This is a genomic window from Prevotella scopos JCM 17725 (assembly GCF_018127785.1).
GTDB classification, from domain to species: domain Bacteria; phylum Bacteroidota; class Bacteroidia; order Bacteroidales; family Bacteroidaceae; genus Prevotella; species Prevotella scopos.
Genome location: NZ_CP072390.1, coordinates 1,672,467 through 1,730,137, shown reverse-complemented (window position 1 = coordinate 1,730,137; position 57,671 = coordinate 1,672,467). Strand labels below are relative to the sequence as shown.

Sequence of the window (57,671 nt, the reverse complement as noted above, 5' to 3'; positions counted from 1 at the left end):
CTTAGAACGGAAAACGTCCTCAGGCTTGGGTTGCCAGTGGTCAACACCATGACAAGCGACCTCGTGACCTTCGTTTTTTATGCGCTCCATGACTTCTGGCGCCAGTTCAGCAAAGTTGCCCGTGCAGAAGAAGGTAGCGCAAACGTTATTCGCCTTCAGTATGTCGAGGATGCGATTCGTACCCTCTACTGATACCTTCATACCTTCTTCAAGCGAGAAATCTACCCCATGTTCGCGAGGTACATCAAACTCTTCCGTATCGAAGCTTAGTAATATCATTTCTCTTCTGTTTCTTTATTTGTCCGGTTTCCTTCATCAAAAGAAAGCTATTCTACAAACCCTTTTTCCTTTTGAGGATAGCCTTAACAACGGCTTTGACCATGTCTTGTTTTATTGTGGAAAGCTTTCATTTGTGGAAAGTATTGCAAAGTTACAATAAAACTCTGATATTATCTCTTAATTCTACAGCGTAAAATCTTTTAAGAAAGCCAAGTGTTTGAGAAACAAAGTTCTCAAGTCACTTGGATATGTCTGAATATTCTGAACCTACATATAAATAAAGCATACAACTTTGAGTTCTTCCTTGAATAAAACAGTATTTCATTGTTGTTGTCATACTTCCCATTGGATTGGGGATTTCATACTTAGTCAAGCCTCAAATAACTCTAAAAAATCCAGAAATCAACTGATAGAGTCCCTCAAAGAGATATTTTAATAGATAAAATTTTCTCGCAGGGAATAACGTTGCGGACTTAAAGTATATTATGAATCACTATTTTTGTTCTTCGGTAGTTTTTGTGAGATTTGTTCTATCTTTTTCTCGTCTCGTGCAACCTTGCGTTCCAGTTTCTTAATATCTTCTGCGGGTGGAAGGTCTTCTGGCTTGATACCACGCTGTCCTAACATATTACGCCCGCAAAAGATTCAAGATATTTGTATCTTTCAGATAGTCAATAAAATAAGTATGAATAAAGGGTAAATGGGTTACGATTTGGAAACGAGCAAGTTTCTTACCCTTTCTTTATTCTGCATTGTCTCAAAGAATATTTAACTCAACAATGCAAAGGTAGTTTATTTATTGAAGAAAACAAAAGAGAACATCAACTTTTACCATCAGGGGCTATTTCCGTCAATGAATATAGCTTATGCCCCTACAGAAAAACGGAGTCCCATTTTCAGCGGGTATACACCTGACATTCCCCTGTTTGCATGCATTTAAAGTGCTCGAAATGTTAAAAATGCACTTTCTGCAGAAATTTTCTTCGATTTTCTTGGCAATTTCATTTTAATACTTTATTTTTGCGATATAATAGTAAAAGATTTTGGAGTATGGAATACCTGCGGACTATTTTACTATATGCCTTGTACATGTCGCGTATCTTTCCAATTCGTGGCGTTTGACTTTTCGGTTGGTCTATCACAATTACAACTTTTTCTTCCCATAGTATCTTTTTGCCTTTATACTGGATATTACCAAAATATCCTCTATAAGCTTAATTTCTTATTAGCATAAATGTTATATAAGCATCCATTTAATAGTTAACTAAAATTTTAAACCGATGAAAAATAAAGTTATTTTACTGATGTTGCTGTTTGTCTTTACTTATACTAAGGCACAGGGGCAGACGGTTGTTTACACATATAATGCACAAGGTAGTTGTACTTCCCGGGTTATTAGGGGAACACTTCTCAAAGCCAAGAAAGCCCTAAAAACTTCTACAGACACGAAACTGTTAAAAGTAGACCTCTCTCCAGCACCAACTTTTCAAGATCAACTTTCTATCTCAATTGTGGGATTGCCTTCAGACCATAATTTATCATACATCATGGCAAATGTATCAGGTCAAGTTGTCTTCAATGATTTAATTGGGAATGGAACTACTACCTTAACGACTACAAACCTGCCAAAAGGAATTTACATTGTTAAAGTAAGTGGAGAGGACTTTGAAAAATCATATAAATTGCTTAAAAATTAGAGCTTATGAAAAAACATTTACTTCTTTTGATATATTTATTGATAACGATAAGCAGTCTTGCACAGGAACGTCTTTATACTGATAAAGAACACGGAGGAGTCGGAAATGGAGTTTTCGGCAAAATCAATGATGAGATAAATGTTTCTCCTACAGGACAACTGTCATACGAAATCCCGATACCAGCTCTTCCCGGAACAGGTGGTATGAAGCCGAATTTATCAGTATGTTACAACAGTTCCACGAAAAATGGTTTGGCTGGATATGGCTTTGACCTTATGGGACTATCCATTATAAGCCGAATTCCATCAGACAGGTTTCATGATGGGATGGCCACAGCAATAGATTTTACTAGTCATGATCATTTTGCATTGGACGGTCAGAGATTAATAAAATATAACTATTCTTATGGTACGGAAACAGAATATAGAACAGAAAACAATTCTTTCGCAAAAATCTTGGCAAATGGAAAAAGTACCAACCCTACATCTTTCACGGTATATACCAAGTCCGGATTGATATATGATTATGTAACCGTATCAAAAGCATTAGGTAAGGCAGAAACAGACTCAACCCTGTTTTGGCTTGTGTCAAAAGTATCTGACACAAAAGGTAACTATTTCACCGTCACATATGGTGGTGAGGCTAGTACCAATGATTTCTATCCTTCACGAATTGACTATACGGGAAATGCCACGGTAGGATTGTCTCCTTATGCCTCAATCCGTTTTAGTTACATGAGCAATCCTTATTCACCGGTTACTTATGTCAATGGCGCGAGAGTTAAAAGGAGCCAACTTCTTTTTTCTATAGCACTGTTCATGGGAGACCAAGTCGTGCGTAACTTTCAGTTTAATTATCAAGTCGAAAAACGCAAATATCAACTTTCAGAAGTAACAGAGACCGCGTCTGGAGGAGAACATAAGAATCCGACACAACTGACGTGGACCAATCTTAGCGATTTTAAGGTACAGAATTACAATTACTCCCAGACAAAACTTATTCACAAGGCGACTTTGACTGTAGGTGATTTCAATGGCGATGGATTGGCAGATTTCATAGCAACTCCAGAGAATGACAGAGCAGGTTGGAAAGGCTGGAAACTTTTTATAAGTCATAGCACTTACTTTGAACAGGTCGCAAGTGGGACATGGAACTGGAATGACGATAAACTTGAGCAGGTTGTCTGTGGGGACTTTAACGGTGACGGTTATGCCGATGTTGTTGCAAAACGATGCCATTCCGGCAAATGGCATAACTGCGACTTATACACAACATCGGTGGACAACAACGGAAAGATAAGTCTTGCTTTCTCGAAATGTTTCATCTCGCTTGCAAGAGATTATACAATCCAAACCGTAGAATTGAATGGCGATGGAGCTGCTGACTTGTTCGCATGGCTTTCGAATTCCAAGGAGTGTAAACTAATCCGCTCAAAGGAGGGGGCAAATGGGTTAACACCTTTAGATTATACGGCGGTTAGATATTGTTCCGAAAAGTGGGACAGGGTTGAATATGGCGATTTCAATGGAGATGGGCTGACAGATGTGATGAATCTTAATGACAACGGCAACTGTATCATGTATTGCGATGGTGCGGGAACCATGACTAAGGAGGATAAATCGTCATGGCCTAATAAGAACCATTATCTGGAACTTGGAGATTTCAATGGAGATGGAAAGACTGACATGCTGCTTACTGGGTGGACAAAAAATCCCAATAGAGGAGGATGGAGTACTTGGTGCATCAATTATTCAAAAGGGGATGGCAAGTTTACCACAGAGTATTATGAAAAACCCTTTGATGCACGTTCAAAGCAACTGTATATTGCGGATCTAAACGGTGATGGATTCGATGACTTCCAGGCCATCGACAAGACATCTTCTGGAAGTAATATGACGCAACCGCAGGCCTACCTTAGTGACGGGAGAGGCAATTTTTATAAACAGGTAAAAGGTGGTAATGTATATGCTACGGACAAGTGGCATTTCTATGTTGGCGATTTCAACGGTGACGGCAAAGCCGATTTCGTTTGTACCTCTAATTGGAATAAAAGCAACTGGGATGGTTATCAGGTTTATTTGATGCCATCTGACAAACATAGTCTTTTGACGGGTATCAAAGACGGTTTGGGCAATTCCACCAATATTGATTATAAATATCTGACAGATGAAAGTGTATTTACCAGAGGCAGGACAAATTCATATCCTCTTGTCTCCATAGGTTTGTCATGGCCTGTAGTGGCGTCTGTTTCAACACCTGATGGAATTGGCGGGACTAATGTGACATCATACAGATATGAAAATGCGTTATTCCACAAAAACGGGCGTGGCTTGCTTGGCTTTGAAAAATGCTATGTGAAAGACGAGACCACCAATACATTGAACACTACGGAATATTCGGTGAACACCGAAAAATATGTGATTGCGCCCAAGCATAGCCGGACCACTGTCAATGGCAAGGTGATTGAGGAGAGCTACCATACATATACACTTAAATCAAACTATGCTTCGTCGTCCTATAATTCTAGCATCTATACCTATATGCCGATGACGGTTCATCAGAAGAACTACGAGTTTAACACCGGTGAACTAATCAAGGATGTAAAGACAGACTATGAGTATGACACTTGGGGGAATACCACAAAGACCATTGTTAAGGATGGAAGCATTGAGACAACCACCACCGGCACTTTCATCAATAATACTGACAAATGGCTTTTGGGCAGACTAACGGAATGTACTGTTTCCAAATCCAATGAGAGTGGTACAACAACTCGGAAGTCCTCATTCGAATATGATCCAAATTCCGGCTTGTTGACCACAGAAGTGTTTGCCCCGGGAAATACCGAATTGGGTTATAGAAAAACATACGTCCACGATGGCTTTGGAAATATCGTTAAAAGTACTGTTTCTCCTTTTGACAACTCATCAGAAAGGATTACCCAAACCCGCTATGATGCCAAGGGCAGATATATCGTATCCTCTACCAACTGTTTAGGATTTATTGAAACATTGAAATACAACGAGGTGGAGGGACTTGTTACCGCTTCAACGGATAAGAACGGCATTGTTACTAATTACACTTACGATAAATTTGGTAATCTTGTTACAGCATCTACCCCTATCTCAAAAACATTGAAAACTACGGGGTGGAGTGCCGGAATGTCTGATGCACCAGCGAACGCATTGTATTTTGAGTGGAACAAGACTACAGGAGAGCCTTCTTCCATCGAGTTCTACGACTGTTTAGGACGTCTGTTGAGAAAAGTTACGGAGTCGGTTAACGGAAAGAAGGTCTACATAGACCGGACTTATGATAAGAAGGGGCTTGTCGAAAGGACTTCTGAGCCATATTATGTCGGCGGACAACAGTATTGGAGCAAGAATGAATACGATGCTGTGGGCAGGACTACTGCGCAAACTGCCCCTGATGGAAGCCGCCACATCTTCGCATATAGTGGACTTAAGACTACGGCAACGGACCCACTTGGAAGCATCAGTACAAAAATTAGCAATCTTAACGGCTTGCTGGCTTCCAGTATTGACAATGCTGGTACAGGCATTACTTACAAATATGATGCGGATGGAAAGTGCATAGAAACTAAGGGACCAAGGACGACCATTCACTGTTCCTATGACATAGCAGGAAACCGAATAAGCTTGGATGATCCGGATTTAGGGCATTCCCAGGACACATACAATGCGTTTGGAGAGCTCATTGCCCATCAAGACGGTCACGGGGAGACCCGATTTGAATATGACACTGGTGGACGTATCATACAGGAAGTCCGACCGGAGGTAACGATTTCAACTACATATGACAAAGGATGGAAGGGTGCTGTTGACGAAGTCGTTTCTGTGGGTTCCATACAGTATTCAGAGACATATACTTATGATAATTACGGACGGGTTATCAAGAAAAATACTGTCATAGATGACAGGGCGTATGAGACGTCGTATACATACAACTTGGCAAATCAGGTTGAGACCATAAAATATCCCAAAGGACTGAAAGTTAAGAATGGGTATGATGCCTGCGGAATACAGATATCAGTTTCAAATGCCGACAACCAGAAACTCTATTGGAAGCTCCATGACTTGGATGCAAGGGGACAGATAGAGAAGGAAGAATTCGGAAACGGTCTCATCACAACAACAGCTCATGATCCCCAAAAAGGTACCATCTCCAGCATATTGACACCCGGAATTCAAAATTGGACATACAGTTTTGATGCCGTGGGCAATCTTGTCACACGTCGTGATTTAAAGAGAAATCTATCGGAATCCTTCTCGTATGATGGTTTGTATCGTCTGACAAATGTTCGTAAGAACGGTCAGGTGACGCAGTCCATGACTTATGACAACGCTGGCAATATAACTAGCAAGTCTGATGTCGGAACATATATCTATACAGACGGTTCCAACAAGTTGTCTTCCATTACGGATTGCAAGCGTTCCATTGCGACTTGGGATGAAATCAGCTATAACTCTTTCGACAAAGTAGCCAAGATTGTATCAGGCGATAAAACAATGCTGATAGAATACGGTCCAGACAAATCGAGAGTATTGGTAGACATTCAGGGAGTGCGGAAATATTATGTGGATAATCTGTTTGAGCAGACGGTTGAAAATGGCAAGATAAGTGGCACAAACTATATCTTTGTATTTGGAAAGGCTGTGGCAATACTCTCACAGGATGCTAATGACATTGAAGATGTAAAATACCTACATCATGACCACTTAGGCTCCATTCAGGTTTATTCTGATGAACTCGGCAAGCTGTATCAGGAACTAAGCTATGATGCATGGGGATTAAGGCGTAACCCGGAGACATGGGTAGTATTTGATGTGGTGGCATCAAGCAATGCTTATAATGATCATGGCTTCGGCGGGCATGAACATATTGACCTGTTTGAACTGGTCAATATGGACGGTAGAATGTATGACCCTGTCGTGGGACGTTTTATTTCTGCTGACCCGTTTATACAGAGCCCAGACTTTACACAAAGCCTGAACCGCTATGCGTATTGTATAAACAACCCTCTTTCCCTGATAGATCCATCCGGATATAGCTGGTTTAGCAAAAACTGGAAAACAATTACTGCGTCTATAGTTGGTATAGCAGTCTCTGTCGTAACACTTGGGTCTGGCACTACCCTAGGAGCTGCTATCATTGCTGGTGCAGTAGGAGGTGCTGCTGGCGCATTGACGGGTGCCCTACTTAACGGGGCTAATATTGGACAAATAGCAAAAAGCACCTTTATCGGAGCCGTAGTTGGTGGTGCAAGCGGTTTCTTAAATTTTGCCTCAGGTGGTGGAACTATATGGGAACAACTATTTAAACATACATTTTCTCAGGGTTGGTTAGAAGGAGTACAAGGAGGTAATATGTTCCATGGTTTTATGATGGGGGCTGTATCGGGAGCAGGCGGATATGGCATTAACAAAGCTACAGATATGACAAAAGCATTAAAAATCATATCTGCTTCTATCGTTAGTGGAACAATAGATGAAATAGGTGGAGGTAAATTTGCAAATGGAGCTGTTACAGGAGCCTTTTCATTTCTTTTTAACGATTATATGCATTTAAGAAAAACAAAAATGCATCATAGAGGTAAAATTCTTGTCACTTTTCCTTTTGATGAAAAAGTCGGAGCTGGAAATGCATTGATGACAGTTGACACTTATGTTTATATAAATGATCATGTACAGGCCAAGATTCTCGATGCACATGTTATGCTAACATCATACTCTAATATTTCCGATATAGATGTTGAAGGTGCGTTCGAAGTAGAATTTAAAGTAGGAAGTAAGAAGTCGGAATACTCTTTTAAAAAAACAACCGGAACATATGTTGTTCCTTCTGGAACAAATTTTACAGGTGATGTACATATTGATAATGTTAGCTATAGAAATGCACTCCCAATAAATTTAAACGTATCTGGAGGTTGGAATTATAGCACACCTGGGGGATGTGGGTCACTTACAAGACCGACTATTATAGGTTTACTTATACCTGCAAGATATAATCATAATTTCAGAATAAAATAACTAACTAATAAGTTTCTATGAGAAAGATATTGTATATTTGTATTGGCCTCGTATTGATTATTGGATGCGCCAAAGGACAGAATAAAGAAGATCTCAAAGAACTTCGTGACAGTTTAGACAATGTGTTCTTTATGGGTTATGTGCGTAACGACACAATAATGTTTAAAAGAGCATTGGAACTTTCGAACTATTTACTTAGTGCTGATACTTCGAATATCGATAAGAGACAATATTATCATTATCGTTCCATAATCTTCTTTTCATTGGGGCGCATGGATGAGGCTATGGCTAATGCTGAGCATGCAGTTTTGACCCTTCAAGAAAACAATCCGTTACGGCTTATCTTTCTGTCTGAAAAATACTTAAGAGAACATAATAAAGACTCAGCTACTTATTACATTGAAAAGACAATTGCTGTTTGTGACAGTTCTTTGAATGATGAGTACAACGAGGATATGGCTATTAATAAGATTAAAGCAATTTATCTGCGTGATGGAGAGAAGAATGCAAAGATTTATTTGTCAAAACTATTAAGGGCACATCCAAGCCCATTGCTAAAATCATTAGACGGAGACTGGAATGAATGGGTTCGCATGAATGATGAAGAATTAAAACTGATGAATATTAAGATCTTGAGATAGAAATGGTATGTTGGAAAGCTAACTTAGTATTCAATTATTGTGCTAGCAAACACAAAATAGTGATGTTCTAAGTGTATGATGCCTTTTAGAGGTTTTGCATATTCCTGCTGTAAGGTAAACCTCTGTGGCAAAAGTTGACCTGCCTTTCTTAACCTGCTAAAATGTTCTTTATATCTCTAATCATGACTTTGGAGTGATTTAATCCCCTTTCGGGGCAAGGGTCTTTGTGGGACAAATGGCAATTTGTGGTACAAAGACACACCTTGCCAGTATAAAGAAAGAGAAAGTTTGTTATGTTCCATAAAGTAACCTTTCTGGGGTGCTTTTGATAGGCGAGAGTTCAAAGTTCAAAAAGTAAGTCAAGAGATAAGTTTAGACTAATTTCTTGACTTACTGACTTTATGAGCTGACATATTTTTGACCAAAGTCATAACTGACCATTTGACTTAAGTCGCGACTGATTTCTTAACTTAACTCGTAACTTACCTGTTTGCGGTATTGGATTATAATACCTTTCAAGCATAGTCTGTATGTCGCTCTGTTTGTAAAGTATCTTCCCTCCGATTTTGTAGAAAGGAAGTATTCCTGCATTTCTGTACTCTTGGAGCGTGCGTGTGCTGAGCCGTAATTGGCTGCATACCTCCTCACCAGTGAGGTAAACCTCTCCGCCCAGCATCGGACGGGCGGTAGCACAATAACGCTCCAGTTTCTTTAAGATGCCCTCCATCAGTTGTGCAAACATCTGCATCTGAGGGTCTTCCTGCGTAATGATTTCATTCTCCGACATAATTCATTCATTGTTTGCATTCAGTAACTCCGTGATGTCGCTCTCCTTGTAATAACACTTGTGTCCAATCATTGAAAAAGGGATTTTTCCCGTATCTCTGTATGATTGCAGGGTACGCTTGCTGATGCCCAAATGCTTGCACACGGCTTCGTTGTCAAGCCATTCGTCCTTTTCGGGCGGATTGCCGATGAGTTGTTCGATACGATGGACAAAGTCTGCAAAGTCGGAGTGGTGTCGCTCCCACGCTTTGCGGTCGATGATAATAAGTTTCATTGCCTTAATTTTGTTTTGATTACTTTGTTGTTGCTCGGCAAACAAACTGTTATGCAGTCTGTTGCCGTACTTATCGGATGCAAAAGTAAGTCCTCAAAAGCATCGCTGCAAGGAATGAGGAAAAGCAGGGAAATGTTAGGAAAACAAGAGAAAAGACCACGAGAAAATTCCTCAGCGTTATTGCGGTAATGAGATGAGGTGCCGGCTCTTTCCTTTTATTGCATATTTGTTGGTCTATCGACAGTTCGATAGTTCGACAAATCGAGATGTCGAACTATCAATAGTTTGTTTTGACGATAGTTTGTCTTGACAACAGATAGTCTTGACAATAAATTGTTATGACAATAAATTGTTATGACAACAAATTGTTATGACAACAAATTGTTATGACAACAAATTGTTATGACAACAAATTGTACAGACAATAAGTTGTACAAAAAAAGGCTTGTCATATAATAAGATTGTCAAGACAATCGTTAGTTCTAACTATTGTTTCTATAATTCGCTTTTGCGTCCAAAGAGCCTGAGTATGCCGTATTCTTGTCGTGCCTATCTCTCTACGGCAGCCCTGCCCTGCAAGGTTGGGAGAGATGAATACGACCGCACGGATATTGAGAATTGTAGTACCGCCTTGAAAAAGAAAAATCCTGCGGTGGAGATTCTTCTCTCCATCCGCAGGACTTGACCTTGTCAGGGCAGATTGGCTGCCGTTGTACCTTTGCACGATAAGAAACGGCATCAGGGACTTTGCGTGCGCCTTTGCTTACAACGCCTTTGGGCTTACCCCTCCGTCTGACCGATTATTGGCAAATGATTGCTCTTGGTAAGCAGCACTATCGTGCCTGTGAGTTCGGTGTAAAGACGGCCGTATTGCTCGTCAGAAGCAAATGTGTCCGTCAAACCGAACTTGTCGAATGTGGCTTGAACAGCCTTGTTCGACAACAATATGGGTGCAAGCTTCTCAGGGAGTGGTGCAGGCAGTTCCCTCTCAAACTCGTTCTCCAAGACAGAAACAAGCGTGTCGTACTTGGAAAAGTGCAAACCTTGATACAATACCTCACTTGCTATGCTCTCCGCTTCGAGGTGCGAAAAACCTTGTGCCACAGCATCGCAGTAAGTAGTGAGAGCCATGTCTGCTCGTGTGGTGATAAACTCCGTGTCGTGCAATTTTTCGGGGTGATGCTCACTCATATAACTTCTTAATTTCAACCGAAAGTAGGAAAGTTCCTGTTTGTTGTTCTCTTTCATAATCGTTTGGTTTTCAATCGTGAATAATAAATGTTTGGTAATTACTTCCTTTTTATGCTTGTTGCAATGGAACGTTCTGCCGTGCTATCGACTCACAATAACCCTCAAATACAGAATGCTCCCTGTCAGTGAGTGCAGTCATATCCTCCTGTATCTTGTGGTCGGTTATCTTTCCGTAGATTTGTGTCGTGCCGATATTGCTGTGTCCGAGCATTTTGCTGAGCGTTTCCATTGATATGCCGTTGGATAGGCATATCGTGGTTGAGAATGTGTGGCGAGCCATGTGAAAGGTCAAGCCCTTATCTATCTGGCATATCTGCCCGATGTTCACACATGCAAAGGATGCTTTCCTTATTGTGAGATTGGGGAATATCAAGTCGTCCGCTTTCTTATCCTTGATATAAAGCGAAAGGATTTGCTTGGCAATGGGCAGGAGTGGAATGATGGCTTCCACGTCTGTTTTCTGCCTTTTGATGCGGATTTCCTCTGTGCCGTCTGCATTATAGATGATATGCTTCGGTTTGAGCCGTTGCATGTCCACACGAGCCAAACCGGTGAAGGCACAGAAAAGGAATAGTTGCCTTGCTCGCTCAAATTGCCTGTCAATGATGGGCGTTTGTAATACTCGTTGCAGCTCCTCTGTAGTGAGATAACGCCTTGTGCGGTGTGGAAGTTCTGCTTTGTAGTCTGCAAACGGATCGATGCGGATATACTTCTTCTGCTGACCGATGCCGATGAGTTTTCTAAGGAAGATGACCGCTACCTGAATAGTGGCAAGAGAAAGGTTGCGCTCTGATTTAAGGTAGAAGTCCATCCCTTCGATAAAACCATAGTCAAGCGATGAGTAGCGAATATCCTCCAGCCCCAAGCGTTCACGCAAATAAGCCTCAATGAGTTGTGTGGCATAGATGTAGTTGGCAAAGGTCGGCTTGGCTACCGTTATTCCTACGCAAGGACGCTTTTCCTCTATGAAAAGTCGCGCTTCCTCCATAAGAAAACCTTTGGGCTTGTCTTCTTCCATGAGTTCACGCTTCAGCAACTCAGCAGTAATATAGCCACGTTGCCAGACTAATTCTTGATACTTCGCTTTGGCTTGTTCCTCTTTGGTTTGCAAATAGCGGTTAATTTCCTTTATCTCTTCGCCTGTTCCCTTGCATCGTCCCTTACGACTGTCCCAAAGTTCGGGAGCGATTTCCTTGCCCGTGCTGTATTGCACCTGCTCACCGTCTATGGTGATGCGTCCCATAATCGGGCAGCTGCCGTTCTTTTTCTCTTTGGAGCGATTAATATAAAAGAGTGTCTTGAATGTACTTCGTGCCATAATGTCAAAGTTTTAAGGTGAATGTATCTTGTATTCGCTGCTGTATCGCTTGCATATCCCGATGGATTCTTTCGGAGGAAACCGCTGCATATACCTGTGTTGTTCTCAGGTTGGTGTGTCCGAGCATACGGCTCACCGTTTCGATAGGTACACCTGCCGAGAGCGTGATAAGCGACGCAAAGGTATGGCGAGCCATATGAAAGGTTAGCGGGCTTTCCATGCCAATGTTTTGTTGTATGTAGTGCATGCCATTGAGGACAATGTCGGTGGTCGGCACGTCAAAGACAAAGTCTGCACGCTTTCCCCTGTACCGCTCTATTATCGCCCAAGCAGGAGGAAGTACTTGTACACGATATGGGGTCTTGGTTTTCATTCGCCTGCCCTTGATGCAGAGTTCACCCTCTTCAAGGACGATGTTTTCCTCTCTGAGATTGCGCACGTCAGAGATAGCCAGTCCTGAAAAGCAGGAGAAGACGAACAAATCACGGACAATGCGGTAGTTCTCCCATTTAATCTCCAAGTCGATGATGTGCTCAAGTTCTTCCTGCGTAATGCTTCTCGGTTCGCCTTTTGGTCGCTCGTAACTGTAGCCCAAGAACGGATAGAAGTCCAGCACACCTTTCTTCACCGCCATGCGGACGATGGTCTGCAAAGTAGACACGGTACTCGATATGCTGCTGCGTTTCAGTTTGCGGTCAATAGTGAGATAATACTCGAAGCCCTCGATAAAGGCTTTGTCCAACTGTGAAAGGGGAACGTCGCTTACCCTGTGCTTCTTCTGCACATACTCACGAAGCAGGGAGAGTTGGTAGGTACGGAGTTTGAATGTCTTTAAGGCTCGGTCGATACCGACACGTTCCTTTGTCTGTGTGAGATACTCCCCAAAACTCTCCAAGAGCAAGGCCTGACGGTGGATTTGCCCCTGATAGGCATCCCTCACGTCTGTGGCGGTAAAAGATTCTTCTCTTTCACAGAGTTCATGAAAGCGTGCGTGGATGAGTGCGGTGCATTCACCGAGTTTCTGATTGACGGACACAGCCATGCTGCTCTTACCGATGAGCCGTTGCTTACGGCTGTCCCAAAGAGTGAGCGGAGTCTTGCACTTGGTGGAGAAGCCCGAATGGGTTCTGCCAACGGAGATTCGCCCGATGACAGGCACAAGTCCTTTCTTGTCGGTTCGTTTCGCCTGAACGAAGAACGATACTTTGAGTTTGTTTTCTTTCATTTTTCTGTCGTTTTTTCTAAATTTCCTTTGCTTGCAAAGGTACAGATGAACAAGTATTCCTGAGCGATGCAAAAAAATGAAAGATGAGGAATAAAAACCTATGAAACAGTTGTTTAGCTTCAATTCGTAACCCCTTTTTGCTTTTTCCTTGATGGGTTACGATTTGGTAACGGAACTCCTGCCGTTTGATGCTCGTTTTCGCTTACCCTTATAATAGCAGAGAAATGCTAAATGATGATATTCCAAATAGTTACATTCCTTGCGTTTCCCTCTGTTTCCCTTAATTCTTAATGACTGATTACGCACACTATAATTGTTCTGTATGTGTTCGCTCGTAATAGGTAGTTCTCCGTGCAGGTCTTTGTTTTCTACGTTGTAGTTGGTCATCTCTGTGGCAAGGTTCTTGGCAGCTATGGTAAGGGTGGGTAGAAAGTCTGCCAGCGGTCTATTAGATTTCACTCCCAATCGTTTCTTCATATCTTCAGTGGTGTGTCCTCCAAAAAGTGCCGTGTCACCCTTAGAACGTATGCGGCCGAAGCCTTTGTCATCAACTCCTCGCTGATATATGTTCTGCGATAATTGCTTTTCAGCCATTCTCAGTTTATCACGGGTTTCTAAACGAGATAGCAGATTCAGTCGCTCTTCTATTAATTCAGCTTTTCGTGTTTGTACGGCAAAGTAGCTTTGGGCAAAGGCAATTTCTTCTTTCTTTGGGTCACCGTTTTGGGCGATAAGATAGCAGGCATAGCGAGTAAGCATAAAGTCGGATACTTCTCGTTTTGCTCCTTTGCCTATTTCTATCATTTTCGTGACCTCACGAAAATGATCATCAACATTGATTCCTTGTGTCTTACACGAATCTACTGCTCGTCGTATGGCAACAAGAAAATTCTCCCATCGCGCATAGCCTAATATTGTTTGTAGTTCGCGGGCAAACCAAACTTCTATCTGTTCTTTGCTATCGTCGCTCTCAATGTATCTGACAATGCTGTCGAACGATAATTTATATTGTAATATACTATTCTTGTCCATTGTCTTTTTCTTCAATCCATTTTACATAGTTATCATATTCTGTTTTCAGCAAAGTTTTCTTATCTTCTTTGCTCATTATTCCTTTTTCAGCTTCATATCTCATCCCATGCCATTCAAGAGTAAGCCATGATTGCATTAGTGTTATGAACCTATCAATCTCTTCTGCTTTATTCTCTGCTTGGACTATTTTATCAATCATTTCAATAGCTTTCCTATCCCAAAGCTCATTATCCTTATCAGCAGGATTCATCAACAATTTTAATTTATACGACAATTCTTTCAACTTATCATTATCGTTTCTTTCAGCAGTTACACAAAACTCTTCAACAGCTTTACGGAGTTCTGTCATATATTCCTTTCGGGCAATTGTTATAATATTGATAAAAGTATTTTTACTTGATTGTTTTATAGTTGCGGACATATTTATAGTGCTTGCAAAAGTTGTAATTACTCCCACTATTAAAGTTGCTTCTACTGGTCCTAATCCTAATTGTCCCATTAAGAAAATCTCTATTCCTATTCCTATTAATGATAGAATAGCTATTACATTGATTATATTTTCTTTTTCCTTCCGATAGATATTAGTTATTTTTATCCAGTCCATTTTTTATCTTATAATTTAATGTTAATCTCTATTTACTAACTTATTTACACTAATTTCTACTATATTAAAAATGTAGTAAAAACCACCTTGCTGTGCATCCTCTTGAAATTATCTTGTAAGACAATTCCTGCTCTTTGCTAAATACTGATTAGCAACGATTTTAAATATTTGTTTTTAAATCATTGAAGTCAGATTTATAGGTGTGGTTGGTGAGGTCTGCGGATAAGCCTTCGCTTCTTATTTCTTCAGCGGGTCCTTCTTCACTTGAATTACGTACTTTGTCATATTGATTAGAATTAAAGGGTTAGTAATGCTGCAAAGATACAAAAATCCATGATGAAGCCAGCATAGGATACAAACTTTCTGATAAGAGAGTTTGATAATTTTCTAATCTCTACTAAAGAAGGATACTATGAAGAACTACCATTTATTATCTAAAGAAGGAAATTATTTGGTTTTTATTAGCCATCAATAAAACGTGTTAAGAGAGTTAAAAAGGAGTCTTTATATTTGCTTTTTTGAGGGATTAAGTCGTCTTTTCCGAATTATTTTCATGAAAAAAAGAATTTATTTACGTGAAAAGAAATATTTATTTTCATGAAGAAAAATATTTCTTTTCATGAAAATAATTTGGTGATGGAGGATTGTGAGAGTTGAATGTTGGGTGCTGGTGATGTAAATTTGTGGTTATTTAGGTGTTGAATGATGTGTTTTAATGAAAGGTATAGATAGTTGATAAATATTATCTACATAATACCCATCAATTTTATAGATATTTTTCTCTTGTAGAGTATTTGCAGTGTTGTTTTGCTGATGCTTTTTACTCGTAAGATATAAAAATATATTTTTTCTTCTCAAAACATTTTGTTATCTCAATAATATTTCGCACTTTTGTCCCCAGAATACGCTAACGTAAACAAAAGATAATCTAAGAAAGGCAAAATCGAGAAGCAATGGGGGAGAAGAAAAACCGCTGATTTGTCAGAATCTTTCTGTAAACATCTGTTATATAGGATAATTCTAAACTTCTCCAATAATACCTCTTCAGATGAATCTTAATGAATTTATGTTACGAAAAAAGAACTACAAGAGAATGTTTGCAGTACTCGCAACGACATTGTTCTCTGCAGTTTCTTTAACATAACTTGCCAGTACGGCAAAGAGTGTAGAAAAATTTACGTCTGATGAGGAGACATTCGGCTCATAATAGGCACTTGTCTTTAGAGATGAATCTAATGCAAATCATGTATATGAAATGGATACCCATCAATCAGAAGCAACATGTCTCTATTAGTCTTAGTGCTACGATGACGAAATGTCAAGTAAGCATCAATGGCAACGAAATAGTCTTTGCAGGACAATGTAGAGAGAATCAATGAGCGTGTTTTACCTTAAGGAATGCAATGTTTTAATGGGTTAGACGCTTATAAGTTAAACCGATCACTGATGTGGTCAATTAGTAATACAGAAACGATTTACTAACATAAACAAGAAATAATCTATGGAAGAACAAATCGAAGTGAAAGAACTCGACAGTGTTGTAGTACACTTTTCTGGTGACTCAGGTGATGGAATGCAGCTTGCTGGTAACATTTTCACCACTGTTTCGGCTTCTGTCGGCAATGGTGTGTCTACGTTCCCAGACTATCCAGCAGACATCCGTGCCCCGCAAGGCTCCTTGACTGGTGTTAGTGGTTTCCAGGTTCATATCGGTGCAGCTAAGGTTTACACCCCTGGTGACCTCTGTGACGTTCTCGTGGCAATGAATGCTGCAGCATTAAAGATGCAGTACAAACATTGCAAGCCTAACAGTACAATCATTATTGACACCGATTCTTTCGGGCAGCGTGACCTTCAGAAGGCTGAATTCCGCAGTGATGACTATTTAGGTGAGATGGGTATTGACCCTGATCGCGTAGTAGCTTGTCCGATAACAAAGATGGTGAAAGATTGTCTGGCTGATACTGGTATGGACAATAAATCCATGCTGAAGTGCCGTAATATGTTTGCCTTAGGTCTTGTTTGCTGGCTCTTTAATCGTGATTTGGAATTGGTGAATAACTATCTTGAAACAAAGTTCAAGAAGAAACCTGCCATTGCTGAAGCAAATATTAAGGTGGTACGTGCAGGCTATGATTATGGTCATAATGTACATGCTTCTGTTCCAAATACCTATCGTATTGAGTCAAAAGTGAAGGAACCTGGACGTTACATGGATATTACAGGTAATAAGGCTACAGCTTACGGATTGATGGCGGCTGCTGAACGTGCTGGATTACGTCTTTTCTTGGGTTCTTATCCAATCACTCCTGCAACGGATATCTTACACGAGTTGGCTAAGCATAAGTCAATGGGTGTGACAACAGTACAGTGTGAAGACGAAATTGCGGGTTGTGCATCGGCTATTGGTGCCGCCTTTGCAGGTGCCTTGGCGGCTACTTCAACCTCTGGTCCGGGTATCTGTCTGAAGAGTGAGGCAATGAACCTTGCACTTATCGACGAGCTTCCATTGGTTATTATTGACGTACAGCGTGGTGGTCCATCAACGGGTATGCCTACTAAGAGCGAGCAGACTGACCTTTTGCAAGTGCTTTATGGTCGTAATGGTGAGAGCCCAATGCCAGTTATTGCAGCTACAAGTCCTACTGATTGCTTCGATGCTGCTTACAACGCTTGTAAAATTGCGTTGGAACACATGACACCAGTGGTGCTCCTTACTGATGCATTCATTGCTAACGGCTCATCTGCTTGGAAACTTCCTAATATAGAAGAGTTACCAGAAATTCATCCTCACTTCGTTACAGAAGACCAGAAGTATAAATATACTCCATACAAACGTGACCCTGAGACATTGGCACGTTACTGGGCTATTCCTGGTACGGAAGGTTATTCACACATCCTTGGTGGTTTGGAGAAGGACGGCGAGACAGGTGCTATCTCTACCGATCCAGAGAACCATGACAAGATGGATCATATCCGTTGGGAAAAGGTCGCTCGTATCTCTGTACCTGATTTGAAGGTTTTGGGTGATGAGAAGGATGCCGACTTGCTCATTGTTGGCTTTGGTAGTACGTATGGTCACCTCTATTCTACAATGGAAGAATTGCGCAGGAAGGGACATAAGGTTGCATTGGCACAGTTTAAGTATATAAACCCATTGCCAAAGAACACCGCAGAGGTGCTTAGTCGCTATAAGAAGGTTGTTGTTGCTGAACAAAACCTTGGACAGCTTGCAGCCCTCCTCCGTATTCGTATCAACCATTTTGCTCCTTATCAGTATAACCAAGTAAAGGGACAACCATTCGTTGTCACTGAGTTGGTCACAACCTTTGAAAAGCTCCTTAAAGCTCCATTACCAAAGGAAGAAACAGGTACTTTCTATACGAAGATACTCGAGTAGGAGAGTTGACGAGTTTACAAGTGAATAAGTTGTTTGTAACGATAGACTCCGCCAATAGAAGTAATCATAATTATGAATTGTGAATTAAATGAAAAAGTCATGAATCAATATACAGCACAAGACTTCAAGAAAGGACAGCCACGCTGGTGTCCTGGCTGTGGTGACCATTTCTTCCTAGCCAATTTGCAGAAAGCAATGGCAGAGTTAGGTGTCCCACCTTATGAAACAGCCGTTATCAGTGGTATCGGATGCTCAAGCCGATTACCTTATTATGCTAATACATACGCTATGCAGACCATTCATGGTCGTGCAGCAGCAATCTCTACAGGTGCAAAGGTGACGAATCCGAACCTTACGATCTGGCAGGTATCAGGTGATGGTGACGCTCTCGCCATCGGTGGTAACCACTTCATCCATGCGATGCGTCGTAACATAGATCTGAATATGATTCTTTTGAACAATCGTATCTATGGTTTAACAAAGGGACAGTATTCACCAACTAGTCCTCGCGGGTTCGTCTCTAAGTCGAGTCCCTTTGGTACAACGGAAGATCCGTTCCGCCCTGCTGAACTCTGTTTCGGTGCTCGCGGCAACTTCTTCGCACGTAGCGTCGCTAGCGACAACAATGAGACAATAGCCATTCTCAAGGCTGCTTATCAGCATAAGGGTGCTGCTGTATGCGAAATCTTGCAGAACTGCGTTATCTTCAATGATGGTTGTCACAACTCAGTTTATACCTCGCAAGGTCGTAAAGAGAATGCTATTTACGTCAAGCATGGCGAACCATTGATCTTCGGTCCCAACCAAGAGTTTGGACTTGTACAAGAAGGCTTCGGATTGAAGGTGGTTAAAATCGGAGAGAACGGTATTACTCGCGATGATATCCTCGTACATGATGCTCATTGTCAGGACAATACTTTACAGCTGAAACTCGCCATGATGAGCAACGAAGACGGCTTCCCTGTAGCCCTCGGAGTTATTCGTGATGTTGAGGCACCTACCTATGACGCTGCTGTCAACCAGCAGATAGAGGAGGTGAAGGCGCAGAAGCATTACCACACCTTCATGGAGATGCTCGAGACTAACGATATTTGGGAGGTTAAGGAATAAGAATTTAAGACAAAATATACTTGCTTAGAAAGAGGAAAAGATGTATCTTTGTGGACAACCAACCATTTAAGACATCATGAGTAGACTAACCTCATTTCTACATAGCAGGTGTACGATACAGACAAATGCCACTTCCTGGCGCACGAGTGTTGCGTTAGGAGTTGGCATTTTCTTGTTTCTTTACCTCCTACAGCCATTTGGGATTAGCCAGTATCGGGGTAATACTTTCCTGATGTGTCTTGGTTTTTGTGTCATGACCATCTTCGTTCAATGGCTTTGTGCTTTCCTTTTCTTCAAAAGACCATTACGAAAAAATGTCCCAATCACCAATGGTTATGTAATTCTTTATAGTGTTGCTATTGAGTTGGCGATGGCAATCTCTATGACGCTCTATGCTGCCTTCTTCTTCCAGATGCCATTAACATGGCGGCTATTCAGTATATTCTTTTATTGGACCTTCCTTGTTTGGGTAATCGTCACGGCTATTTTTACGTTGGTAAACTATAATCGTATGTTGAATAGTAGATTGGAAGAAATGATAAAGAAGACCTCTGATGAACAGGAAGGTATTCTTATCACGCTGCACGACCAGAACCTGCGGGGAACCGACCTCACCTTACCTATCAACAATCTACTCTATATTGAAGCCCGAAAAAACAATGTCTGCGTATGTTATCTAAAAGAAGGTAAAGTGGTAAAGGCTGAACTCCGTTCGACGTTGATAGCCTTAAAAGATGACCTTCCTTACGATAATATCTTTCAGTGTCATCGTTCCTTCCTTGTGAATATCAATAATATTACTTCTGCAAAAGGCAATTCCAACGGCTATCAGCTGCGCCTTTTAGGTTGTGAAGACATCATCCCAGTCTCTCGCACCTTTGTTCCCGGCCTTCGCCACTTCGTTGGTTAATATCTATCCATTAGCATGTTTTTCTGTTTTTTACAAGCAGCTTATTCCCTTATCAATAGATATTTGTAAACTATTTTCATGTGACTCAAAATCAATCCATGCTCTTTTGTGTCTTATAGCAGATTTACTTCACATCATTTTAACATTTAAAATTCAAAATGGGGAGTAAACATTCTAAACACAGAACATTCAGTGAGGACTTTATTCTCACTTTACTTCGTGAGTATTACTCATCAGAAGTGTCAATTAATTTCATCTGTCGTAAGTACGGCATTAATAGTGCCAGCTTTTATCAATGGCAAAAAAGTATGATTTAGATGAAAAAAAGCTATCTTTGTCGCATGATATTATTACTAAATTAAAAGCTATGCGTAGTAAGAAAGCTATGGAGAAAGCCCCTCTAACTCGTGAGGAAGAGCTTGAAGAACAAGTATCGAATTTGAAGAAAGCTTTGGAGTATTCTGAACTTCGCAATCAAGGTTTGATGAAAGTCATAGAGATAAGCAGTAAGGAATATGGTGAGGATTTGCTAAAAAAAGCTGGCGCCAAGCAGTAGACAGCCTTCGAGTCAGCAACCCTTGTTTATCAATTGGGCTGCTGAGTGGACTGTTTGGCAAGACTCGTGAAGGCTATTACTCTGTGAGTAAAGAGAAGAGGGAGCATCGTAAACTTACTGAGAAAATTGTCGTACGTGCAGTAATGGATGTTCGTGCAGATGCTCCTCGAATAGGTGCACAGAAACTTTTGCACATGCTTATGGATATCTATCCTGGCTTAATGCTTGGGCGCGACAGGTTCTACCAGCTAATGCACAAGCATCACCTTATGCTGAAGCCATCCAGATGTCGCCACACCACGAACTCCAATCACAACTATTTCAAGTATAAGAACACGGCAAAAGGAATGGTTCTTACACGTCCTGCACAACTCTGGGTAGCAGACATCACATATATAGATACTGAGGATGGTGTGGTCTATCTTCACCTCATAACCGATGCATTCACTCATGAGATAATCGGATGGAAGCTTTCTGACAGTCTGCAGGCTGTCAATACGCTTGCTGCCCTAGACATGGCAATAGAACATTCACAGGGTATGAATCTCTCGCTGATGACGCACCACTCTGATCGTGGGGTTCAATACTGCAGCAACGCCTACGTGGCAAGGCTGGAGAGTATACGCTCGGGCATAAGCATGACTGAAGACTACAACCCTACAGATAATGCAATCGCCGAAAGAGTGAACGGAATAATAAAGCAAGAGTGGCTCTACCACATGAAACGACCGAAGAACCTCGATGATGCACGATGCACTATTGCTGGTATCATAGACTTCTACAACAATAAGAGACCCCATATGAGCAACGGCATGCTTACGCCAAGACAAATGAGAGAAAAGCACTGCAATGTAGCATAAGGGTTTCTGTGCGTTTCATGGTATTAAATTTTGTAAGTTGAAGGAAAAATATAACTTTGAACATGTGCTACACACGTTCAGACTTCATTGTCAAGATTTATGACTATGTAAAGCGAATCAGTAAAGTTTCCATGGGGGTGTAAAGCTGTTCAGGAAGCAAGTAAAAAATGTGTAAACCAATTTAGTAACAATAACCAGAAAAGTGTGAAGTAAATTTAGGCATAGTCAACTCAAAATCAATCCATGCTCTTTTGGGTTCTAAAAGACGCCTAATTGACTTGCAATAGGTGCCCTTTTGAAGTCTAACTAACGCCCTTTTGAAGTCCAATTAAGCACCTTTTCTTCTACACCTTTATAAGCAATTGATTTCCTGTTGGTTACAAACCTACTTTTTATCCGTGTTATTATCCTGATTTATAGCTGTTTTGTTTGATAATATGTAATGATTTTTCAGGTAGCTATCTTTTGAATTATTAAAGTAAATAAGAGGCTCTGTGTCGGAGGATGATAATAGAATAGAAAGCTGAGAGACTTAGCTATGCTTTTGTTTAATGAGCAACTTCGGTTTTTCCGTCAAAGGTATACGAAAAGTATTCATACATTTAACGAAAAACTATTTGTATTGATTAATATGATGTGGCTGTTAGCAAAATTACTTGCTTCATCCCATAAGGAATGACATTATATCTTATAAATTAGACATCTAACAACTCAAATAGGAGATTTATTTCCTCTATAACTTTCTGTTCTATTTCTTTCTCAGTACTACCAAATTCCATAAGTTTTCGAGATCCAAGCCATCCTTTACGGCTTTTATATCCTTTTTCTTTTAGCTTTTCTATGACAATGTCATCATTTGGGTTGATTTGAGGAGTCTTATATTTATCTTCATAAGCCTGACGGACAAAAATATAACTCTCAGCTATTGTAATTCCATATTGGGCATTTTCATCTTTGCGTATCCTATTTCCATTATTGTAAATATAGGTTTTCTTCCTTTCGAGGATAGAATGTTCTATACTTTTTATATCAATATTATTTTTTTTAGAAACAGGTTTCTTCTCTTTTAAACGCTTATGATATGCTTGAATTTCATTTATACAGAAAGACTCCAAGTTATTAAGGTCTATCTCGTCAATACTTTTATAATTAAAGACATAAGAAAAGAATTTTGCTATTAAAGTCCTTTCTTCTGTAGTTAGGAACGCTCCAGGGTGGGGAATCCCAAAACATGGTATACCATTGAATGTACCCATATATATACGCGCCATTATCGGATTACGTGTCTTATCATACTTGAAAGAAAAGCCATCTATCGAAATCGAAGCTAATCTGTAGAACGCATTCCTACCACTTAACCATACAATCATCTTAGGCTTAATTCTTCTGACTAAATCTATAGTCTGTGGAAACGTAGTCTTTAATAGTGATTGGCTCAGTTCTTTCTCCTTAACAGTGTTGAAAAAAGTGGCATTCGTCAGGACAAATCTTCTTTCGTCGTCAAGAATATTCGGTTCCTCAACATCTTTAAAGAATCTCTTTAAATTCATAAAATAATGCCAAGTATGATGACGACTCCAATTTGTACAATTCCCATACTGGGGAGCTCTACCGAAGTTCCCTGATATAAGTTGTTCTGCTGTCATCCCTGTAGCCGAGCTTATTCCCCAGTTTGGATTCTCAATCATTTGTTGGTAAGTACCGCCAGAACCAGGGTTAATACCTGCTATTAAAATATCAACAGAATTTACTCCTATAATTTTGTTTAAGTTAGATTGAGTATAGAATGCAGGAGTCTTTTCTCTACCACGTTCGTCTGCTATCTTATTATACAGCTGAACCGTTTTCTCTCCCCATAGCAATAACTCTTCTTTTGTCATATTTTAAGCAATTATGTACTCTCAATTATAATTATTCAATTTTGCCACCTATTCTAAAATATTGAGTTTTACAAGATAAGCATAACGCCTCTTATTTTTCAACGATGTCATTGTGCCTCTGAAGAAACACGCTATAAAATTAACATTTTTATTTTTATTATTAGGTAATAAACGTGGATAAAATTTGGTTTATCCATTTTATATAGAGGTTACTATAAAAAAAATACTGGTAATCTTCCCATAAAAACATACTGTTTGCTATTATATTCTTACCTTTGTAAGGTGATATTCTGAAATCGAATGTAATGATAAATCTAAACTAAAAAATACTTCAAAGAAATTAGAAATATGAGAAAGATACGTTATTTTCGCTTGTTGTAGGTGTTGCGATACGGCATGAAGTGTTTTCTATAAATCAAGGTGGCAACTATCTCTTTTAGATAACGAAACAGCTATTAAAAAGAGGTTTTAGTCATATCTTTTAAATATTTTTCTAAGTTTCTCAAAAAAAGTTCCTAAATCCGTGCAGTCTTTTAAGCAAAACATGCTCCTTTTAATAAAAAGGTATGGTATATCTATGAATATAGATGTTAATATAGACGCATGTAAACAGGGAGAACGTGAGGCTCTCGGAAATTTATATAAGGCATATTCCGACAGATTAAAGAGAATATGCCTGCACTACGTGGAAGATGAAAGTACGGCAGAAGATATTTTGCACGATGCTTTTATCATCATTTTTACCTCTATTAATTCGCTGAAGGACAACTCAAAATTGGAAGGATGGATGATAACGATTGTGAGAAACCTTTCGTTGAGATTCCTACAAAGTACAGAAAAAAGTAATATTCTTTTATCCAGTCTGGGGAAAGATTTGTTGAGCGAAGAAGACGATAAAGAAAAGAATATAGAACTGGAGTTGTTGCTGTCAGCGATAGAACTGTTACCAGAGGGGAACCGAGAAATATTCAAACTCTCAGTGTTGGACGGTCTTTCACATAAGGAAATAGGGAATCTGCTTGGTATCAATCCACATAGTTCTTCTTCGCAGTTGGCTCGGGCAAAGAAAATGCTGCGTGTCATATTGATTAAGTATTGGATGCTGTTCTTGCTTCCCATCCTGATACCTGTCTATATCTATTTCGTAATGAGGGACAAGTTCGTTGACACATCTCATAATAGATCAACGGCTTTAGATACTCATCATAACTTTCCAAAACGAGTTCAACAAAATAGAGCTGCTTCTCAAAAGAATGGGCAGCCAAGGTATTCTATACCTTCAAGTGCTACTGAAAATGATAGGCGTGTTTTGGCAGAAAAGACTCTTTCTACTGAAGATATTTCTTCACAGATCATAACAGACAGTGTTGAATCAGAGCAGCAGCCAGTATTCTTCCATGTAGATTCCTTGCCAAAGTATTTGGCTACTGGTGAAATCAGTATAGACGACTCCGTGCTCCGTATTCCACAAATTTCAGAAGATAAAATGTTGGCATCGAATGGAAACATGAACCTCGATGTAAACCATAAGAAGAAATACCCGTGGACATTCAACTTCGGCTATTCCTCCAATGCTGGAGCCAATGGAACTATGTCTAATTTGAACTATCTCTCGGTGGTAGATTATGCTAACGGCGGTGCGGCTGCCAAACTATATACCTGGGATGATTATGTAAATTATTTAGTCAGGAACAATGCGCTGATGGATTCTGTAGAGAGGGCAAAAATGTCATGGATTGCACTGAATAATGCAACAGAGGGCAATGCGTCTTTAGGTGAGAAGGCGCATCACTACCGCCCAAAAACATTTGGTTTATCGCTTAATAAGCAATTAAGTCAGCATTGGACTTTTGGCACAGGATTGACCTATACAAGGTTGAAGTCTGATTTTGAGAGCGAGTTTAATGGTGCGACTTTGTTGAAGAGTCAGAAAATTGATTATATAGGCATACCATTGCGATTGACCTATCGTATATGGAGCAAGGGACGATTCAATGCCTATACGACCGGTGGAGTGACATTCGAGATGCCAGTTCACAGTTCACTTGATAAGAAGTATATCATAACGTCTGACTCGTCCTACACTCTGAAGGGTGACATCAAGCCACGTTATCAGTGGTCTGTAAACTTAGGTGCCGGTGTGCAGTACAAGCTATTCAAACCTTTCAGCCTGTATATAGAACCAAATATGTTCTATTATTTTAGAAATGGTAGTAGTCTCGAAACTTACCGTACAGAGCATCCGTTTATTATTACCGTACCATTCGGATTACGGCTTACTTGGTAAATGGAGAGAATGAATTGATAAAAAGGTTATAAAACTGTGCAGTCTTTTTTCTGTTTTCTACTCTTACAATAAAAGACAAAACTTAAAAAATATGTACAGTATTTATGACTACATCCACAATGGAATGGTATTTGTCAACAATGTAGTACGCAGACAGCATAAGGAACTTACCTCCTTGATGATATATTCCACTACCAACTGCCAGTCACGTTGCAAGCACTGTTCCATTTGGAAGAAACCTACGGAAAATTTAAGATTAGACCACATCATCAAGATAATGAACAGCAAATGTATAACGAAACGCACGACGGTCGGCTTGGAGGGAGGTGAGTTTATCCTTCATCCCGAAGCAGACAAGATATTGGGATGGTTTGACACTCATCATCCTAACTATACGCTGCTGTCTAATTGTCTTGCGGTAAACAAGGTAATATCTGCTGTAAAAAATCATCACCCCAAGCATCTGTATATTTCACTTGACGGCACCAGAGAAACCTATCTCTATATGCGTGGCAGGGATGGATATGATAAGGTTATCGAAGTTATAGAGGCGTGTAGGGATATTGTTCCTATTTCCTTGATGTTTTGTCTTTCTCCGTGGAACTCGTTTGAGGATATGAAGCATGTCATAGATTGTGCTAAACAATATAACATTGATGTACGTATTGGCATTTATAGCACAATGTCATTCTTCGACACAACCAAAGATTTAATAGAATCCAATGATGCGGATTTCATCAGCCAGATACCCTCTTCCATACATCAAACATATGAGAACTTTGACTTTGTAGCTATGTATGACGAGTGGAAGAATAATAGACTGAAGTTACGGTGTCATAGCATATTCAGTGAATTGGTCATACATTCTAATGGGGATGTCCCCTTATGCCAGAATTTAGATGTAATCTTGGGTAATATTCACGAGAATACGCTCGATGAGATATTCAATTCAAGGAATACGTGCAAAATTCAATGTCAGTACTCCAAAGAATGCAATCAATGTTGGATCAACTATCACCGAAAATATGACATTATCCTGTTAAGAAATATAGAAAAGATAATCCCCAAACGGTTGATAGAGTTGTTTTATGGGAAGTATCAATGGACCAGCAACAGGCAAACTACCTATAATAAACATTTCAAACGAATAAAAGCAAAGCTAAAATGGGATATTTAGATAACATCATAGGCAGATACAAGTATATACGCAGTATGAGAGAGTTGAGTCATACTTACACGCAACAGTATGCTCTTGTTGGGTTTGGCAATCATTGTGCAAACAACCTTCTGCCCGTCATACAGTATCTTCAGTTACCACTGAAATATATCTGCTGTACCTCAGAGAAGAAAGCCGAACTGATTTCTCAAAAGTATAAAGGAGTCAAAGGAACAACTTCTTTACAGGATATACTGCTTGATGATACCGTTTCTGGTGTTTTTGTGGCAGCTAATCCCCATTCACACTTTCAGATTGCAACCGAAACTATAAAAGCAGGAAAGTCCTTATTTATAGAGAAACCACCCTGTGAGAATGAAAGAGAATTAAAGTCTTTGACCGATACTATCAAGCTATATGGCTCACAACATATCGTTGTCGGACTGCAAAGGCGTTTTGCCCCTGCCACTCAAGTATTGAAAAAACGATTGAAAGGTGATGGCAAACGGCATTATCATTATCGCTATCTGACAGGATTATTCCCTGAAGGAGATACTTTACTTGACCTATTCATCCATCCTCTTGACTATGTAACATTCCTTTTTGGAGAGGCAAAGATAAAGAGCTTGGATGTTATTCGCAGTAGAGATGGTGCTCAAACTTTATTTCTTGTATTGGAGCACCAAGATATAACAGGAATGTTGGAACTATCAACAGATTATTCTTGGCAAGAAGCACAGGAACAGCTAAATATCAGTACAGATAAAGGACTTTATGTGTTGGAAAACATGGAGCGACTTGATTTCATGCCGAGACGCTCAGCATTGTTAGGGATTCCGTTGGAGAAAGTCTTTCCAAACAATGGAGCAACAATTTGTCTCTACGGAAGAAACAACTTTGTCCCAACTATTGGGAATAACCAAATCGTTTCACAAGGGTTCTTTTCTGAAATCAAGACTTTTGCCGACATGATTGAAAACAAACATGAGGCTAATTATGCTTTGGGTTTGGAAAGTGTTAATCATGTTTATTCCTTAATGGCAGAAATAAAGAAGTATATGAACATAATTGACGACCACATATTATAATAACTAATTAAATCCAACAAATTATGAAAAGGTACTTTTGTGTATTACAGGCGTTCATCTTCTCGTTGCTGTTTATAGGTTGCAGCAATGAAGATGAGTCTGCTTCAACTCCCACAGTGCAAGCATCGAAAACGGAATTGTTTGCTATAGGGACAGCCCGAATGACAAGAGCCGCTTTAAGCCCCTATCTCTTTACACTTGACAACATCAAGTCTTTCAACGCGCAGACGCGTGAGATTATTTTTCAAGATTTTGAGCCGACAAGTCTGCTTTTTCCCATTTATCGTAACATAGAAATACATTCGTATGGTAAGGTTCTACTCCATATCTCAACGTTTGTGTCATCTTTCAATAGTCAAATCTTCACAGACTTATCATTAGTTTCAGAATCTGGCAAGTTTTATCTGAGTGACTGTTACCCACGTAATATTGAGGACAATAGTCAATATGTTAAAGAGAACAAGGCCATTCAAAAAGCAAAAGAAAAAAGAGCGGCAGAATGGGGAGAGTTTCTCTCAATACTCAAAAAACACGGGAAGTTGATTGAATAGTAAACACTATCCATAAAATGTATGTCTTTATTGCGGATTTCAGCAATAACAGAAATACGTAATAATATAAGCAAGAAATAACTTGTAATTACGTTTATATAAATATCAACATATAAAATCCTTGTAATTATGAAAAAAGTATTTTACAGCCTAATCCTTTTCTGTGGATTATCTGCATGTTCCTCTGAGAAGGTATCTCTTGAGCCATTAAGAATTTATGATGTTGCAAATTCTAATTGTAAGTTAAGCATCTCACCGACAGATACACGTCCTGACTTCTATGCAGAAAACAATTCTATTCCAGCAAAATTAAGTATAGAGTTGGACAAAGACGGTATAGCCCAGTGTCTACTGGAAGATTTGAAAGCCAACTGTTCCGTAAGAAAGATTTATGTGAATATTGCTAATCAAGATAATCAGATAACCCTTATCGTGTACCATAATGTCCTTGATGCACTGGCCGATTGTATTTGCAAATACGACGTTAATTTTAAGATTAGCAAATTTACATCTGGTAATTATAAGCTAAGGGTGTACTATGCTAATCCAAATATGAAATATGATGAATCTAATATTGCATATAATGGACAAGTAAATATTGTTCAGAATAGAAAAGTCTCTGTAAAATTCAATCCAGAAATAGGTTTACCTGAGAATTAAAGATGTAGGTGTCTATTCAAAATATGGCACTTGGGCTGGTATATATCAGGTCAAGTGTCATATAGTATTGTCAATATTTCATCTTCATCTTATCTTTTTCTCTATATATTCCTTTATAATTGAGTTTCCTGTCATTCATTATTATGACTTAACTTGTTAAATTACAGTAGGATTATGCGAAGTGTTAAGAGTGACTGCAAACTGAAATAAAAATTATTATTGTAGAAATGAGTAGTGTGTGTCTTCTTACTTTAGTCAGAAATATTACATCATTCTCTTAACTATCCAACGAACTAAGCGTGTTAGTTATTCGTCCCAAAAGATAGTATTTCAGCGGGCTTGATAGTTATCTAAACCACTTTTTTGCTGTCTGTCCCTATTATTTGGAGGCAATCAAAAGCTTTGATACATTTGCAACAGAAATCATTGTTTCACTTTTTAAAATCAAAGCGTATGAAAACTTTAGTTTCTAAAATCGTCGTTATCGTTGCTCTTATGTTTGCAACCAGTATGAATGCACAGAACAACAATCAGTTCGATGCACAGTTAAAAACCACTTTAAGTAACGTCAAGGCAGACGAAGCTACATCTATTGTAAAAGGAATGGATGAATTGAAGCGTATGGAAGTTCAGTATCCAGATGCTTGGCTCCCTACCTATTATCGTGTGTTCTATGCCCTTCAGTATGCTGCTCGCAACCCACAGAGTGATTATTCCTCCTTATTCTTAGATGCGGTGAAGGCTGATCTTGAGGCTTTACAGACAAAGAAGGGAGTTGACCGTTCAGAACAGTACACATTGAAAGGATTCTATTACACAGCCCTTATTACACAAAACCCTGTTGAGAATGGTAGGCTTTATTTTATCGATGCAATCTGCTGTTACAAGTCAGCCATTGGCATCAACCCAACGAACCCTCGTCCTCGTGTTCTTCTTTACATGTTCTTTGATAATATGAGTAAGCAGACCGGACAGCCAAGTATGAATAGTCCAAAGGATTTAGAGACTATTAAAGAGCTCTTTGCTAAGGAAAAGCAGACTGGTCTACAGCCTGCGTGGGGACGTAACCTGATAGAATATTGCAAGTAAAAGTAATCTGCTGAAGACATTAAACTCATAAAGATGTGGGGTGTATTAATCGTACGCCCCTATCTTTGTGAGGTCCTTTATCATACAAAGGAATTATGCTAATAGATACTATAAATTGTCATCAAGTATTCATAAAAGCGAAGATAAGGAGTATAGATTTGCTCTCTTTAAGAAAAAAATGTATCTTTGAAGCCTAAAAACAGATATTATTGAAAACAAAGAACGATTTAAGCTATGGCAAATTCATTAGACGAAGTGACAGGACCTGTGAATGATGCAGGTCGTGACGTACATGTAATAGACAAGCAATTGCCAGTTGAAGTAGGTTTTGGTTCAACCCTTTTCCAGATTGCTTTGTGGGTAGTTGGTCCGGTGTTGGTATTGTTGTTTGTGCTGTTATTGGATAGTACGATGACAAATCCATTGCTTGTAGGTGTTGTAGGCTGTTTGGTGGGAATCCTTCCTGGTGTTATCTTTATCTTTATGAAGATATCAGCACGTAACTATTTTCAGAAGTTAGAACAGCGTATTCAGGCTGAGGCATCTAATATAGACAACTATTTGGAACAGCGAGTGCAGATACTGCAGAACGTAGTTGGGTTGGTAGAGCGTGCTATCGACCTTGACAAAGACGTGATGAAAGCCGTTGCAGCCCTTCGTAGTGGTAGTGTGAACGAGGGAAATAGAAGTGATGTGAATGCACAAGTAAATACAGCCTTCGGTCGACTCTTTCCACAGGTTGAGGCTTATCCAGAGTTGAAAGCACACAATGCCATTGCTGATGCGATGCAGCAGAATAACTACTTGCAGCGTGAGATTACGGCAGCTCGTACTGTTTATAACAGTCGTGTAACACAATGGAATACTGATATCTTCTCTTGGCCAACAAAGATGATTGTTGCTGCTCAGCAGGGTTATACAACTCGCATACCATTTACTGCAACAGCAGAAACACGAGAGGCAGCGAGAGGTAAGTTCTTCTAATACTACAGAAGTAAATGATAGAGGATATATATGATCCACTAAACGAATACATCAGCACCTTCAAAGATAAGTTCAAGAAGGTGGCTGATGAAACCTTTAATGCACTTGCTGACGAGGCGCAGGTTGATGTTGAGGCTAATCGTGAGACGTGTAGGCAAATCTATGCAGGTGAGAAGCAACTCACGGATGTGTCTGGTCGTATCACGATGTGGACTATCTTATGTGTCATTCTGTGGATAGCTGTGGTGGCAGGTGGTGCCGTTGTTTATGTGAAGTGGAACGAGTTTCCTATGGAGCATCTCTTGATGATAGGTGGAGGGGCGGTCTTACTGCTTGTCTTTCTATTACTCAAGGTACATCCAAAATTGAAGTCCTTACGTACTCAGCATAATGAATTAGACAATAAGGTGAAAACTTTGAAGGAACAGGCATGGAATCAGATGGCTGCTCTGAATAGGCTTTACGACTGGGATGTCTTTACGCGTATGATGTCGAAGACTGTTCCCAGACTGGAATTTGACCCTTATTTTACGATACAACGACTGGCAGACCTTCGTAAAACATACGGATGGAACGACTCCTTTAATGCTGAGCGTTCTGTGCTTTATTCCCATTCAGGACTTATTAATGGTAATCCTTTCGTCATCTGTCGAACACGAAAGATGGAGATGGGAGAGAAGACTTATCACGGTCAGAAAACCATTTTCTGGACAACAACAGAGACGGGTCCTGATGGAAAGCCACGTACTGTGTCTCACTCAGAAACCTTACATGCCAGTGTAACAGCGCCTTATCCTAATTATTTTGAGCGTACAAGGCTTATCTATGGTAATACAGCAGCACCCGACTTGACCTTCTATCGTAAGCCGAGTGGGCTGGCAGGAAAAGAAGGTTCGTTACGTTATAAGTGGGATCGGTTTATGTTGAGACGTAAAGCACGCAACCTTGAGAGTGGCGACTTTGCGATGTTGACGAATGAAGAGTTTGAGGTTGCGTTCAATACAAGTAATCGTAATAACAATCAGCAATATGCTTTACTTTTCACACCATTGGCACAACAGAGTATGATGGCACTGTTGATGGACGAGAAAGAGGGCTATGGTGATGACTTTGATTTCGATAAGCATTACATGATAAACACTATCATGCCAGAACATTTACAAGTGTTAGACCTCGATATGAACCCTGCTCAGTATCGCAGTTTTGACTTTGAGAAGGCTAAGAAAGACTTTTACGAAATCAATGAGAGATACTTCCGTGCTATCTACTTTAGTTTTGCACCCTTGTTGTGTGTACCGATGTATCAGCAGATACGTCCACAGAAGGATATCTACGGACATGATATGGAACAGAAGAGTTCGTTCTGGGAACATGAAGCATTGGCTAACTTTTGGGGACAGGAGAATTTCCAGCATCCTGATTGTGTGACTCCTTGTATCATGAAGACTTCTTCTGCGGCACAGGGCGATGGCAGTACGCTGATTAACGTGACAGCTTATGGCTTCCGTTCAGAACGTCGTATGTCTTATATTAGTAAGTATGGTGGTGACGGTTCATGGCATGATGTACCTGTGGAGTGGTATGAGTTCTTACCTGTTGAGGGCAATGGTCGTATTATGATGCAGGAGGATGAGACGCAAAACGATACTGACATGAGTCAGAAACTGCGTATGAATCATATTAGTGAAGTCTTACAGAAATCGCACTTGGATGTTTATAGAAGGCATATTGTCTCTAAGATATAAGCAGAGAAAGCAAGAATGAATAGCAAAGGGACGATAGAAGTATTTCGCTTTTATCGTCCTTTGTTTATGTAAGGGGAGTCTTGAGTAGAAGTGAAGCGCTTGCCTTAGATTCGATAATATATTCGAGAACAAGCATACATATAAACTTTCTAATGCTGACTGCTATTTTTGAAACAGTTGAAGAGCATAAGACAATTGAGTATCTTTCCCTGATAAGAAATCATTAACTTTCATTGGTACCAAATAGTTCGGGCTTATTCCTTTCCCTTCTAATGGGAAACCCTTGGGAGAAGAACCTGACGAATGTCCTACAGGAAGTCGATAGAATATTCCGTGTGAAGTCTTAAAAAGACAAATAACACCACCTGTATCACCAGCTGAAGATGTACCAACCAACACGGCATCACCACTTTCTTTCATTGTAATGAGAAAAGTCTCAGCGGAAGAACAGGAGTAATTACCCATCAAGATGATTACTTTTCCCTTATAGCTGTTAGGGGAAGGAGAAATTGTAGACCCATTCCAATTACGTCGTTTACCTTTTATTAAATTCTGCGCAATATTATCTCCTATCCAACTGTTGCCTCCCCCATTCTGACGCACATCAACTATCAAGTATGGAAGTTTGCTTAGATGCTTCAAAGCTTTGGTGAATTCAGTGTAAGCATTGTCTTGCATGCTTTTCACATTTATATATCCAACCTTTGAAGAAACCATCCTCCAAGTTACATTTTGTTCCTCTTCCTTTGTGGGAAAAGACTTCGATTGTAGATGAATGGTGATAGTTATGGGTCTTCCATGGCGAATAATTCCAAGTGTCTTTATAGAACTTGTATAACTACAGAGTATGGTCAAAGCTGATAGTAGATAGCGAGTGGCATCTGTTGAAGCTGAGACATATTTGCTATTATGCATCACCCATTTATTTGTAGATACACCATCAACAGTTACAATCTCGTCTTTATCTTGCAATCCTGCCTTTATAGCAAAGACTGAAGGGTGATTAATAAACACACGATTCTCAATGACTGTGATATTATCCCCTTGTATGAACCAAGGATATAGTATGCTTTCATTATTTGCATGAGTGCATTTCAAATTGGCAAAGAATTCCATTATAAGTAATGAATAAGCCACTTTCGATTGCATGGTGTCAATTCGTTGAAGGCAGGTGGCGTGAATCGAATCAAGGTTGATGTGTTTCTTAGTAATATATGGGTATTTCTTTTTGACCTGTTCGAATATCTCTTCAAAATCACTTCGGAAGTCTTTTGGATTAACAGGTATCTTGCCTGCTGTGAATTGTTGAACCTCATCCCAGTCTGCATGCCCATGCGTTGGATACCATCTATTTAGAGCAAACACTGCAAATATAGATACTATTAATCCAAAGGTAACAATCATCAATACAACAGACTTCTTCATAATGCACTTATGTAAAAGTAATGTAATACTAAATCGGTTCATAAGAGAGAAAGCTTTGATTGGTCATAGACTTCCTTTTGAAGCTAAAATATGAGTTGTAAGTGCTTCATACGTTAGACGTAAGGATTTATGAAAATCAGCTTCTATATATCTCTAATGAACCGATTTGAAGATTTATAGAGTATCTTTATAACTTCTCACCATAGCACAAGTCGCCAGCATCACCGAAGCCAGGAACAATGTACTTATGCTCGTTCAGTCCTTCGTCAATTGCTGCACACCAGATGGTGGTAGAGTCTTCAGGGAAAGTTTTGCGGATATGTGCGATACCTTCTGGTGTAGCCAAAAGACAAGCAACATGCACATGACGAGGTGTTCCTTTTGAAAGGATGGCTTTGTAGCCAAGCTCCATAGAACCACCCGTAGCCAACATTGGGTCAGCGATGATAAGTGTCTTACCATTGATATCAGGTGTAGCAAGATATTCAACGTGAATACCTACCTCATGATGTTCAGCATCCGTATATTCTCGATAAGCACTAACGAAGGCATTACCAGCATGGTCGAATATGTTAAGGAAACCGTTATGGAAAGGCAATCCAGCACGGAAAATAGTAGCCAAAACAATCTTGTCAGTTGGTACATTAACCTGAGCCGTACCTAATGGAGTAACAACATCCTTTGGTTCGTAGTTCAGTGTTTTAGAAATTTCAAAAGCTTCGAACTCTCCGATACGCATAACATTGTTGCGGAAGAGCAAACGATTCTTCTGATAATCCTTATCACGGATTTCTGCTAAATACTGATTGATAATAGAGTTCTGCTCTGAAAAATTAATGATGTCCATTTTAAGTCTTAGGTGTTATAGATAAGCAAGTTAGCAACTTGCTCTGCAAAATTTCGGCAAAAGTAAGAAATAAATCTGAGGTTTTGCAAAGTCTGATTTGCAAATATAGCCATGCTTCTTGTTTTTTTTATTTCTTTAACCTTCTAAGCAAATACTTTGATACTTTTTCTTCGGTATTTTTTGTGTGAATTTAATAAATATATTACCTTTGCGGTGTCTTAGTAAATAGGACATAAAAACAGTGAACAAATCAATTTTCAACTAAATACATTTATAAGAAATGGCAAAGTTTGATAAGAGCGTACTTGAGAAGTACGGTATTACAGGTACAACAGAAGTACTTTACAATCCTTCTTACGAAGTATTGTTCAATGAAGAAACAAAAGAGAGTCTTCAGGGCTATGAAAGAGGTCAGGAGACTGAGCTTGGTGCAGTAAACGTAATGACTGGTATCTACACTGGTCGTTCTCCTAAGGATAAGTTCATCGTTGATGATGAGAACTCTCACGATACAGTATGGTGGGATTCAGAGGAATACCATAACGACAACCACCGTGCTTCTAAGGAAGCTTGGACAGCTGTTAAGGACATCGCTAAGAAGGAGCTTTCTAACAAGCGTCTTTTCGTAGTTGATGGTTTCTGCGGTACTCACAAGGATACACGTATGAAGATTCGTTTCATCGTTGAGGTTGCTTGGCAGGCTCACTTTGTAACAAACATGTTCATCCGTCCAAAGTCAGAGGCAGACTTCGATCAGGAGCCAGACTTCATCGTTTACAACGCTTCTAAGGCTAAGGTTGAGAACTGGAAGGAACTCGGTCTTCATTCAGAGACTTGCGTTATGTTCAACGTAACAACTAAGGAGCAGGTAATCGTTAACACATGGTATGGTGGTGAGATGAAGAAGGGTATGTTCTCTATGATGAACTACTTCTTGCCATTGAAGGGTATGGCTTCTATGCACTGCTCTGCTAACACTGACATGAATGGTGAGAACACAGCTATCTTCTTCGGTCTTTCTGGTACAGGTAAGACTACTCTTTCTACCGATCCAAAGCGTAAGCTCATCGGTGATGACGAGCACGGATGGGATGACAAGGGTATCTTCAACTACGAGGGTGGTTGCTATGCTAAGGTTATCAACCTTGACAAGGAGTCTGAGCCAGACATCTATGGCGCTATCACACGTGATGCTCTCCTCGAGAATGTAACAGTTGACGAGAATGGTAAGATTGACTTCGCTGATAAGAGCGTAACTGAGAACACTCGTGTTTCTTACCCAATCTACCACATTAAGAACATCCAGCGTCCTGAGTCTCAGGGTCCAGCTGCTAAGCAGGTTATCTTCCTTTCAGCTGATGCATTCGGTGTATTGCCTCCAGTATCTATCTTGACTCCAGAGCAGACTAAGTACTACTTCCTCTCTGGTTTCACAGCTAAGTTGGCTGGTACAGAGCGTGGTATCACTGAGCCTACTCCAACATTCTCTGCTTGCTTCGGTCAGGCATTCTTGGAGCTCCACCCAACAAAGTATGCTGAGGAGTTGGTTAAGAAGATGCAGCAGAGTGGTGCTAAGGCTTACTTGGTTAACACTGGTTGGAATGGTACAGGCAAGCGTATCTCTATCCGCGATACTCGTGGTATCATCGACGCTATCTTGAACCACTCAATCGACGCTGCTCCAACAAAGCAGATTCCTTACTTCGACTTCACTGTTCCTACAAAGCTCGAAGGTGTTGCAACAGAGATCCTCGATCCACGTGACACTTACGCTGATGCTGCTGAGTGGGATAAGAAGGCTAAAGACCTCGCAGAGCGTTTCATCAAGAACTTCAAGAAGTACGAGACAAACGAGGCTGGTAAGGCTCTCGTAGCAGCTGGTCCACAGCTCTAATCCTTTCGGAATACTTCTGAATAGATAATAATGACTCCCATCCGTAGCAATACGGGTGGGAGTTTTTGTTTGTCCTGCTGTAATAGAGAATAATAAGACTGATAATTTTAGGTAGAAATATAACGTACTTTTACTACAGTAATTTTAATTTTGTTTTGCTGTCACTTTTAACACTTCGTGTAATAGTGCTGATTGTTAATGAGTTATGTAATGGTTTTGAGTGACAGGAGTGACAGCAAAGTTTGTTTTGGTAAGGTTATCCGTCTTTGTTTGTGAATAAATTTTTAGTTAGGATGTCTCTACTATCATCTCTTATTATGTACATTCAACCTCCATTTTCCTCTACTTCTCAGTATGGTTTATCATGTAGTAGGCTTGCTTTGTGATTCTCATCTGAATATTAAACTTCTGATGGCAATTGTGGCGAAATGTGAAGAGTATCCGCACCACTCGTGCTAAGCCTCCGCACAGGTCGTGCGGAGGCTTAGCACGAGTGGTGCGGACCATTAGCATGTTCATAGAAAGATGTAGAGATGTATTTGAATGATATTTAGCTGATCTTCAGTAGGTTAAAAAAGTAAGTTTGATTTGGGAAAGACCTTATCTTATCTTAGTGTTTCATCCTTCTTTTCAATGGTAATCAGTTAGCTATGCAATGCGAAATAAGTAAACAATTAAAGTCGTAGAAAAGTAGAAGAAGGATTAGGTTTTAAGTCGGAAGAAGATGAGTAAAAAGACTATAATGTCAATCGAAAAGTTTAGGTGAAGGTAAGTAAGATAGCAGAAGCTTATCAGATGTGATTTATTGGTCTTTTTTCTTCAAGTTTATCGTTACTTTGGCAATACTTACTAAACAAACTTAAAAAAAAGTGGTTATTTTCCATATTTTACATAATTAACCCCCTTAAAGGCGTTGAATCTGAAGAATTCTGATTAAATTTGCAGCTAAATTCAATTATTAGTATCTGATGCGTAATAAGATATATACTCTCGTAGCTTTAATGATGGCTACTTTGACAATGACTTCTTGTCTTAAGGACGACGACGAGAAAAACAGCGTAAGTTACAAAGACACGGCTATTTTGAGCTTTTCTTTGGGGCAGTTGAAGCAAGTTCGCGACACTGTTGCCAAGAATGGTAGCGATAGTTCTTATACAGCAAACTTCAATGCTGCTAAGGTAAAGTTTTATATCGATCAGGAACAGGGCTTGATTTATAACCCTGACTCTTTACCATACGGCACAAAGGCAAGCAATGTCTTAGCGAAGATTGTAACTAAGAATAGTGGAACGGTTGTTATTAAGTCAACAACTGACGAGAAGTACTCTTATTACAACAGCAATGATTCCATCAATTTTAGTACTCCACGTTTCTTCCGTGTTTATTCAAACCAAGGAAGCGAGTATAGAGATTATAAAATTTCTGTGAATGTCCACAAGCAGAAGGGTAATGTCTTTAGCTGGCAAGCACTGCAAGCAAATAGTAACTTCAGTTCGTTTACGGCAATGAAGGCTGTTAGTACGGGGAGTAAGGTATTTGTCTTTGGTTCAAATGGTAGTCAGACTATTGCTTACGCTGCTGATAAGGACAATGGCAATAACTGGACAAAACTCAGTAAGGTTTTTACTGCAAATGCTTATAAGAGTGTAGCCGTGCAGGGTACAAAGCTTTTTGTTATCGATAATGGCGTGGTATATAGCTCTACAGATGGTAGCAGTTGGACAACAGTCGCAACCAACAGCAACCTGAAGCTGTTGGTGGCAGCATCACCAGCAGAGTTATTCGCATTGTCAACTAGTGGTACATTATTAGCGTCAAAGGACAATGGTACAACGTGGACGAATGAGTCATTAGATAGTAACGCATCACTGCTTCCAGTAAACAATATCAACGCTTCGCTCACAGCCCTAACAGCTGATATGTATCGAGTTCAGCTCGTTGGGACATTGGCAGATGGAACAAAGAATGTTTCTTGGACGAAACTTTCTTATCGTCAGAATGAGGCTTGGAGTTATGTAGTGAGCAATGCTGATAAGTTCCAGCTCCCACTTTATAAGACCCTTGCAGTAGTAGGCTATGATAAGGCAACACTTGCCTTGGGCGTTGATACAAATGGTAAGCTGGCTTCTATGCTCCTCTCACGCGATGGTGGTATCACATGGAAGAGTGATAAGGATTTCATTTATCCAACCGACTTACAACCAGCAACTGCTTTCACAGCAACTGTAGATAGTGATGAGTTCCTCTGGATAATCAGTGGTACAAAGGTTTGGCGTGGAAGACTCAATAGAGTAGGCTGGGAGTTGAACCTTAGTCGTCTGTAAGATTACGACAAAAAACATTGAGCAACAATGAAACGTTTCGTCATCAACCTCCTACTTGTCCTTGCAGCTACACCTCTCTGGGCGCAGTCTGACGCAGAGTATAAGATGGAGATTGGTGCTGGTGTCGGTATGATGGGGTACTTAGGCGACTTTAATGAGTCGTTGCTGAAGGACCTGCAGCCGATGGGAACGGTGTTAGCAAGATATAATTTCAGCCCATACATGGGATTAAAGATGAACGTATCGTTTGGAAAGATGAAAGGTTCGTCAGCTGATGTCAAGACTTACTATCCACGTTTTGCTTCAGCTCCCTATACATTTGACAACTCATTGGTTGACGTTGGTGTTGCTTACGAATATAACTTCCTTCCATATGGTACAGGTCGTGACTATCGTGGTGCACAGCGCTTGTCACCATACGTGACAATAGGATTAGGTGCCACCTATGTTAATATTAAAGGCGGTGACCGCAAGTCGGTGCTCACAGCGAATCTTCCAATCGGATTGGGTGTGAAGTATAAGGTCAGTGAGCGTATGAATGTCGGTTTGCAGTGGGCATTACACTTCTCGTTGAGCGATGAGTTAGACGGACAGAAAGATCCCTACGGCATTAAGAGTAGCGGACTATTTAAGAATACAGACAGCTATTCAACCCTACAGCTGACGTTCTCTTATAGTTTTATGACAAAGTGTAAGACTTGTCATAATGAGGACGAGTAAGGGAAGTTAGTTCCGACCTTGTTATATAAGGTAATGTCTAAAGTGTGCAGACATAAGTGCTGTACAGGACAAAACAAAGGTTTATCTCTTCAATAGATATGGCAGAAGAATTAGATATGACACGAATACCCCAGCACATTGCTATCACAATGGATGGTAATGGACGTTGGGCAACAGAACGGAACAAGCCACGCTCCTACGGACATCAGGCAGGAGTTGATACCGTACGTCGCATCACATCTGAATGTGTACGATTGGGAGTGAAGTTTCTCACGCTCTATACCTTTTCAACTGAGAATTGGAATCGTCCTACCGATGAAATTGCAGCGTTGATGGGACTTGTGCTTACGTCTTTAGAAGATGAAATCTTCATGAAGAATAATGTGCGTTTCCGTGTTATTGGTGATATGGCACGTCTGCCAGAAGAAGTGCAGAAGAAATTGCGTGAGACGGAAGAACATACCGCAAAGAACTCCGCAATGACGATGGTTGTGGCTCTTAGCTACAGTGCACGTTGGGAGATAACAAAAGCGATGAGGGAGATTGTTGCAGAATATCAGGCTAACAGCTCTGAACCTTTGCTTTCCGAAATGATTACAGAAGAGATGATTAGCGAGCATTTGGAAACAAACTTCATGCCTGATCCTGACCTCTTGATAAGGACGGGTGGCGAGCTTCGCATCTCCAATTACCTCTTATGGCAGATAGCTTATTCTGAGCTATACTTCTGTGATACCTATTGGCCTGACTTCAACGAGCAGGATTTGCAGAAAGCCATAGCAAGTTTCCAGAGCAGACAGCGTCGCTTTGGAAAGACTGAGAAACAAATAGAAGAAAACGAAAACAATTAAGTTACGCAATAGATGACTAAAATTAATAAGGTATTGATGCTCCTTGCATTCTCCGGAGTTTCACTTGTGGCGAGTGCACAGCAGAAGATTGTAAACCCTGACATCACTTATACTGGTAGTCCTAAGACTTACAAGTTGGTAGGACTGACCGTTACGGGCATTGATGGCTATGAGGATTATGTCCTCACTGGTATCTCTGGACTTGCTGTAGGACAGGAGTTGGAGGTTCCAGGTACGGCAATCACAGACGCTGTGAAGCGTTACTGGAAACATGGACTCTTCTCTGATGTTTCCATTACAGCTGACTCTATCGTAGGAGATAATATCTATCTGAAGATACATCTCGCACCGCGTCCTCGTATCTCAACCATCAACTACAATGGTTTGAAGAAGACAGAACGTGATGATTTAGAGAAGAAACTCGGTCTTTTGAAGGGTGGACAGATTACGCCAAACATGCTTGATCGTGCGAAGATACTTGCTAAGAAATACTTCGACGAAAAGGGTTACAAGAATGCTGAGGTCTTTATTCGTCAGCGTGACGACGTTGCAGCAAAGAATCAGGTTATCCTTGATATCGATGTAGACAAGAAGGAGAAGCTGAAGGTGCGCTCGATCATTATTGATGGTGACAGCCTATTGGGTGATAAGAAGATTAAGGGTACCTTGTTTAGCAAGGGTGCTTTTTCGAAGACCCATGAGGCAAGAAAACTGTCAAATCTCTTAAAGTCGAAGAAATTCACACCAGAGCGTTGGGCTGAGGATAAGAAGAACCTTATCACAAAGTACAACGAGTATGGTTTCCGTGATGCCACTATTCTGAAGGATAGCGTTTGGAATGTTGACCCAAAGCATGTAGATATCTATGTTAAGGTTGATGAGGGTAAGAAGTATTATATCCGTAACATCAAATGGGTAGGTAATACCGTTTACTCAACCGACTATTTGTCTCGTTTGCTCGATATGAAGAAGGGCGACGTGTATAATCAGACCTATTTAAACAAGCGTCTTTCACAGGATGAGGATGCTGTGGGTAATGCTTATTGGAATAATGGATATCTCTTCTATAACTTGCAACCAACAGAGGTGAATATTGTCGGCGACTCTATTGACCTTGAGATGCGTATTACAGAAGGACAGCAGGCACATATCAACCGAGTGAAGATTAATGGTAACGATCGTCTTTACGAGAATGTAGTGCGTCGTGAATTGCGTACAAAGCCAGGCGACCTCTTCTCTAAGGAGGCACTCCAGCGTTCTGCACGTGAGTTGGCGTCAATGGGACACTTCGACCCAGAAGCTATCAACCCAGTACCAGAGCCAAACTATGAGGACGGAACTGTTGACATCAATTATAACCTCAAGCAGAAGTCAAACGACCAAGTTGAGCTTTCATTGGGTTGGGGTCAGACAGGTGTTATTGGTCGTGTCGGCTTGAAGTTGAATAACTTCTCAATGGCGAACCTCTTCCGTAGAAATCGTGAACATCGTGGTATTATGCCAATCGGTGATGGTGAGACACTTTCATTAGGTGCACAGACGAATGGTACTTACTACCAGTCATACAATGCTCAGTACTCAACCAACTGGTTGGGCGGTAAGCGTCCTATCCAGTTTAATGTGGGTATGTCGTATTCAAAGCAGACAGATGTGTCAAGCAACTATTATAATAGTGGTTACTTAAATAACTATAACAACTATCGTTATGGTTATGGAAACTACAATTATAACAGTTATGAGAATTATTATGACCCAGACAAGTATGTGAAACTCTTGAGTGTCTATGCAGGTTGGGGAAAGCGTCTAAACTGGCCTGATGACTATTTCACCTTGTCACTCCAATTGCAGTACCAACGTTACATGTTGCGTAATTGGCGTTACTTCATTATGTCGAATGGTTCAGCCAACAACTTGAACTTCAACATTGCGCTTAATCGTACGTCAACAGATAACCAACTCTTCCCACGTCGTGGTTCAGACTTCTCAGTATCATTGACCATTACTCCGCCATGGTCTAAGTGGGATGGTAAGGACTATGCACACTTGGCAACTGACCGTAACTCTCCAACTTACTCACAGGAGCAGCAGGAGAAGTATCGTTGGGTTGAGTATCATAAGTGGAAGTTTAAGGCTCGCACCTTTACAGCCCTCACAAGTGGTCAGAAATGCTTCGTCTTGATGACCCGTGTTGAACTTGGATTGTTGGGTAGCTATAATAAAAATAAGAAAAGTCCGTTTGAAACCTACTACATGGGTGGTGATGGTATGAGTGGATACTCTACGGGTTACGCTGAGGAGACAATTGGTCTTCGTGGTTACGAGAATGGTTCACTCACTCCATATGGTGCTGAAGGTTATGCTTACACTCGTATGTCATTGGAGCTTCGCTACCCATTCCTCTTGGGTAACACGACTATTTATGGTCTTGGTTTTGTTGAGGCTGGTAATGCATGGACCGATACAAGTAAGTTTAATCCATTTGACATGAAGCGTTCAGCTGGTCTTGGTGTCCGTATCTTCCTCCCAATGGTTGGTATGATGGGTATTGACTGGGCTTATGGCTTCGATAAGGTATTTGGTACGAGGGGCGGTAGCCAGTTCCACTTTATCCTTGGACAAGAATTCTAAGCAGAAGTCAAAGGGTAAAGATATAACTGCAGGATTGCCCTGAAATAGAATTATTAAAAGAAGAAAATTGTATGAGAAAATGTATATTAAAGAAAGGTTTAGGAGTAATGTTTCTTCTTTACCTATTTGCTTTCTCACCTTTGACAGCTTCTGCACAGAAGTTTGCACTGATTGATATGGAGTATATTCTCAAGAATGTGCCAGCTTACGAGCGTGCTAATGAGCAGTTAAATCAGGTAAGTAAGAAGTGGCAGGCTGAGGTAGAGGCTCTCAATACGGAGGCTTCTACTATGTATAAGAATTATCAGAACGAGGTTGTTTTCCTTTCTCAAGACCAGAAAAAGAAAAGACAGGAAGCTATTCTTGCAAAGGAGAAGCAGGCATCTGATCTTAAGCGTAAGTACTTTGGTCCAGAAGGTGAGCTCTTTAAGAAGCGTACCAGTCTGATTACCCCTATACAAGATGAGATTTACAATGCTGTAAAGGATATCTCCGACCAGCGTGGTTATAGTTTGGTAATTGATCGTTCAAGCAATGCTGCTGGTATTATCTATGGTTCGCCAAAGGTGGACATAAGTAATGAGGTATTGCAGAAGTTAGGATATTCTTATCAGTAAAGAAAATTTTAGATAGCTTTTCTAGGAGCTCTAGGTACCCTAGTAATCCTAGACTCCCTAGTAACCCTAGGAAATCAAGAAAAATAATAAACAATTAAACAATAAAAAGAAATGAAAAAGTTATTTTTGATGTTGATGCTCTGTGCGCCAATGACATTGTTCGCACAGAAGTTTGGTCACCTTGACTCACAGGCTCTCCTCCAGTCACTTCCAGAGGCTATAGCTATTCAGAGTAAGTTAGAAGCTAAAGGTAAGGAGTACCAGAAGCAGATTGAAGACATGCAGGCTGAATTGCAGCGTCAGGCTGAGGCTTACGACAAGTCTAAGAGCACTATGAACGCTACAAAACAGGCTGAGACAGAGAAGAATTTGCAGGATATGTACACTAAGATCCAGCAGACTGCTCAGGACAACCAGAAGGCCTTCAACGAAGCACAGCAGAAGCAACTCGGCCCTGTTCTTGAGAAGGTTCGCAACGCCATCGCAGCTGTAGCTAAGACAGGTAACTATGTTTACATCATGGAGAAAGCTGCTGGTCAGCCATTGTACATCAACGAGGCACTCAGCAAGGATGTTACTGCTGAGGTAAAGGCTCAGTTGGCTAAGATGAAGTAAAACATTGCGGGTGCCTTTGCCCCGTGGTTCATTCTCCTTGATTTATGGTGGAGTGAAGCTTTCCTAGTATTTCTAGCTTTCCTAGGTAGCCTAGGGTTCCTAGGGGGGCTAGTTGTCGAATAAGCTGGAAAGGTTCTTTCCATTCATATTTAAGAGGAGATAAAAGGGTGAGGTCACCGCACGGATATTTGTTCTTGCGATGACCTCATTTTTGTTTATATAGAGATAATAAAAGAAATAATGAAAAAGCTATTCTTATCCCTTGCTTTTATGCTCTTGCCACTCTTGGCGGCAGCACAGCAGAGTGTTACTGCTTTTAAGTTTGCTTACTTTAGCTATGATAAAGTGTTGCACGCAATGTCTGACTATGCAACGGCAACACGTACTTTTAATGAATTGAAAGCGAAGTATGATGCTGAGACGAAGCGTTCAGTTGATGATTTCAATAGCCGATATGAGGACTTCCTTGAGGTACAACGTAAATTGGAACCATCTATTCTTCGTAAACGTCAGGCTGAATTAGAGGAACTGATGGAACGTAACATTGCTTTTCGTAAGGAGTCTGAACGACTGCTGAAGAAGGCTGAAGAGGATATCTACGCACCTGTTCGCACAAAGTTAAACAACACTGTACGTCAGATGGGCAAGGAAAGTGGTTACGCTTTCATCCTGAATACTGACAACAACACTGTTCCTTTCGTTAATACAGCGATGGGAGAGGATGTAACTGATGCTTTGATAACAGCCTTGAAGTAATTGTCTTTACAGCAGAGAAGGCTCTGCACGTATGGTGCGGATGCTCAGCACGTTTGGTGTCCATCATCCGCACATGATGTGTTGGGCGTCCGCACCAATCTGTAAGTAGGTGAATAGGATAACGATTAATTGTAATAGAAAAGAATCATGACAAAGTATTCTAAACAGCCAGGGCCAATCGGTATCTTCGACTCAGGGTATGGAGGACTGACCATTCTGCATGGTATTCGTCAGCTACTTCCCGAATACGATTATATATATTTAGGTGATAATGCGCGTGCACCATACGGTTCACGCTCTTTCGATGTGGTCTATCAGTTTACACGCCAGGCTGTGATGAAGCTCTTCGAACTCGGTTGCCAATTGGTTATCTTAGGTTGTAACACAGCTTCTGCCAAGGCACTCCGTACGATCCAACAGAACGATTTGCCCCATCTTGATCCTGAAAGACGCGTACTTGGTGTGATTCGTCCTACGGCAGAGGTGATCGGTAAGCTTACACAGTCCCGCCATGTAGGTGTCTTGGCTACCGAGGGAACCATCAAGAGTGATAGTTATAAACTTGAAATACAAAAGCTATGGGATGATGTGAAGGTGACGGGTGTTCCTTGTCCGCTCTGGGTGCCAATCATTGAAAACAACGAGGCAGACAGTCCCGGTGCCGACTATTTTGTGAAAAAGCGTCTTGATCATATCATGCGACTTGATCCAGAAATTGATACGCTTATCCTCGGCTGCACGCATTATCCTATCCTCATGCCAAAGATATTAAAGCATGTACCACGTGGCGTGCGGATTGTGCCACAGGGTGAGTATGTGGCAGAGAGCCTTAAGGATTATCTCCGTCGGCATCCTGACATGGATGCACGCTGTACCAAGCGTGCCACTGTGAAGTATTTCACTACGGAAAATCCCGAGAAGTTTGAGGAGACGGCACGTATCTTTCTGCATGAACAAGTGAATGTCGAGCATGTTGACTTGGAGTAAACATCTGAAAGGCAATAAAACAGCCTATTGAGTCGTTAGATAAGAACATAAAAAGAAAAGAATGAAGAAATTATCCTTTTTGTTATTATTGTCAGCCGTCATGATGATGGTAGCCTGTTCTGATGACGATGCTTTTACAACATCACGGAGCAATCTGCTCACATTCTCGACTGATACCCTACGACTCGACACGACATTCTCAAATGTTCCGACATCTACTAAGATTTTCTGGGTGTATAATAAGTCGGGCGATGGACTACGATTAACTAACGTCCGTCTGGCACAAGGTAACCAAACGGGTTTCCGTGTGAATGTAGATGGTGTGGAACTCTCGGCTGCCAACGGCTATCAGGTTGGTGGTTTGGAAGTGCGTAATAAGGATAGTATCCAGGTGTTTGTTGAGATGACGTCACCCCTTAATAACGCAGTAACTCCACAAGAGGTGGCTGATAACCTTGTCTTTACGCTCGAAAGCGGTGTACAGCAGAAGGTGAACCTACGTGTTTACAGCTGGGATGCAGAATTGATAAAAGGACGTAAGATAACCTCGAACACCATTTTGACTAGTACGAAACCTATCGTTTTCCAAGATACATTGAAGGTAGAGGCAGGTGCTACACTGACAATTCCTGCCGGAACAACTGTTTATTTCTCTCAGAAGGCAGCCCTTGATGTTTATGGAACGCTGCGTTGTGAGGGTACAGCAGACAAACCTGTAACGCTGCGGGGCGATCGTTTAGACAAGATGTTTAAGTATCTTCCTTATGATAGGGTCAGTGGTCAGTGGCAGGGAGTACGCTTTCATAAGGATAGTTACGATAATGTTCTTATCCATACTGATATTCATTCAACCTATAATGGTATTCTCTGTGATACTGCAACGACTTCACGTACGAAGTTGACGATTGCTAACTCTACTGTTCATAACTGTCAGGGCTATGGTTTACAAGCGATAAATAGTAAGGTTATTGCTTATAACTCTCAGTTTTCTAACACGTTGATGGACTGTGCAGCCTTTGTGGGTGGAGACGTGATTTTGACGCATTGTACCTTCGCACAGTTTTATCCTTTCGATAGTAATCGTGGCGCTGCATTGAGTTTTGGCAATCATATTGACGATAAAGACTATCCTCTTCAGACCTTCCACGTTGTGAACTCGCTTGTGACAGGATATGCTGATGATGTATTAATGGGCAGTAATAAGGATGGTGTTACAGCCAACTATCACTTCTATAATTGTATTCTTCGTGCGCCAAAACCTAAGGATTCGGCTTTATTAGCAAGTTTCACAGATGTCATTTGGGAGAATAGTAAGGATTATCCTGATGGCGGTTCAAAGCAGTTTATACTCGTAGATGGAGACAAACAGAAGTATGATTTCCATCTGAAGAAGGCTGAAAAAAGTGAGAAATATCCTGCTATTGATGCAGGACTTGCTCTTGGCGATACTCGTTTTGCAACTGATCATGATGGTAAGCAGCGTGATAGTAAGCCAGATATTGGCTGTTATGAGCTGATAGCTAATTAAGATTATTAGGCTTAGTTGTCTTATTTGCCCAATTAGCCTTATAAGCCTTATAAGCCCAATAAGTCCCACCACCACCAATAAATATCAACAATGAAAACAATAGACATAAGCATCAAGATTGGTTTTTGCCAACAAGAGGAACTCTCTGAGGCTGATCAGCACCTCATTCAAAGGGCCGTGGAGGCAACTGGTAATAGTTATTCTCCCTATAGTCGCTTTCGTGTTGGGGCTGCTTTGTTGCTTGCCGATGGCACAGAGGTTATTGGAGCAAATCAGGAGAATGCTGCTTTTCCATCAGGCTTATGTGCTGAACGCTCAGCTATCTTTGCAGCTCAGTCTGTCTATCCAGACCAAGCAGTGACCACGCTTGCTATTGCTGCGGCTAATGAGTATGGTTTGATGCGTGACCCAATAGTGCCTTGTGGGGCCTGTCGGCAAGTTATTTTAGAAATAGAAGATCGTTATAAACAGCCTATTCGTATCCTTCTTTATGGTACGGCAGGCATATATGTTATCAATAGTGTAAAGGACCTATTGCCTCTCCAGTTCTTAGGAGAGTCCATGAAGTAGCCCTTTCGTTTTCAATCAATAGTAATTATGGAGTATTTACCAAAAGACCCAGCAATATTAGTAAGCAGCGTAAATATGCTGTTACGTGATGAAGAGTTCGATTCTTTAGAATCATTGTGTTACAATTTCAATGAAGATATAGATAAGCTCAAAGCTAACTTGCGTGAAGCAGGCTATGTATATAGCGAAGAACAGCGCCAGTTTCGCCCGATAGGTTTTGATGAATAAATAGATAATAGTAGATAAATAAAGCACGCCATACAAACCTGCATGGCGTGCTTTATTTATGTGTTCTATATGTTTCCCCACTATTCTTCAGCGAAGGGAAAGTACTCTTTTCTGTATTTCAGAGCCTTTTAAGACTTGCGACAACCGCCTCTTATATAACAACGGCAGTACCAGAACAGGTGACCATGAGCATAGATCCACCCTGTCCGACAGTCTCATAATCGAGGTCAATACCAACGATAGCGTTAGCACCAAGTGCTTCTGCATGTTGCTTCATTTCTTGAATAGAGGTTTCTTTGCCTTCGCGCAGCACCTTTTCATAGGCTTCACTGCGTCCTCCGATGAAGTCCCTGATGCCGGCAAGGAAGTCTTTTAGGAAGTTAGCACCGATAATTGTTTCTCCTGTGACAATTCCTTTATACTCTTTGATAGGACGACCTTCAATGGTTGGGGTTGTTGTGATAATCATAATCTTTTGTCAGTATTAATAATATAATTGATATGTAGACTTATTACTTGATGTCTTACAAATACATGACAAAGATAATAAAAATTCTATGTAGACGCATCATGGCTGACAATAATTTTGTAATTTTGCATCATTAAGATATAAACAACGGCATTATGCAAGACTTAGTAATTTACAATACACTGCATCGTAAGAAGGAACTCTTCCAGCCGATTGCAGCTCCTAACGTAGGAATGTATGTCTGTGGACCAACTGTTTATGGCGATCCACACCTCGGACACGCACGTCCTGCTATCACCTTTGACATTCTTTTCCGCTATCTTAAACACATAGGGTACAAGGTTCGTTATGTTCGTAACATCACGGACGTAGGCCATTTGGAGCATGATGCTGACGAAGGTGATGACAAGATTGAGAAGAAAGCACGTCTTGAGCAGTTGGAGCCAATGGAGATTGCGCAGCACTATACCAACCGCTACCATGATGCTATGCGTTCGCTCAACGTTCTTCCACCAAGCATTGAGCCACATGCAACAGGTCATATCATAGAGCAGGAAGAGTTAGTAAAACAGATTCTTGCCAATGGTTATGCCTATGAAAGCAATGGAAGTATCTACTTCGATGTAGAGAAATACGATAAAGACCACCACTATGGCATTCTTTCTGGTCGTAACATCACTGACATGATAAACAATTCTCGTGAGTTGGCAGGCGTTGGTGAGAAGCGTAATCAGATTGACTTTGCCCTTTGGAAGCGTGCTATGCCAGAGCATATCATGCGTTGGCCATCGCCTTGGAGCGATGGTTTCCCAGGCTGGCATTGTGAGTGTACAGCGATGGGACGCAAGTATTTGGGCGATCACTTTGATATCCATGGTGGCGGTATGGACCTTATCTTCCCACACCATGAGTGCGAGATTGCACAAGCTGTAGCTTCACAGGGTGATGAAATGGTGAAGTATTGGATGCATAACAATATGATTACCATCAACGGACAGAAGATGGGCAAGTCGCTTGGCAACTTCATTACGCTTGAGCAGTTCTTTACTGGCGAGCATGACACGCTCACACAGGCTTACTCTCCAATGACAATTCGCTTCTTCATCCTCTCTGCTCACTATCGTGGAACAGTCGACTTCTCTAACGAGGCACTACAGGCTGCTGAGAAGGGATATGAGCGTTTGATGAATGGTATTGAAGACTTGGCACGCATTCAGCCTGCTGCTGCGTCAGATGAGAATACAAAGAAGTTTGTTGCAGGCTTCCGTCAGAAGTGCTATGATGCAATGAACGATGACTTGATGACGCCTGCCGTTATCTCCACTCTCTTTGAAGCTTGCCACTTGGTGAACATCCTCATCGACCACAAGGCGCAGATTTCAGCTGACGACCTCAAGGAACTTACAGAGGCGATGCAGCTCTTTGCCTTCGATATCCTTGGTCTTCAGAATGAACGAGGAGTTAATAACGATGCTCGTGAGGAGGCTTACGGAAAGGTAGTCGATATGGTGCTCGACCTTCGTGCAAAGGCGAAAGCAGAGAAGAACTGGGCTGTTAGCGACCAGATTCGTGATGCGCTTGCTGATGCAGGCTTCCAAGTTAAGGACACCAAGGACGGTGTTACGTGGAAACTTGACCGATAAAACGTAAACTTCAGATTACTTCTTTGATGAGCGTAAACGCTGTTTGTCAGTGGAGTAAGAAGTAGATAAAAGGATAAAGAGTGGACACTAATCTATGTGTTGCTCATATCCATTCCTGTAAGGATAGATATTCTTAGTATGTGTCAGCGGTAATACGCAGTGTATTAGGAATGCCTATCCTTATTTTTTATTCAATTATTAGAGGGATAAAAACCACCAGAACAATATGAAACGAAAAAAGACTCTTCTCCTTTCTTGCTTGATAACCGTGCTGGTAGGGCTTGGCTTACTCTTTTGGTTACTTCCTGCTAAGCAGACTACTAAGCCAGTAACGATTGCAAAAGACTCGGATTCAGTTGTTTTCGTACAGCCGAAAGCTGTTGTAGATGACACGACAAAGGATATAAATGTCATCAGAGAGTATTATCGTCTCTATCTTAAAAGAGCAGATGGTCAGGATATTTCTATGCGTGAAGAGCGTAGGTTTCTCACTCAGACATTGATTGATAAACTGTGTTATCGTGATGGAACCACCTTTTTACCTTTGTTTCCGTTGAAAGACAATAGGGACCCAAGATGGTCGTTGGATGACTTAAAGATACGATCAGCGGGTGGAAGCTGGTATAGCATACAGTTATATGATCACAAACTAAAGAGTGATTGTAATCTTGCTCTGCGTATGGTAACTGACAAAGATGGGCAGAGAAGGATTGGATATGCCTATCAATATGGTCAAGCTTCGGAGTTTTCGGATGCAGATATTTATAAGAAACTTGTGAAGATGGATGAACATCCAAAGGATGAAATCGCTTTTCTAAAGGCTTTTATCCGTTCTTATCTCTCGCTGAATCTGACGATAGACCTCAATGCGCCTGCTTATAGAAAGTATCTTTGTGAGAAGTTTGTGAAAGATGGAGCAGGAGTTTATACGAGCCAGTATTCTGGTAATTATCAAATAGACTGGTTGGATAGTCCCGGTATTGATTATCTTTCAGATATTCCTTCCTTTTCCATTGTTCCCAATAAAGAAGGGGAAGGATACTTTGTCATACCAGAGGGCGCAGCTACTTACGAAGGATATTATGTGAATGTTGGAAAACGAAACGGGCATTATTATATTATGCAATACGGTACAACAGACCCAGATATAGAACCATCGGACGATATTGAGCCGGTAACTATTGAAGGATAGTGACAGAGTAGGTCTGAGTAAGATAGGAGACGGAGCCTTTTAATGTGTTGTAAATGCCATTTTTACAAACGTGACAGTATGTGTTAGAAGTATAATAAATCTGTTTTCCGAATTATTTTCATGAAGAAAAATATTTCTTTTCATGAAAATAAATTCTTCTTCTCGTGAAAATAATTTCTTTTTTGTATGAAAGTAAATCAGTAAAGGTTAGTTTCTAAGTTTTAAAGTTTGGTTTTTACCTTTTTATTCCTTTGCTTTTTGCATTTTAAAACAGAGTAAAGATACTTTGTTTTGTAGTTTATTATATTCGTTATAATGAACATAATGTCTCCTTTTTTGTCATCTTTAGAGGTACTATTGTTATACCGCACGTGTCGTGTTGTTGGTTCGCACGAATGGTGTTGTTGGTTCGCACGAATGGTGCGGATGCCTAAACACCTTGCAATAGGCTATTAATGTGGAATTAATTTAATGTCAGAAAAGAGTTGTATTACGTAAAAGTAACTAACATTATTTGGTTAGAGGAGACTTGTTTTATCAAAGGTAATACCATAGAGGTAACTACAAAGATACAGCAATAGAGCTATTCTTTTTCACTTTTATTAGATAGCAATATTATAAAAAAAGATTAGCAAAACTTTAGAAGTTTCTTTCTCTGTTTCACATTTGTTGTATATCTTTGTATTGTTAACGAAAGAACTTTAACTAAAAACAATAAAATGAGTTATGAAAAAGATTAATGTACTCATGTTGATGATGCTAATGTTGTTGATTGGCATCGTCTCAGTAAGTGCTAAGAAAAAGGAGTTCAAACCTTTACCATGCGTCCTTACGCTCAAAGATGGTAGCAAAGTGTCAGGCTATTTGGTTGATGTAAAGAATGCAAAGGTTATGGCAAGTGTGTATGGGCAGGTCGTTATTAATATGCAGACATTGTTTATCTCACCTACACCAACGGGTAAGGGAACAAAGTATGTAGCTGATGATGCAAAAGAAATGGAGTTAACAGTAGATGGGAAGCAACGTAAATACTTGTCTTTATATGCATGCAAGATATTAACGTTACCTAAAAATTTGAAGCCAACAAATCATCGGTACTTTTGGGAACTGGTTTATGAGGGAAGAGAAGTACTTGGTTTTTTATCTCCAACAGTATGCTATAGTAGTTCTGGGACAACATTTTATACTGAAGAGTCATGGGCTTATACTTATTGTCTTAAAGGTGACGAAGTTGTTGTGACTTATTATGTTCCTGAAACAGGAATACGTCTGGCTGCGAAGAAAACACTCCGTGCTTGTTTTGATCGTTTCCCAAAGATGGATGAGTACTTGCAGAGTGATGGATTCTCACTGAAAGATATGAAGAGACACCCTCTTGATTTGCTGAAAGTGTTGGAACGTAAAATAAAGTAATAGCTTTGTCTCTTTGTGTGCTAAGGTCAATGAACAATGAGAAACTGATGATAGCTAATAAAATAAAAGGTGCGCTTTTGAGAGTCAAAGGCGCACCTTTTATATGTTAGAAGCGTATCTAATACTTAAACGAACTACCTCCTAAGAACTCTCTGAGTAGGGAGGTTGGAGGGAGATTGCGGAAAGGTAATGGCGCAAAATACTTGAGGAACTTGCGTAGGCGATAGGCTTCAGCATACTCTTCGCAGTTCTCAGGCACTTGTTCCAGCACTTCTTCCGCCTGCGGTTTGATAACGGCAAGTTCAAAGAGGAGGGCAGTGTTGAACATTACATCTGCCTGTTCTTGATAAGGGAAAATCCACTTGTTCTCGCCAGCACGTACACTTGGCCAGCGGTGAATGGTGTCTTGTGCCGAACAACCACGATATTTGTAATCACGAACAATACGACGAAGCAGTCGATTGTCGGTTGTTGGGATATAGTTATGGTCGTCCAACAGAATCGTAGTAAGGGCAGATGCGTAGATTTTGAACTTCTTATCGTCTGCAATCTGCTCTGTTAGCAGAGGATTGAGGGCATGAATACCTTCTACAAGGAGTATGTTATTCTCTCCAAGATGCAGTTTTTCACCACTCTTTTCACTCTTTCCTGTTTGGAAATTATACTTTGGTAATTCCACCTCTTCACCACGGAAAAGTGCATTAAATTGCTCGTTGATGAGTGGAATGTTCAGTGCATAGATACTCTCATAATCAAGTTCCCCGTTCTCATCTTTCGGTGTTTCCACTCTGTTAACGAAGTAATCATCTAAGGATATCTGTACAGGTTTCACACCACTTGCTAATAGTTGGACAGAAAGGCGTTTGCAGAATGTTGTCTTACCGCTTGATGAAGGACCAGCAATGAGTACTACTTTAATCTCTTTTCGTTCAGCAATTGTGTCAGCAATCTGCGATATCTTCTTTTCTTGTAGAGCCTCACTGACATTGATTAGGTCGGTTGCCTGACCATTTTTTACAGCTTCGTTGAAGTCGCCTACCGTCTTAATACCTAAGATACTCTGCCATCTATGATGCTCTTTGAACACCTCGAACATCTTGTCTTGGCGTATTAATTCACCTAATTTAGAAGGATCTTGTACGGAAGGGATGCGCAAGAGGACTCCATCAAAGTAAGGCTCCAAACCGAAAAGATGGAGTTGTGCAGTGTTGGTAAGCATCGAACCATAGTAATAATCCTTGTAATCGTCAAGCACATAATAGACACAATAAAGGCTACCGCTGCTTTTAAGGAGTTTAGCCTTTTGTATATCGCCTAATTCAGTGAACATCTTAACAGCCTCCTCGGTGGTTGTTTCGTAACGCTGGATAGGCATCTTAGCGTCGATAATCTCCTGCATTCGTGTACGGATACGGTCAACATCTTCTGTTGTAATCTCATGTCCGAGCTGCAAGTTACAGTAGTAACCATTTGAAACAGGGATATCTATGACCACAGAACTGGTGGGATAGAGGTCGTGAACAGCCTTGCAAAGTACTAAGAAGAGTGAGCGCGTATAGGTGCGAATACCTGATGGGGTTTGCAAGTTGAGGAATTCTATATCCTTGTTATGATAGACACGATAATGAAGGCCTTCCACCTTATTATTCACTTTAGCACTCACTGGACCATAAGGTATTTCGAGATTAATTTCCTTATAAATGTCAGAAAGTGTACTTCCTATTGTGACTTCTTGAGTTTTTTTATTATTTTTGCAACGGATATGCAGTACTTGTCTCATAATCATTTATGGTTAAAGATATTTTTGGAACAATATTGTTCTTTGGTAAATAGGATTGTAAAGGTAGAGAAAGTTTTGTAGATATCCAAGAAACAGACATCACAATTTTAAGTAACTATATGTCGATTTGGATTTTCTTTAAGCTCATTGGTGCATTAGCTTTGCTGATGTTCGGAATGAAGGCAATGAGTGAGGCACTGCAGAAAATGGCAGGTCCGCAGTTGCGCCACATCCTTGGTGCAATGACTACTAATCGTTTTACGGGTATTCTTACGGGTACATTCATCACAGCTGCCGTACAGTCGTCAACTGCAACTACTGTAATGACAGTCAGTTTTGTGAATGCTGGGTTGCTGACATTGCTCCAAGCTATCTCGGTTATTATGGGAGCGAACATCGGAACTACGCTGACTGCATGGATTATGTCAGCAGGTTTCTCGTTTAACATAACCGATTTCGTTTGGCCAGCCTTCTTTATTGGTATCACACTGATATATTCTAAGAGACGAAAACTCATCGGTGATTTCCTCTTTGGCATTTCTTTTATGTTCTTGGGACTGGGAACCCTACGTCAGACAGGTATCGATATGGACCTTGCGCACAATCAGGCTGTACTCGATTTCTTTAGTCATTTCGACCCACAAAGCTTCATCACAACTATCGTTTTCCTACTTATTGGTAGTGTGCTGACCATGTGTGTGCAGAGTTCTGCAGCGATCATGGCTATCACGATGATTCTTTGTTCAACGGGAGTATTGCCTATTTACCAGGGTATTGCACTTGTAATGGGTGAAAATATCGGTACAACTGTAACCTCAAACCTTGCTGCTTTGACAGCAAACACACAGGCTCGCCGAGCTGCTATGGCTCACATGGTATTCAATGTCTTCGGTGTTCTCTGGGTATTATGTGTTTTCCATCCTTTTATCAATATGGTATGCGATTGGGTGGGTTATGATGTAAATATGCCAAAGGGCGCGCCTGGTTTTGCGGCTAATGCTGCCAAACTAAGTTTTGTGCTTGCTGCTTTCCACACGACCTTCAACCTTGCCAACACAGCTATCCTCGTTGGACCAATCAAGTATTTAGAGAAGCTTGTCTGCATTATTATCAAACCAAAGGCAAACAAGGACGAAGACGAGTTCCGTCTGCACTTTATTCAGGCTGGTATCATGAAGACTCCAGAGCTTTCTGTGCTTGAGGCTTCAAAGGAGATAAAGTCGTTTGCAGAGCGTATCCAGCGTATGTTTGGTATGGTTCGTGAGTTGCTTGGTGAGAAAGATATGGATAAATTCAGCAAACTCTATAGTCGTATTGAGAAGTATGAAGGTATTTCTGATAATATGGAGATAGAGATTGCGAAGTATCTCGACCAGGTGTCTAATGCCCATCTGAGTGATGAAACCAAGGAGAAGGTACGCTCAATGCTTCGTGAAATCTCAGAGTTGGAGAGTATCGGTGATGCTTGTTATAACATTGCACGTACCTCTAGCCGTCTTATCAATAGTAAGGAAGATTTTACGCAGGAGCAGTATGACCACATGCATCAGATGTTTGAGTTGACTGATGACGCTCTGACACAGATGAATCGCATCCTCGTTGGTCATCGTCAGGACAATGATGTGAATCGCTCGTTCAATATTGAGACCGAAATCAACAATTATCGTAACCAGTTGCGTTCGCAGAATATCAACGATGTGAACGATCATAAGTACACCTATGCAGTAGGAACCATGTATATGGACATCATT

48 protein-coding genes and 1 pseudogene (2 of these 49 cut by a window edge) are annotated in these 57,671 nt (G+C 40.6%); 35 read left to right on the top strand and 14 right to left on the bottom strand.

The window, feature by feature from the left end:
• Positions 1–279: the 5' end (the start) of a polysaccharide deacetylase family protein gene (locus J4856_RS12535; protein ID WP_025837406.1), read on the bottom strand. It extends 501 nt beyond the left edge of the window; only the first 279 of its 780 coding nucleotides appear in the window; the start codon lies at positions 277–279; the stop codon falls past the left edge of the window.
• Between the two features lie 483 nt (positions 280–762).
• Positions 763–912: pseudogene (locus tag J4856_RS12530) on the bottom strand (DNA damage-inducible protein D); the annotation flags it as partial.
• A gap of 647 nt (positions 913–1,559) precedes the next feature.
• Here J4856_RS12530 and J4856_RS12525 point away from each other — a divergent pair.
• Genes J4856_RS12525 through J4856_RS12515 form a run of 3 tightly spaced genes read left to right on the top strand, consistent with a single transcriptional unit; the run spans position 1,560 to position 8,667 of the window.
• A complete protein-coding gene (locus J4856_RS12525) occupies positions 1,560–1,976 on the top strand; it encodes a T9SS type A sorting domain-containing protein (RefSeq protein ID WP_025837405.1) in 417 nt (138 codons plus the stop codon).
• A gap of 5 nt (positions 1,977–1,981) precedes the next feature.
• Positions 1,982–8,026: an FG-GAP-like repeat-containing protein gene (locus J4856_RS12520; RefSeq protein ID WP_234967215.1), complete on the top strand. Its 6,045-nt coding sequence runs from the start codon at positions 1,982–1,984 to the stop codon at positions 8,024–8,026.
• Positions 8,027–8,043: 17 nt separating this feature from the next.
• Complete coding sequence (locus J4856_RS12515) at positions 8,044–8,667, top strand: tetratricopeptide repeat protein (RefSeq protein ID WP_025837398.1); 624 nt, start codon at positions 8,044–8,046, stop codon at positions 8,665–8,667.
• A gap of 427 nt (positions 8,668–9,094) precedes the next feature.
• Here the strand turns inward: J4856_RS12515 and J4856_RS12510 are convergent, their stop codons facing one another.
• Complete coding sequence (locus J4856_RS12510; protein WP_025837396.1) at positions 9,095–9,454, bottom strand: helix-turn-helix domain-containing protein; 360 nt, start codon at positions 9,452–9,454, stop codon at positions 9,095–9,097.
• A gap of 3 nt (positions 9,455–9,457) precedes the next feature.
• Positions 9,458–9,727 (bottom strand): helix-turn-helix domain-containing protein, encoded by a 270-nt coding sequence (locus tag J4856_RS12505; RefSeq protein ID WP_025837394.1) that lies wholly within the window; start codon positions 9,725–9,727, stop codon positions 9,458–9,460.
• 445 nt (positions 9,728–10,172) lie between these two features.
• Between J4856_RS12505 and J4856_RS12500 the strand changes: the two genes are divergently transcribed.
• Positions 10,173–10,412 (top strand): hypothetical protein, encoded by a 240-nt coding sequence (locus J4856_RS12500; protein WP_083130752.1) that lies wholly within the window; start codon positions 10,173–10,175, stop codon positions 10,410–10,412.
• Positions 10,413–10,507: 95 nt separating this feature from the next.
• Here J4856_RS12500 and J4856_RS12495 read toward each other — a convergent pair whose 3' ends face one another.
• The 5 genes from J4856_RS12495 to J4856_RS12475 form a co-directional block, all read right to left on the bottom strand.
• Entirely contained in the window at positions 10,508–10,975 is a 468-nt protein-coding gene (locus J4856_RS12495; RefSeq protein ID WP_025837390.1) for a DUF1896 domain-containing protein, read from the bottom strand.
• Between the two features lie 52 nt (positions 10,976–11,027).
• Complete coding sequence (locus J4856_RS12490; protein WP_025837388.1) at positions 11,028–12,296, bottom strand: site-specific integrase; 1,269 nt, start codon at positions 12,294–12,296, stop codon at positions 11,028–11,030.
• 4 nt (positions 12,297–12,300) lie between these two features.
• Positions 12,301–13,521: a site-specific integrase gene (locus J4856_RS12485; protein ID WP_065367664.1), complete on the bottom strand. Its 1,221-nt coding sequence runs from the start codon at positions 13,519–13,521 to the stop codon at positions 12,301–12,303.
• A gap of 156 nt (positions 13,522–13,677) precedes the next feature.
• The gene (dinD, locus tag J4856_RS12480) at positions 13,678–14,553 is read right to left on the bottom strand and encodes a DNA damage-inducible protein D (RefSeq protein ID WP_025837386.1); all 876 of its coding nucleotides are present in this window, start codon (positions 14,551–14,553) and stop codon (positions 13,678–13,680) included.
• The gene (locus J4856_RS12475) at positions 14,540–15,157 is read right to left on the bottom strand and encodes a hypothetical protein (protein ID WP_025837384.1); all 618 of its coding nucleotides are present in this window, start codon (positions 15,155–15,157) and stop codon (positions 14,540–14,542) included. Before J4856_RS12475 ends, dinD begins: the two co-directional genes overlap by 14 nt.
• A 1,250-nt stretch (positions 15,158–16,407) precedes the next feature.
• Between J4856_RS12475 and J4856_RS13370 the strand changes: the two genes are divergently transcribed.
• The 7 genes from J4856_RS13370 to J4856_RS12450 all read left to right on the top strand — a co-directional run bounded on the left by J4856_RS13370 (position 16,408) and on the right by J4856_RS12450 (position 21,993).
• On the top strand, positions 16,408–16,536 hold the full coding sequence (locus J4856_RS13370) for a hypothetical protein (protein WP_262502734.1): 129 nt from the start codon (positions 16,408–16,410) through the stop codon (positions 16,534–16,536).
• A 122-nt stretch (positions 16,537–16,658) separates the two neighbouring features.
• A complete protein-coding gene (locus J4856_RS12470) occupies positions 16,659–18,557 on the top strand; it encodes a 2-oxoacid:acceptor oxidoreductase subunit alpha (RefSeq protein WP_065367665.1) in 1,899 nt (632 codons plus the stop codon).
• A 99-nt stretch (positions 18,558–18,656) separates the two neighbouring features.
• Entirely contained in the window at positions 18,657–19,667 is a 1,011-nt protein-coding gene (locus J4856_RS12465; RefSeq protein WP_025837380.1) for a 2-oxoacid:ferredoxin oxidoreductase subunit beta, read from the top strand.
• Between the two features lie 76 nt (positions 19,668–19,743).
• Positions 19,744–20,577 (top strand): LytTR family DNA-binding domain-containing protein, encoded by an 834-nt coding sequence (locus J4856_RS12460; RefSeq protein ID WP_025837378.1) that lies wholly within the window; start codon positions 19,744–19,746, stop codon positions 20,575–20,577.
• Between the two features lie 158 nt (positions 20,578–20,735).
• Positions 20,736–20,894, top strand: a complete 159-nt coding sequence (locus tag J4856_RS13310; protein WP_249117985.1) for a transposase — start codon at positions 20,736–20,738, stop codon at positions 20,892–20,894.
• A gap of 50 nt (positions 20,895–20,944) precedes the next feature.
• Entirely contained in the window at positions 20,945–21,133 is a 189-nt protein-coding gene (locus tag J4856_RS13305; protein WP_244885760.1) for a hypothetical protein, read from the top strand.
• A 32-nt stretch (positions 21,134–21,165) separates the two neighbouring features.
• Positions 21,166–21,993, top strand: coding sequence for an IS3 family transposase (locus tag J4856_RS12450; RefSeq protein WP_211817825.1), 828 nt, complete (start codon positions 21,166–21,168; stop codon positions 21,991–21,993).
• A gap of 695 nt (positions 21,994–22,688) precedes the next feature.
• Here the strand turns inward: J4856_RS12450 and J4856_RS12445 are convergent.
• A complete protein-coding gene (locus J4856_RS12445; protein WP_025839038.1) occupies positions 22,689–23,873 on the bottom strand; it encodes a hypothetical protein in 1,185 nt (394 codons plus the stop codon).
• A 577-nt stretch (positions 23,874–24,450) separates the two neighbouring features.
• Between J4856_RS12445 and J4856_RS12440 the strand changes: the two genes are divergently transcribed.
• The 8 genes from J4856_RS12440 to J4856_RS12405 all read left to right on the top strand — a co-directional run bounded on the left by J4856_RS12440 (position 24,451) and on the right by J4856_RS12405 (position 33,433).
• Positions 24,451–26,160: a sigma-70 family RNA polymerase sigma factor gene (locus J4856_RS12440; RefSeq protein WP_065367666.1), complete on the top strand. Its 1,710-nt coding sequence runs from the start codon at positions 24,451–24,453 to the stop codon at positions 26,158–26,160.
• A gap of 91 nt (positions 26,161–26,251) precedes the next feature.
• Positions 26,252–27,337: a radical SAM/SPASM domain-containing protein gene (locus tag J4856_RS12435; protein WP_025839036.1), complete on the top strand. Its 1,086-nt coding sequence runs from the start codon at positions 26,252–26,254 to the stop codon at positions 27,335–27,337.
• Positions 27,325–28,404: a Gfo/Idh/MocA family protein gene (locus J4856_RS12430; RefSeq protein WP_025839035.1), complete on the top strand. Its 1,080-nt coding sequence runs from the start codon at positions 27,325–27,327 to the stop codon at positions 28,402–28,404. Before J4856_RS12435 ends, J4856_RS12430 begins: the two co-directional genes overlap by 13 nt.
• Before the next feature lie 23 nt (positions 28,405–28,427).
• On the top strand, positions 28,428–28,955 hold the full coding sequence (locus tag J4856_RS12425) for a hypothetical protein (protein WP_025839034.1): 528 nt from the start codon (positions 28,428–28,430) through the stop codon (positions 28,953–28,955).
• 129 nt (positions 28,956–29,084) lie between these two features.
• Entirely contained in the window at positions 29,085–29,615 is a 531-nt protein-coding gene (locus J4856_RS12420) for a hypothetical protein (RefSeq protein WP_025839032.1), read from the top strand.
• Positions 29,616–30,068: 453 nt separating this feature from the next.
• Positions 30,069–30,704 carry a hypothetical protein gene (locus J4856_RS12415; RefSeq protein WP_025839029.1) on the top strand — a complete coding sequence of 212 codons (636 nt, stop codon included), beginning with the start codon at positions 30,069–30,071 and terminating at the stop codon, positions 30,702–30,704.
• Between the two features lie 234 nt (positions 30,705–30,938).
• Positions 30,939–31,688 carry a LemA family protein gene (locus tag J4856_RS12410; RefSeq protein WP_025839027.1) on the top strand — a complete coding sequence of 250 codons (750 nt, stop codon included), beginning with the start codon at positions 30,939–30,941 and terminating at the stop codon, positions 31,686–31,688.
• A 14-nt stretch (positions 31,689–31,702) separates the two neighbouring features.
• A complete protein-coding gene (locus J4856_RS12405) occupies positions 31,703–33,433 on the top strand; it encodes an MAG1210 family protein (RefSeq protein ID WP_025839025.1) in 1,731 nt (576 codons plus the stop codon).
• Positions 33,434–33,595: 162 nt separating this feature from the next.
• On the opposite strand, the gene J4856_RS12400 is transcribed toward J4856_RS12405, so the two are convergent.
• Positions 33,596–34,900 (bottom strand): S41 family peptidase, encoded by a 1,305-nt coding sequence (locus J4856_RS12400; protein ID WP_081764324.1) that lies wholly within the window; start codon positions 34,898–34,900, stop codon positions 33,596–33,598.
• Positions 34,901–35,045: 145 nt separating this feature from the next.
• Positions 35,046–35,705 carry a uracil phosphoribosyltransferase gene (gene upp / locus J4856_RS12395; protein ID WP_009013109.1) on the bottom strand — a complete coding sequence of 220 codons (660 nt, stop codon included), beginning with the start codon at positions 35,703–35,705 and terminating at the stop codon, positions 35,046–35,048.
• A gap of 280 nt (positions 35,706–35,985) precedes the next feature.
• Here upp and pckA point away from each other — a divergent pair, with 280 nt between their 5' ends.
• The 12 genes from pckA to J4856_RS12335 all read left to right on the top strand — a co-directional run bounded on the left by pckA (position 35,986) and on the right by J4856_RS12335 (position 49,423).
• Entirely contained in the window at positions 35,986–37,599 is a 1,614-nt protein-coding gene (gene pckA, locus J4856_RS12390; RefSeq protein ID WP_025839021.1) for a phosphoenolpyruvate carboxykinase (ATP), read from the top strand.
• Between the two features lie 968 nt (positions 37,600–38,567).
• Positions 38,568–39,923, top strand: coding sequence for a DUF6242 domain-containing protein (locus tag J4856_RS12385; protein WP_025839020.1), 1,356 nt, complete (start codon positions 38,568–38,570; stop codon positions 39,921–39,923).
• 27 nt (positions 39,924–39,950) lie between these two features.
• A complete protein-coding gene (porG, locus tag J4856_RS12380; protein ID WP_025839018.1) occupies positions 39,951–40,643 on the top strand; it encodes a type IX secretion system protein PorG in 693 nt (230 codons plus the stop codon).
• Positions 40,644–40,741: 98 nt separating this feature from the next.
• A complete protein-coding gene (locus J4856_RS12375) occupies positions 40,742–41,494 on the top strand; it encodes an isoprenyl transferase (RefSeq protein ID WP_065367667.1) in 753 nt (250 codons plus the stop codon).
• 12 nt (positions 41,495–41,506) lie between these two features.
• A complete protein-coding gene (locus tag J4856_RS12370; RefSeq protein ID WP_065367668.1) occupies positions 41,507–44,122 on the top strand; it encodes a BamA/OMP85 family outer membrane protein in 2,616 nt (871 codons plus the stop codon).
• Between the two features lie 107 nt (positions 44,123–44,229).
• Positions 44,230–44,739, top strand: a complete 510-nt coding sequence (locus J4856_RS12365) for an OmpH/Skp family outer membrane protein (RefSeq protein ID WP_044081176.1) — start codon at positions 44,230–44,232, stop codon at positions 44,737–44,739.
• Between the two features lie 111 nt (positions 44,740–44,850).
• Positions 44,851–45,354 carry an OmpH/Skp family outer membrane protein gene (locus tag J4856_RS12360; protein ID WP_025839016.1) on the top strand — a complete coding sequence of 168 codons (504 nt, stop codon included), beginning with the start codon at positions 44,851–44,853 and terminating at the stop codon, positions 45,352–45,354.
• 240 nt (positions 45,355–45,594) lie between these two features.
• Complete coding sequence (locus J4856_RS12355) at positions 45,595–46,110, top strand: OmpH/Skp family outer membrane protein (RefSeq protein ID WP_025839014.1); 516 nt, start codon at positions 45,595–45,597, stop codon at positions 46,108–46,110.
• A 147-nt stretch (positions 46,111–46,257) separates the two neighbouring features.
• On the top strand, positions 46,258–47,097 hold the full coding sequence (gene murI / locus J4856_RS12350; protein ID WP_025839012.1) for a glutamate racemase: 840 nt from the start codon (positions 46,258–46,260) through the stop codon (positions 47,095–47,097).
• Between the two features lie 61 nt (positions 47,098–47,158).
• Positions 47,159–48,625 (top strand): hypothetical protein, encoded by a 1,467-nt coding sequence (locus J4856_RS12345; protein WP_025839010.1) that lies wholly within the window; start codon positions 47,159–47,161, stop codon positions 48,623–48,625.
• Positions 48,626–48,715: 90 nt separating this feature from the next.
• Positions 48,716–49,195, top strand: coding sequence for a cytidine deaminase (locus J4856_RS12340; RefSeq protein ID WP_025839009.1), 480 nt, complete (start codon positions 48,716–48,718; stop codon positions 49,193–49,195).
• A gap of 27 nt (positions 49,196–49,222) precedes the next feature.
• The gene (locus J4856_RS12335) at positions 49,223–49,423 is read left to right on the top strand and encodes a DUF4250 domain-containing protein (protein ID WP_025839007.1); all 201 of its coding nucleotides are present in this window, start codon (positions 49,223–49,225) and stop codon (positions 49,421–49,423) included.
• Positions 49,424–49,574: 151 nt separating this feature from the next.
• Here J4856_RS12335 and J4856_RS12330 read toward each other — a convergent pair whose 3' ends face one another.
• Positions 49,575–49,892 carry a heavy metal-binding domain-containing protein gene (locus J4856_RS12330; protein WP_025839005.1) on the bottom strand — a complete coding sequence of 106 codons (318 nt, stop codon included), beginning with the start codon at positions 49,890–49,892 and terminating at the stop codon, positions 49,575–49,577.
• 155 nt (positions 49,893–50,047) lie between these two features.
• Between J4856_RS12330 and cysS the strand changes: the two genes are divergently transcribed.
• From cysS to J4856_RS12315, 3 genes are all read left to right on the top strand, one after another.
• A complete protein-coding gene (gene cysS, locus J4856_RS12325) occupies positions 50,048–51,535 on the top strand; it encodes a cysteine--tRNA ligase (RefSeq protein ID WP_025839003.1) in 1,488 nt (495 codons plus the stop codon).
• Between the two features lie 226 nt (positions 51,536–51,761).
• Positions 51,762–52,727 (top strand): hypothetical protein, encoded by a 966-nt coding sequence (locus tag J4856_RS12320; RefSeq protein ID WP_025839001.1) that lies wholly within the window; start codon positions 51,762–51,764, stop codon positions 52,725–52,727.
• A 726-nt stretch (positions 52,728–53,453) separates the two neighbouring features.
• Positions 53,454–54,140 (top strand): hypothetical protein, encoded by a 687-nt coding sequence (locus J4856_RS12315; protein WP_025838999.1) that lies wholly within the window; start codon positions 53,454–53,456, stop codon positions 54,138–54,140.
• Positions 54,141–54,258: 118 nt separating this feature from the next.
• Here J4856_RS12315 and J4856_RS12310 read toward each other — a convergent pair whose 3' ends face one another.
• The gene (locus J4856_RS12310; protein WP_025838998.1) at positions 54,259–55,926 is read right to left on the bottom strand and encodes a nucleoside kinase; all 1,668 of its coding nucleotides are present in this window, start codon (positions 55,924–55,926) and stop codon (positions 54,259–54,261) included.
• 113 nt (positions 55,927–56,039) lie between these two features.
• Between J4856_RS12310 and J4856_RS12305 the strand changes: the two genes are divergently transcribed.
• Positions 56,040–57,671, top strand: partial view of a Na/Pi cotransporter family protein gene (locus tag J4856_RS12305; protein ID WP_025838996.1) — the 5' portion only. 78 nt of this gene lie beyond the right edge of the window; only the first 1,632 of its 1,710 coding nucleotides appear in the window; the start codon lies at positions 56,040–56,042; its stop codon lies off the right edge, out of view.

Coding starts and splice junctions, on each gene's coding strand:
- J4856_RS12525 (WP_025837405.1), top strand. CDS start 1,560: ATGAAAAATAAAGTTATTTTACTGATGTTGCTGTTTGTCTTTACTTAT.
- J4856_RS12520 (WP_234967215.1), top strand. CDS start 1,982: ATGAAAAAACATTTACTTCTTTTGATATATTTATTGATAACGATAAGC.
- J4856_RS12515 (WP_025837398.1), top strand. CDS start 8,044: ATGAGAAAGATATTGTATATTTGTATTGGCCTCGTATTGATTATTGGA.
- J4856_RS12510 (WP_025837396.1), bottom strand. CDS start 9,454: ATGTCGGAGAATGAAATCATTACGCAGGAAGACCCTCAGATGCAGATG.
- J4856_RS12505 (WP_025837394.1), bottom strand. CDS start 9,727: ATGAAACTTATTATCATCGACCGCAAAGCGTGGGAGCGACACCACTCC.
- J4856_RS12495 (WP_025837390.1), bottom strand. CDS start 10,975: ATGAAAGAGAACAACAAACAGGAACTTTCCTACTTTCGGTTGAAATTA.
- J4856_RS12490 (WP_025837388.1), bottom strand. CDS start 12,296: ATGGCACGAAGTACATTCAAGACACTCTTTTATATTAATCGCTCCAAA.
- J4856_RS12485 (WP_065367664.1), bottom strand. CDS start 13,521: ATGAAAGAAAACAAACTCAAAGTATCGTTCTTCGTTCAGGCGAAACGA.
- dinD (WP_025837386.1), bottom strand. CDS start 14,553: ATGGACAAGAATAGTATATTACAATATAAATTATCGTTCGACAGCATT.
- J4856_RS12475 (WP_025837384.1), bottom strand. CDS start 15,157: ATGGACTGGATAAAAATAACTAATATCTATCGGAAGGAAAAAGAAAAT.
- J4856_RS13370 (WP_262502734.1), top strand. CDS start 16,408: ATGAAATGGATACCCATCAATCAGAAGCAACATGTCTCTATTAGTCTT.
- J4856_RS12470 (WP_065367665.1), top strand. CDS start 16,659: ATGGAAGAACAAATCGAAGTGAAAGAACTCGACAGTGTTGTAGTACAC.
- J4856_RS12465 (WP_025837380.1), top strand. CDS start 18,657: ATGAATCAATATACAGCACAAGACTTCAAGAAAGGACAGCCACGCTGG.
- J4856_RS12460 (WP_025837378.1), top strand. CDS start 19,744: ATGAGTAGACTAACCTCATTTCTACATAGCAGGTGTACGATACAGACA.
- J4856_RS13310 (WP_249117985.1), top strand. CDS start 20,736: ATGGGGAGTAAACATTCTAAACACAGAACATTCAGTGAGGACTTTATT.
- J4856_RS13305 (WP_244885760.1), top strand. CDS start 20,945: ATGCGTAGTAAGAAAGCTATGGAGAAAGCCCCTCTAACTCGTGAGGAA.
- J4856_RS12445 (WP_025839038.1), bottom strand. CDS start 23,873: ATGACAAAAGAAGAGTTATTGCTATGGGGAGAGAAAACGGTTCAGCTG.
- J4856_RS12440 (WP_065367666.1), top strand. CDS start 24,451: ATGAATATAGATGTTAATATAGACGCATGTAAACAGGGAGAACGTGAG.
- J4856_RS12435 (WP_025839036.1), top strand. CDS start 26,252: ATGTACAGTATTTATGACTACATCCACAATGGAATGGTATTTGTCAAC.
- J4856_RS12430 (WP_025839035.1), top strand. CDS start 27,325: ATGGGATATTTAGATAACATCATAGGCAGATACAAGTATATACGCAGT.
- J4856_RS12425 (WP_025839034.1), top strand. CDS start 28,428: ATGAAAAGGTACTTTTGTGTATTACAGGCGTTCATCTTCTCGTTGCTG.
- J4856_RS12420 (WP_025839032.1), top strand. CDS start 29,085: ATGAAAAAAGTATTTTACAGCCTAATCCTTTTCTGTGGATTATCTGCA.
- J4856_RS12415 (WP_025839029.1), top strand. CDS start 30,069: ATGAAAACTTTAGTTTCTAAAATCGTCGTTATCGTTGCTCTTATGTTT.
- J4856_RS12410 (WP_025839027.1), top strand. CDS start 30,939: ATGGCAAATTCATTAGACGAAGTGACAGGACCTGTGAATGATGCAGGT.
- J4856_RS12405 (WP_025839025.1), top strand. CDS start 31,703: ATGATAGAGGATATATATGATCCACTAAACGAATACATCAGCACCTTC.
- J4856_RS12400 (WP_081764324.1), bottom strand. CDS start 34,900: ATGAACCGATTTAGTATTACATTACTTTTACATAAGTGCATTATGAAG.
- upp (WP_009013109.1), bottom strand. CDS start 35,705: ATGGACATCATTAATTTTTCAGAGCAGAACTCTATTATCAATCAGTAT.
- pckA (WP_025839021.1), top strand. CDS start 35,986: ATGGCAAAGTTTGATAAGAGCGTACTTGAGAAGTACGGTATTACAGGT.
- J4856_RS12385 (WP_025839020.1), top strand. CDS start 38,568: ATGCGTAATAAGATATATACTCTCGTAGCTTTAATGATGGCTACTTTG.
- porG (WP_025839018.1), top strand. CDS start 39,951: ATGAAACGTTTCGTCATCAACCTCCTACTTGTCCTTGCAGCTACACCT.
- J4856_RS12375 (WP_065367667.1), top strand. CDS start 40,742: ATGGCAGAAGAATTAGATATGACACGAATACCCCAGCACATTGCTATC.
- J4856_RS12370 (WP_065367668.1), top strand. CDS start 41,507: ATGACTAAAATTAATAAGGTATTGATGCTCCTTGCATTCTCCGGAGTT.
- J4856_RS12365 (WP_044081176.1), top strand. CDS start 44,230: ATGTTTCTTCTTTACCTATTTGCTTTCTCACCTTTGACAGCTTCTGCA.
- J4856_RS12360 (WP_025839016.1), top strand. CDS start 44,851: ATGAAAAAGTTATTTTTGATGTTGATGCTCTGTGCGCCAATGACATTG.
- J4856_RS12355 (WP_025839014.1), top strand. CDS start 45,595: ATGAAAAAGCTATTCTTATCCCTTGCTTTTATGCTCTTGCCACTCTTG.
- murI (WP_025839012.1), top strand. CDS start 46,258: ATGACAAAGTATTCTAAACAGCCAGGGCCAATCGGTATCTTCGACTCA.
- J4856_RS12345 (WP_025839010.1), top strand. CDS start 47,159: ATGAAGAAATTATCCTTTTTGTTATTATTGTCAGCCGTCATGATGATG.
- J4856_RS12340 (WP_025839009.1), top strand. CDS start 48,716: ATGAAAACAATAGACATAAGCATCAAGATTGGTTTTTGCCAACAAGAG.
- J4856_RS12335 (WP_025839007.1), top strand. CDS start 49,223: ATGGAGTATTTACCAAAAGACCCAGCAATATTAGTAAGCAGCGTAAAT.
- J4856_RS12330 (WP_025839005.1), bottom strand. CDS start 49,892: ATGATTATCACAACAACCCCAACCATTGAAGGTCGTCCTATCAAAGAG.
- cysS (WP_025839003.1), top strand. CDS start 50,048: ATGCAAGACTTAGTAATTTACAATACACTGCATCGTAAGAAGGAACTC.
- J4856_RS12320 (WP_025839001.1), top strand. CDS start 51,762: ATGAAACGAAAAAAGACTCTTCTCCTTTCTTGCTTGATAACCGTGCTG.
- J4856_RS12315 (WP_025838999.1), top strand. CDS start 53,454: ATGAAAAAGATTAATGTACTCATGTTGATGATGCTAATGTTGTTGATT.
- J4856_RS12310 (WP_025838998.1), bottom strand. CDS start 55,926: ATGATTATGAGACAAGTACTGCATATCCGTTGCAAAAATAATAAAAAA.